General features: G+C 57.1%; 39 protein-coding genes and 5 pseudogenes (1 of these 44 only partly in view). 16 read left to right on the top strand and 28 right to left on the bottom strand.

Features of this window, described 5'->3' with window-relative positions:
* Positions 1-199: the 5' portion of a hypothetical protein gene (locus KIO74_RS30165; protein WP_213339503.1), read on the bottom strand. Its footprint begins 419 nt before the window's first position; the window shows 199 of its 618 coding nt (coding positions 1-199); it begins with the start codon at positions 197-199; its stop codon lies beyond the left edge, outside the window.
* Between the two features lie 574 nt (positions 200-773).
* Positions 774-1,079: a hypothetical protein gene (locus tag KIO74_RS30170; RefSeq protein ID WP_213339504.1), complete on the bottom strand. Its 306-nt coding sequence runs from the start codon at positions 1,077-1,079 to the stop codon at positions 774-776.
* A gap of 745 nt (positions 1,080-1,824) precedes the next feature.
* Between KIO74_RS30170 and KIO74_RS30175 the strand changes: the two genes are divergently transcribed.
* Positions 1,825-2,151 (top strand): hypothetical protein, encoded by a 327-nt coding sequence (locus tag KIO74_RS30175; protein ID WP_213339505.1) that lies wholly within the window; start codon positions 1,825-1,827, stop codon positions 2,149-2,151.
* Positions 2,152-2,476: 325 nt separating this feature from the next.
* Here the strand turns inward: KIO74_RS30175 and KIO74_RS30180 are convergent, their stop codons facing one another.
* The 4 genes from KIO74_RS30180 to KIO74_RS30195 all read right to left on the bottom strand — a co-directional run bounded on the left by KIO74_RS30180 (position 2,477) and on the right by KIO74_RS30195 (position 6,489).
* A complete protein-coding gene (locus KIO74_RS30180) occupies positions 2,477-3,208 on the bottom strand; it encodes a hypothetical protein (RefSeq protein ID WP_213339506.1) in 732 nt (243 codons plus the stop codon).
* Positions 3,209-3,458: 250 nt separating this feature from the next.
* The gene (locus tag KIO74_RS30185) at positions 3,459-3,887 is read right to left on the bottom strand and encodes a hypothetical protein (protein ID WP_213339507.1); all 429 of its coding nucleotides are present in this window, start codon (positions 3,885-3,887) and stop codon (positions 3,459-3,461) included.
* Between the two features lie 308 nt (positions 3,888-4,195).
* Entirely contained in the window at positions 4,196-4,774 is a 579-nt protein-coding gene (locus KIO74_RS30190; RefSeq protein WP_213339508.1) for a recombinase family protein, read from the bottom strand.
* A gap of 494 nt (positions 4,775-5,268) precedes the next feature.
* Positions 5,269-6,489, bottom strand: a complete 1,221-nt coding sequence (locus tag KIO74_RS30195; protein WP_213339509.1) for an ATP-binding protein — start codon at positions 6,487-6,489, stop codon at positions 5,269-5,271.
* Positions 6,490-7,234: 745 nt separating this feature from the next.
* Between KIO74_RS30195 and KIO74_RS30200 the strand changes: the two genes are divergently transcribed.
* Positions 7,235-9,922 (top strand): hypothetical protein, encoded by a 2,688-nt coding sequence (locus KIO74_RS30200; protein ID WP_213339510.1) that lies wholly within the window; start codon positions 7,235-7,237, stop codon positions 9,920-9,922.
* A gap of 393 nt (positions 9,923-10,315) precedes the next feature.
* On the opposite strand, the gene KIO74_RS30205 is transcribed toward KIO74_RS30200, so the two are convergent.
* The gene (locus tag KIO74_RS30205) at positions 10,316-10,621 is read right to left on the bottom strand and encodes a hypothetical protein (RefSeq protein ID WP_213339511.1); all 306 of its coding nucleotides are present in this window, start codon (positions 10,619-10,621) and stop codon (positions 10,316-10,318) included.
* 468 nt (positions 10,622-11,089) lie between these two features.
* Between KIO74_RS30205 and KIO74_RS30210 the strand changes: the two are divergent.
* Positions 11,090-11,528 (top strand): annotated as a pseudogene (locus KIO74_RS30210) (IS5 family transposase); the annotation flags it as partial.
* A gap of 300 nt (positions 11,529-11,828) precedes the next feature.
* Here the strand turns inward: KIO74_RS30210 and KIO74_RS30220 are convergent.
* Entirely contained in the window at positions 11,829-12,032 is a 204-nt protein-coding gene (locus tag KIO74_RS30220; protein ID WP_213339512.1) for a hypothetical protein, read from the bottom strand.
* A gap of 1,470 nt (positions 12,033-13,502) precedes the next feature.
* Between KIO74_RS30220 and KIO74_RS30225 the strand changes: the two genes are divergently transcribed.
* From KIO74_RS30225 to KIO74_RS30235, 3 genes are all read left to right on the top strand, one after another.
* A protein-coding gene (locus KIO74_RS30225; protein WP_213339513.1) for an IS3 family transposase occupies positions 13,503-14,716 on the top strand; the annotation gives its coding sequence in 2 pieces (ribosomal slippage) (positions 13,503-13,836 and positions 13,836-14,716; 1,215 coding nt in all).
* Between the two features lie 389 nt (positions 14,717-15,105).
* Positions 15,106-15,615, top strand: a complete 510-nt coding sequence (locus KIO74_RS30230; RefSeq protein WP_213339514.1) for a CYTH domain-containing protein — start codon at positions 15,106-15,108, stop codon at positions 15,613-15,615.
* A gap of 338 nt (positions 15,616-15,953) precedes the next feature.
* Positions 15,954-16,652 (top strand): IS6 family transposase, encoded by a 699-nt coding sequence (locus KIO74_RS30235; RefSeq protein ID WP_213339515.1) that lies wholly within the window; start codon positions 15,954-15,956, stop codon positions 16,650-16,652.
* Positions 16,653-17,054: 402 nt separating this feature from the next.
* Here KIO74_RS30235 and KIO74_RS30240 read toward each other — a convergent pair whose 3' ends face one another.
* Positions 17,055-17,351: a hypothetical protein gene (locus KIO74_RS30240; RefSeq protein ID WP_213339516.1), complete on the bottom strand. Its 297-nt coding sequence runs from the start codon at positions 17,349-17,351 to the stop codon at positions 17,055-17,057.
* A gap of 765 nt (positions 17,352-18,116) precedes the next feature.
* On the opposite strand from KIO74_RS30240, the gene KIO74_RS30245 reads away from it, so the two are divergent.
* The gene (locus KIO74_RS30245) at positions 18,117-19,244 is read left to right on the top strand and encodes a helix-turn-helix transcriptional regulator (protein WP_213339517.1); all 1,128 of its coding nucleotides are present in this window, start codon (positions 18,117-18,119) and stop codon (positions 19,242-19,244) included.
* Positions 19,245-19,253: 9 nt separating this feature from the next.
* Here the strand turns inward: KIO74_RS30245 and KIO74_RS30250 are convergent, their stop codons facing one another.
* Positions 19,254-20,840 carry a cadherin-like domain-containing protein gene (locus tag KIO74_RS30250; RefSeq protein ID WP_213339518.1) on the bottom strand — a complete coding sequence of 529 codons (1,587 nt, stop codon included), beginning with the start codon at positions 20,838-20,840 and terminating at the stop codon, positions 19,254-19,256.
* A gap of 194 nt (positions 20,841-21,034) precedes the next feature.
* Positions 21,035-21,685 (bottom strand): reverse transcriptase domain-containing protein, encoded by a 651-nt coding sequence (locus tag KIO74_RS30255; protein ID WP_249731661.1) that lies wholly within the window; start codon positions 21,683-21,685, stop codon positions 21,035-21,037.
* 144 nt (positions 21,686-21,829) lie between these two features.
* Here KIO74_RS30255 and istA point away from each other — a divergent pair, with 144 nt between their 5' ends.
* On the top strand, positions 21,830-23,335 hold the full coding sequence (gene istA / locus KIO74_RS30260; protein ID WP_502762140.1) for an IS21 family transposase: 1,506 nt from the start codon (positions 21,830-21,832) through the stop codon (positions 23,333-23,335).
* Positions 23,332-24,189, top strand: a complete 858-nt coding sequence (istB, locus tag KIO74_RS30265; protein ID WP_213339522.1) for an IS21-like element helper ATPase IstB — start codon at positions 23,332-23,334, stop codon at positions 24,187-24,189. The genes istA and istB overlap by 4 nt, the downstream gene beginning before the upstream one ends.
* A gap of 821 nt (positions 24,190-25,010) precedes the next feature.
* Here istB and KIO74_RS32065 read toward each other — a convergent pair.
* From KIO74_RS32065 to KIO74_RS30295, 6 genes and pseudogenes are all read right to left on the bottom strand, one after another.
* A pseudogene (locus tag KIO74_RS32065) lies at positions 25,011-25,717 on the bottom strand (IS3 family transposase); the annotation flags it as partial.
* A 57-nt stretch (positions 25,718-25,774) separates the two neighbouring features.
* Positions 25,775-25,924, bottom strand: a pseudogene (locus KIO74_RS32070) (IS66 family transposase); the annotation flags it as partial.
* Positions 25,902-26,411 (bottom strand): hypothetical protein, encoded by a 510-nt coding sequence (locus tag KIO74_RS30280; RefSeq protein WP_213339526.1) that lies wholly within the window; start codon positions 26,409-26,411, stop codon positions 25,902-25,904. The gene KIO74_RS30280 and the pseudogene KIO74_RS32070, both read right to left, overlap by 23 nt.
* A 67-nt stretch (positions 26,412-26,478) precedes the next feature.
* Positions 26,479-26,652, bottom strand: coding sequence for a hypothetical protein (locus tag KIO74_RS30285; protein WP_213339527.1), 174 nt, complete (start codon positions 26,650-26,652; stop codon positions 26,479-26,481).
* A gap of 191 nt (positions 26,653-26,843) precedes the next feature.
* Positions 26,844-27,455, bottom strand: coding sequence for a hypothetical protein (locus KIO74_RS30290; protein WP_213339528.1), 612 nt, complete (start codon positions 27,453-27,455; stop codon positions 26,844-26,846).
* Positions 27,456-27,465: 10 nt separating this feature from the next.
* Positions 27,466-27,804 carry a hypothetical protein gene (locus tag KIO74_RS30295; RefSeq protein WP_213339529.1) on the bottom strand — a complete coding sequence of 113 codons (339 nt, stop codon included), beginning with the start codon at positions 27,802-27,804 and terminating at the stop codon, positions 27,466-27,468.
* A 142-nt stretch (positions 27,805-27,946) separates the two neighbouring features.
* On the opposite strand from KIO74_RS30295, the gene KIO74_RS30300 reads away from it, so the two are divergent.
* The 4 genes and pseudogenes from KIO74_RS30300 to KIO74_RS30315 form a co-directional block, all read left to right on the top strand.
* Complete coding sequence (locus tag KIO74_RS30300) at positions 27,947-28,279, top strand: helix-turn-helix domain-containing protein (RefSeq protein WP_213339530.1); 333 nt, start codon at positions 27,947-27,949, stop codon at positions 28,277-28,279.
* Between the two features lie 340 nt (positions 28,280-28,619).
* Complete coding sequence (locus KIO74_RS30305; protein WP_213339531.1) at positions 28,620-28,868, top strand: hypothetical protein; 249 nt, start codon at positions 28,620-28,622, stop codon at positions 28,866-28,868.
* A 191-nt stretch (positions 28,869-29,059) separates the two neighbouring features.
* The gene (locus tag KIO74_RS30310) at positions 29,060-30,073 is read left to right on the top strand and encodes a hypothetical protein (protein ID WP_213339532.1); all 1,014 of its coding nucleotides are present in this window, start codon (positions 29,060-29,062) and stop codon (positions 30,071-30,073) included.
* Between the two features lie 162 nt (positions 30,074-30,235).
* Positions 30,236-30,738 (top strand): annotated as a pseudogene (locus tag KIO74_RS30315) (transposase); the annotation flags it as partial.
* Positions 30,739-31,117: 379 nt separating this feature from the next.
* On the opposite strand, the gene KIO74_RS32075 reads toward KIO74_RS30315, so the two are convergent.
* Genes KIO74_RS32075 through KIO74_RS30325 form a run of 3 tightly spaced genes read right to left on the bottom strand, consistent with a single transcriptional unit; the run spans position 31,118 to position 32,345 of the window.
* Positions 31,118-31,408, bottom strand: a complete 291-nt coding sequence (locus KIO74_RS32075) for a recombinase family protein (protein WP_349629250.1) — start codon at positions 31,406-31,408, stop codon at positions 31,118-31,120.
* 6 nt (positions 31,409-31,414) lie between these two features.
* A complete protein-coding gene (locus tag KIO74_RS32080; RefSeq protein ID WP_249731663.1) occupies positions 31,415-32,119 on the bottom strand; it encodes a recombinase family protein in 705 nt (234 codons plus the stop codon).
* Complete coding sequence (locus KIO74_RS30325) at positions 32,109-32,345, bottom strand: hypothetical protein (protein WP_213339534.1); 237 nt, start codon at positions 32,343-32,345, stop codon at positions 32,109-32,111. Before KIO74_RS30325 ends, KIO74_RS32080 begins: the two co-directional genes overlap by 11 nt.
* Positions 32,346-32,705: 360 nt before the next feature.
* Between KIO74_RS30325 and KIO74_RS30330 the strand changes: the two are divergent.
* Positions 32,706-32,840, top strand: a pseudogene (locus KIO74_RS30330) (IS3 family transposase); the annotation flags it as partial.
* Here the strand turns inward: KIO74_RS30330 and KIO74_RS30335 are convergent.
* The 8 genes from KIO74_RS30335 to KIO74_RS30370 all read right to left on the bottom strand — a co-directional run bounded on the left by KIO74_RS30335 (position 32,830) and on the right by KIO74_RS30370 (position 42,316).
* Positions 32,830-33,474, bottom strand: a complete 645-nt coding sequence (locus KIO74_RS30335) for an IS6 family transposase (protein WP_213339536.1) — start codon at positions 33,472-33,474, stop codon at positions 32,830-32,832. The pseudogene KIO74_RS30330 and the gene KIO74_RS30335 overlap by 11 nt on opposite strands.
* A 68-nt stretch (positions 33,475-33,542) precedes the next feature.
* Positions 33,543-34,322, bottom strand: a complete 780-nt coding sequence (locus KIO74_RS30340; RefSeq protein ID WP_213339538.1) for a hypothetical protein — start codon at positions 34,320-34,322, stop codon at positions 33,543-33,545.
* A 1,593-nt stretch (positions 34,323-35,915) separates the two neighbouring features.
* A complete protein-coding gene (repC, locus tag KIO74_RS30345; protein WP_213339540.1) occupies positions 35,916-37,391 on the bottom strand; it encodes a plasmid replication protein RepC in 1,476 nt (491 codons plus the stop codon).
* A 173-nt stretch (positions 37,392-37,564) separates the two neighbouring features.
* Positions 37,565-38,584: a plasmid partitioning protein RepB gene (repB, locus tag KIO74_RS30350; protein ID WP_213339541.1), complete on the bottom strand. Its 1,020-nt coding sequence runs from the start codon at positions 38,582-38,584 to the stop codon at positions 37,565-37,567.
* Entirely contained in the window at positions 38,581-39,744 is a 1,164-nt protein-coding gene (repA, locus tag KIO74_RS30355; RefSeq protein WP_213339542.1) for a plasmid partitioning protein RepA, read from the bottom strand. The genes repB and repA overlap by 4 nt, the downstream gene beginning before the upstream one ends.
* An 899-nt stretch (positions 39,745-40,643) precedes the next feature.
* Positions 40,644-40,937 (bottom strand): addiction module antidote protein, encoded by a 294-nt coding sequence (locus KIO74_RS30360; protein WP_213339544.1) that lies wholly within the window; start codon positions 40,935-40,937, stop codon positions 40,644-40,646.
* Complete coding sequence (locus KIO74_RS30365; RefSeq protein WP_213339545.1) at positions 40,930-41,235, bottom strand: type II toxin-antitoxin system RelE/ParE family toxin; 306 nt, start codon at positions 41,233-41,235, stop codon at positions 40,930-40,932. The genes KIO74_RS30360 and KIO74_RS30365 overlap by 8 nt, the downstream gene beginning before the upstream one ends.
* A gap of 151 nt (positions 41,236-41,386) precedes the next feature.
* Positions 41,387-42,316 (bottom strand): recombinase family protein, encoded by a 930-nt coding sequence (locus tag KIO74_RS30370; protein WP_213339546.1) that lies wholly within the window; start codon positions 42,314-42,316, stop codon positions 41,387-41,389.
* A gap of 189 nt (positions 42,317-42,505) precedes the next feature.
* Here KIO74_RS30370 and KIO74_RS30375 point away from each other — a divergent pair, with 189 nt between their 5' ends.
* Entirely contained in the window at positions 42,506-44,188 is a 1,683-nt protein-coding gene (locus tag KIO74_RS30375; RefSeq protein ID WP_213339547.1) for a TnsB C-terminal domain-containing protein, read from the top strand.
* Positions 44,188-44,867, top strand: a 680-nt coding sequence (locus KIO74_RS30380; RefSeq protein ID WP_213339548.1) for a TniB family NTP-binding protein, incomplete at its 3' end; no start/stop codon positions are given. The genes KIO74_RS30375 and KIO74_RS30380, both read left to right, overlap by 1 nt.

Genomic DNA, 44,867 nt, shown 5'->3' on the forward strand with positions numbered 1-44,867 from the left:
CCCTTTCTCCCGGTGAATTGCAGGGACCGATAAAATAGCGCAGCTCCTGCGCGCCAACTCCAAAGATTATCTGTTTGGTGATCGACTCCGGGTACTCTGCAGCCAGGCTGTGATATTTGCAAATCAGCCTCTCCTGCAGAGATTCTACGGATGAATGTGAGGTGTTAAAACTAATTTTCTTATTTTCATATAGCTTCATTTTCTTCTCCAATGATTAAATCCAAAATTTGTGAATCGAATTATTTATTCATATACGTTTGTTTTACAAATGCATCGATGCGAATCGAGAATGGATAATTCGGGATAGTACTGTCGCAGTATGGGCTGCGTCCCTGAACGGCTATGTCATGTTAACCTCTCCCTACCCTATACATCTACGCGCGGTGATATGCCTCGCACTACATTACCAACGAAAAGCTCAATGGTCGGAAAATCGCGTATGAGCAAAAACACATATTTTATTTCCGGCAATTTCTTGGGTATTTCCGCCAACCAGATTTTATTTCCTTGATCCGGATGGACAGATTGGCTCAAATCCAGTGATCTCCGGGCAATCTTCCACGACAATCCGCCGCACGTCTCCAAAAATAATTTTCGCTTCTCATAAGGCGGAGGATTTTCCTTGGAAATAAACCCGATTTTCCGGAAATACAGCTGCTTCTTCCGGTGCGTCACGGATTTTGACGCTGGCACGGTCCCCGATGATCGTTCTGGCAATCAAAACACGACGAGCAATTTCGCCGCGCTGAGATTTTGCCGTTAGAAACTGCCGTTCAAGAAGTTATCTGCACCAAAATCGGGCCGATTTTCAGACCCCGATTCCGACGGAAAAACGACGTGTTGCACATCGTCGTCCATATCGACATTTCCAGGCGCCGCAGGAGGACAAGCCCTCCAGCACGGCGAACCTGCACACTCAATGCCTGGATCTCGCCCGAGCGGTTGCATTCTTCAGTCAGGCGATGGTAGTAGCCTTGCAGCTTCAATGAGAAGCGACGCTGGGCCTCTTGAGCCGAAGGCGGATCGGATGGGGTGCCTCGATCCGTAGAATTTGAATTTTTAACGATTTCTGTAGCCATGTTTATCCTCTTACTGCTGGCCATTGTAATAATTAAGGTATTTTCGGCGCGTGAACGCCTGTTGTTCGACCGCTTCCCACGACAAGGAGGCAGGCCCAAGCAGATGCTTGGGATAATAATCGATCGATTTCTTGCGTTCTTTGTGTATTTTTCGACATTTCTCTATTACTTTTGTCATAAAAAACTCTCTCAGTATTTTTGATATTTCCATCATCAGAGTCCCCATCGGTTTGGTTTCGGCGTGATCGCTTGGCGGTGGATTGCCAGCCCACCTCCGTCAAAAACATGTGGTGATATCTCGTCAGCTCATCTGATCCTCCTGTTTCCTTGTTCTCATCGCAGAGCCGCCCGCGACCTAAGATGGGTGAGGCCACGTCGGCAGAGCCCCAAACGGAGGCTCATCGACGATGATAATCAAGCAACGCGCCATTTACGGCGTGTTCGCAGCCTGCATCTGATATGTGACGGAGCGGTCCAGTTTCCTCTTGCTCTTCTTTCTGCCTTGAGACTTGGGCCGGGGGTAGATTACGCAGGTCCGTGCGAAGTCGCATGTCGTGCGCGTGTGGTACAGGTCTTCCAGGATTGACTGAGCCACGTCTGCAATGGCGTTATCGGCGATGGGAGACACCTCGACTTGGCGAATTCCCCGTCTCCTACAGCCCACAGATCCGGCTAATTTATTCACGATGCGGGAAAATCGATCGACATACCCCGCACTCACGACCCACAACGAGCGGATGTGGACATGCTGGGCACCGACATCTCTTCTGGCGAGCCAATCGGACCTGCCAGCGTCGATCACAAAGCATGCCCGAGGCCTCATATGATCAAGGGCGACAGACGACTTTCGGCCCAGAATCGCCCTGCATACGCGATCGAAAAATGCCCCTCCGGCATCCATACGAGCGACGGACGCATCCCCGGAGCGTGGCCCTCCTTCAAAGAAGATCCTGACCTCAACGAATCGGCTGTCTTTATGGGATCCGGCATCGAAATGCGGGCCGGCGAAGAACTCTATAATATCATCTTGCGACTGATACTTATCAGAAAATTTTGTTACTGTATCCATTAATAACCTCTAATATGCAATTATACATCGCGCCTTCCAATATTGTCAAGCCCAATTGAACTGAAATACAAATAATCGGAATTCTTTCTGAAATATGCCTCCAACAACACTCTATGGCCGATCCGCCCGAGCCCCTAGCTGATTGGCCTATACTAACTCACGAACAACCTTATTATGCTTCTTGATTCGGCATTCGGCAAATTGTAAATTGATATATTATTGTTGTTTTCTATCACTAACCTAGTCGATCGAGGAAGAATGACATCTATCGGAAGTAAATGCCCGTTCTATACCTACGAATTGCCTTCTACCATCCGATGCAACCGCCTTAATCAGGGTGTCTGTTCTCGGCAGATGCTACGGTCCAGATTGTATGATGGCGACGCCTCCCCCTCGGATAGACCTCGAAGTCCTGCTCATAGCCAGGCGATTCGTTGTTATAGAAGCCAAGCTTCCTCGCGTAGGCTATGACCTTATAGAGTTCTTTTCTTTCAACAGACCGGATGTCGATGGTCTCAACACCTCTTTCAAGGCAGTATCTGCATCTCGCAGCCTCGGGTATGTGCTTCTCAATGAGCGCCCGTTGGTCATCCCTCACTGCCCATACAGAGTGAATGTGAATGTTCACGGGAGATACCAGACGATCGGCATATCTTGATCCCTCAGCATCAATCAAGGCCACAACCCTGGGAACAGCTTCAGATTGGCGATGGTGGTTCTTGCCTAAAGCCAATCGGCAAGTTTGGTTGTAGAGAACGCCAAATGTGTTCAGACGGTTGCGCGACAGATCTTTTACAAGGTTACGGACTGAGAACGTCACTGTCACAAAAAGGAAGCATGCGGCTGTCTCGTCTCCGTATGAAGCTGTGAGAAGATCCACAAAATGCGCGGTGAGAGCCTCATGACAGGCAAGAGATGGGTGGCGCTGTCGGAGATGTGTGATCCGTGATTTTTGTTTGCTAGGCTTGGAAAAGGATTGAAAGACGACGCCAGGGACGACCTTAGTTCCAACGTTAGCTTGTGTTAGTGATTCACATGAATCTATAATTGATTTGTCCATAAATAAATTCTCCATCTTCAAATATTTTTCGTTGTCAAAATGACATAGGTATAAATCCGCCTGTTCGACGTTTTGCCGAACATGCGTGGACAAGGATGAGGTTTATGGATCCAGATCGGAGGCTTGCCGTCGCGATGAATACCAATAACTTTATATTTACGGCGCTCGGCTGATGTTGCTGAGCTCAGTATCGAATTTTTTCAAAATTTCTTTAGCGGGACCATTTTGACCCCATGAACAAGAATAGTCATCATCCGCGGATGATGATCTCAATTGCATTCTCTGGCACACCAAGGGAAGCCGCCAACAGCTCCTTGGCTTGTCCTATAGTCAGGCAACCCGGCCCCGGAACAATCGTAAGAGACCCCGTCGGCAATGGGCCTGGGTTAACCGCCCCGCCTTTCTCCTGCCCAATCCTTGCCATCCCCCCAATCTTGCTCAGATCGCCGTGCCCGATGAACCGAGAGTGATGGCCACGACGGCCGAGCATAAGGCGCCCATATCCCAGCTGGTCGAGAATCCGAAAGCACCTGAACACTTCGGCTTGGAGCAGCCCCGCTCCCGCCGTCGCCTGGTCGACAGAGATTTCTCGTTCCTTTTTCCCAAGGCCGGCCAACCAATCGATTATACTGCGGAACGCCAGATCGTTGTCATAATGGGCCTGGATTTCCTCGTTCATTATTGTCTCTGCCGATGCACCCTGCATACCCTTCTCCCTGTAGGCAGAATACATAATCTAGGCATTGTTAGATGTCAATAGCTAGGTAATACTCTAAAGTTCTTTTTTAGAATCTGCTTAGGCGATTGATATAACCTTCCAGCTAAGATGGCGTTGTGCTAATTTCGTGGCGGATAAGGGTGCGTCGCCGATCTCGCCTCAGCCAATTCTGGCGACCAGGACAACGCCTGAAAATACCACAGCTCGGCGCACCACTCGCAAGCCAGCGAATGGCGAGCGACAGGCCGACCACCCATATTGGCTGGGCCTCACGAGGCCTGATCTCGCACCCGCATGAGGGTCTGCCGGCTGACCCCATATTTCCGCGCAGCCCCCGAAATGCTCATGCCTGCGTTCAGATCCGAACGAGCCGCTTCTCTCTGTTGCGAGGTCAGAAGCGATGGCCGGCCGAGGGTCTTGCCCTGTAATCTCGCGCGCTTGAGACCCGATTGGGTTCGCTCAATCAGAAGGTCGCGTTCGAATTGCGCCACGGCATTGAGAACATTCATGGTCATGGTCCCCGCGGAGCTTGTCAGATCGACACCCCCCAACGCCAGGCAATGGACCTTCACCCCCATAGCGCTCAACTTCGAGACCGTAGAACTGACATCGATGGCATCACGTCCCAGCCGGTCCAGTTTCGTGACGATCAACACGTCCCCCTTCTCCATCCGATCAAGGAGCCGGCTGAAGCCATCCCGTCTTGCAATAGCGACACTTCCTGAGACGGTCTCAGCAATGACCCGGTGGGCTTCTATTCGAAAACCAGCCGCTTCGATCTCGCGAATCTGGTTCTCCGTCGTCTGTCCTGTCGTTGAAACGCGTGCGTAGGCAAAAATCCGTGTCATGAATGTCCTTATAGGCTGTCCGAAATATGCAGCCTGTCCATTAACCGGTCAAGCTACTTTATGGACATTCATGGAAGCCATGTCCAAAACCCTTCCTTTTCGGACAGGGCTATTCTCATGCAATTGGTAACAGTTGAAGTTTTTTAAATGAGGATGGATTGAACCGCTGATTGAAGCGGTTCAATGCCTGCGGCAATTAAAATTATCCGAGAATGAGTAGTCACCTCAGGTGACATGAAAAAATTTGGGTTTGGACGATGAATTTTCTCGATAATTTGGATTGGCGTTGGTACCTTAATCCATGTAACATAAAGAATATTACCAGATAAATCCTTATTATCCTTCTCCCGTACAATATATTGCCACAGACACCCATACCGATATTCTACGGGAGATTACTCCGACCTAACGATAACGATAAAAATTACCTCTTGTAGCATTTGCCCGTCCAGCATTGAAGCTGACAAATCAATGGGATATCTGATCGTCACCCGTCAGTCCCATAAACTCGATAGCGGTGTCGCGATAAGCTTCTCCCCAAAGGAAATCACGTCTGTGCCGTCGTAGAGCAAGGCTCCGACCGCGAAGCGGTCACCGCATGCGTTGGCCAGTGCGCGCAACCCCCCGAAATCGCCCGGTTTCACAGTTGCGCTCGCCTTGACTTCAATGCCCACGATCATCCCGTCGTCTCTCTCCAGCACGATGTCCACCTCTCGTCCTTCCCTATCACGAAAATGATAGGGCGCCAGCCTCAGGTCGCTCGAGGTCATCAGCTTCAGAATCTCTGAGAAAACGAAGGTCTCTAACAGCGCTCCGAAAAGCATCCGATCTGCCCTCACCCGATCAAAGGTCAATCCCCGGGTGCTCGCCAGCAGCCCGGAATCCAGGAAGTGCACCTTGGGTGTCTTCACGATTCGCTTCAGCGCGTTCGTGTACCAGGGTTGCAACATCGCAACCAGGAACACCTGTTCGAGCAGGCCAACATAGCGTTGTCCCGTCTTGTGGCTGACATTGATGCTGCCGCCGAGCTGCGAGTAATTGACCAACTGCCCAGAATGCTCCGCCAGCAACCGGACGAACCGTGGCAGTTCGGTCAGTTTTTCCACATCGGCGATGTCCCGCAGATCGCGGGTCAGGATCGAGGTCAGATAGGATCGTAACCAGGCTTGCCGACGACGCTCACTCGCACGACTGATAACTTCGGGAAAGCCACCACGCAGGACGAGTTGCACCAGGTCCTCGCCCACGACGGTATCGGATGGCCTTTGCGACCGGCCCGCAAAAAGCCGATCGAGAAACTCTGGCTTCCGACCTACGATCTCCGCTCTGGCCAGCGGCAACATCTGGATGGTTTCCACTCGCCCCGCCAAGCTGTCGGCCACCCTCGGCAGGGTCAATACGTTCGCCGAGCCGGTAAGAAGGAACCGTCCTGGTCGGTAGTCCTCGTCGACCGACCTCTTGATCGCCAGCAGCAGATCGGGGGCACGCTGAACTTCGTCGATGATCACCTGATCCAATCCCCTGATGAATCCCACAGGGTCAGATTGGGCGGCTTCAAGTGCAGTTTGATCATCGAGGGTGATATATGTTCGATTGGCATCACCCATCTCTCGCACCAAGGTGGTCTTGCCGGCCCGGCGCGGCCCCACAATTAAGACAACTGGTGTATCCGCCAAAGCCTCCTCGGCCCGACGTTTTACAATTCGCTCAAACATGCCATTCCCTGCCAATCCTCGGCAGATTGGAATTATCATGTCCGCCAATTGGAAGTCAACGATCCGCCTATTGGAACATCAAATCCCGCCGGATCGCAGGATCAAGGATGACATGGGTCAGCAAAGCCGAGAACAATGACGCCGCTGGCTCCTGCGCAAGCACATATCCTACTCAAATCCAGCGCAAGCGCGAAGGCTTGGCCTCTAAGCATCTCAATTCCAATGTGGTCGCTTAAGCCAGGATCCCGCCGCTCGAGGGCTCAGTAGAATGAAGCCTAAGATGCCTCGTTGAGACGACGCCTACCGCTACGGAGTCTTGGAACGACGGTCTTGTCTGCGAGAAAAGTGAGCCAGCATCGCGCACAACCGGCGCAGGTCCATTTGGCGGATATTATGTCGGACTTTAGCCTGCGCAAGAAGTTGCCGTGCGTGTATTGCCGCCTCTCCGCTTCTCTCGAGACTCTCAATAAAGGCCTCGTGGAGCAAAAGGCGCCTCTCACCCTTCTGCACCTGCCTCTGAGCCTCGCAGAGATGGCATTCAAGGGCACGAATTATGAGAATCTGTAACATCCTCCGTTACCTCTCATCGAAAGATGGCATAGTTTGGGTAACCGGTTCAGGCTTGCCTGTGGCTTACCACAGCTGCACGATCGAGCGGCTTCCCTGCGTCTGATGGCAATGGCACTTGCCGACAAGGAACCCAAGCTCCATCTTGGCCATATGAAGGCTTTGGGGGCCGGAGCAGATGGGCAACGGGCTGGAAACGAATACGACGGTCACGTTCAGGATCACACCTGAAGGTGCCAGACATTCCGTGGTAGTCGCGACAGAGCGGATCACAGAGCGTGAACAAGGGACAAGGCCGAGGCGCGGGCTCCCTCCCCCGCCCAAACAATATCTTCTGATTGGATTCGACGCCGAATACGTCCCGCCCGCACCGCCACACTCTGGCGACGACACGGGGCCAAGCGAACCCCTAAGCAACGACATTCTTTCGTACCAATTTTCCGTAAGAAAGGTCGTCGAGGGAGAAGAGCCGGGCTCTCCTATCGTGGGGATCGTCCTTCCCGACGACGGCGGACGCGTTGCTCTCGCTCCGTTTCTTGCCTTTGCGATTGGAACCTGGCTCGAGAGGTTTCCCGGCGAGACCGCGCCTTCGACCATCTACCTCGTGGGGCATTTCACGAGGGAGAGCATTTCGGCCTTTGCGGATTTTAGGGATTTTCAGAGAAGCCTCAGCATCATCCACAATACGTTTGTAACGTTGAACCGGACTCTTGCTATCAAGCTCACCCCATTAGATGCGCGGCAGGTCTCCTTGACCATCAACCTGCGGGATGTCCGCCTTCTGGCGCCGGAAGATCATTCTACCCTTGATCAGATAGCCCATATCCTTGATCTGCCAAGGGCAGAGGCGACATACAGAGGGCCGCTGCCTTCGCATTCCCACCTGAAGGACCTGATCGCCCAGGATTGGCCCCGCTATCAAGCCTGGGCTGTTCAGAACGCCAACATCTGTGCCGCTTATGCCGAAAGGCTGCTAACTCGAAGTAGCACACTGGCGGGCAAGTTCACGCTGCCTGTCACCTTGACTTCCATCGGTCAGCAAATGGTTCTTGATCGTTGGAAGACGGCGCGTTTCCAACCGCTTGAACCGCTTGGCAAGGAGGAAATCCAGGAGACCAGGTTCGACAGGAGATCGGCAAGGTTCGTCACCAAAAAGACGAACGTGTACATTGACCGGGTTCATTGGGAGGTCGACTTCGTCACTGATTCCTATCACGGGGGGCGCAACGAGCAGTTCATGTTCGGACCAGCGCCTGAAGGAGAATGGCGGGATTTCGATCTAGCCTCGGCCTACACCACTGCGATGTCCTTGATCTGCCTGCCCCAGTGGCATGATCTCCAGCCTCTCACCAATCTTGAAGACGTCAAGCCAACCGATCTCGCCTTTGCCTGCGTCGCGTTCGAATTCCCGGAGACTGTGCGTTTTCCTTCCCTGCCGGTGAGAACCGAAAACGGGCTCATCTTCCCGCGCAAGGGACGCTCCGTCTGCTCGGCCCCCGAAATTGCCCTTGCGCGAGAGCTTCAGGCGGAGCTCACCCTGATCAAGGGGGTAACGGTCCCAGTGGATCTGGAAAAGCCCCTGTTCAAGGGCTTCATCACCGACTGCCTCGAACACCGAAATGCCTTTGAAAAGGGGTCCCTGGACAACCTCTTCTGGAAAGAGCTTGGCAACAGCACCTATGGCAAACTTGCACAGGGGCTGAGGAAGAAGCGCGTGTACGATTCCCGTTCAAACAAGATGGAGTTCATCCCCGAGGCGAAGATCACGCAGCCTTTTTATGCCTCCTTCATCACCTCTTACACCCGGGCCGTGATCGGGGAGATTCTCAACCGGCTGCCCCAAGAGGTAGCCGTCTTCAGCGTGACAACCGATGGGTTTCTGTGCACAGCCTCCCTCGAGGATATGTCCATGGCGCTCTCAGGTCCCTTGGCCGGATCATTCATGCAAGCCAGGCGAGATCTGGTTGGGAATGATGATGCCCTTGAAGTCAAACATATTATCCGGCAGCCAATCGGATGGAGAACGCGGGGCTCAGCCACCTTGAAACCCGGACACGAGCCAGAAGATATTGTACTCCAGAAGGGCGGCATCAAAGCGCCTGAGCGGTATGGCAAGCTCGAGCAGAACCGTTACATGGTTGATCTGTTTCTGAACAGAACGGCCGATCAAACGATAACGCAAAGCACGAACATTACGATCCGTCAGATGATCGCCGAGAATGTTGATTTTGGCATGGAGTACAGTGAGAGACGCCTCGCGATGGAGTTCGACTGGAAGCGCGTTCCCACCAACCATCGTGACGAGACTATCGAGTTCGAAGGAACACCTTTCAATCATCTTGCATTTGATTCCATACCACTTCAATCCAAGGAGCAATTTGAAGAACTTAGGTCTCTCTGGGCAGCATACACCAAGAATGATCCCAAAATACTGAAGACGGAAGCCGATTGCTCCCGGTTTATGGACTACGTGGATGCGAAGCGTAACAATGGCCGCTATGCCTTCACAGAGGATGGGGATCTCAAAAGAATCAAGCTCGAACTATGCGCGGCCCTTGTCCGGCGGGACGGCAGTTTCGCGGAAATCAGAACGAGATCCACATATACGCACAAGGAATTTGCCAGAATCCTCACTAATTTTGGAATTCCCTGCAAAGATAGCGATGTTGAAAATGCAGCCAGGAACAAGAAAAAAGGAAGGCTGATGGCTTATGGTCAATCCGGAGATTCAGAACGTGTCAAAGGGGTATTGATCAAGCTGAAAAACGAATGTTTTCCGGATCTGGATATTGCTTTATTTCTCAAAGGGGATATTGGCAATATTTCTCACAACGAAAACACGGCTTCTGATAATGGGATGGTCTGATAGAGTCTGGTATCTTTTTTTGTACCCCCATCATAATCGATAATTGACCTTGCAATGCACATCAGAAAGGGGAGCGATCAGAACGAAGAAAAAAAGTATCTAGTAAGGCTTGTTAGGATCATATGTATAGCATAACAATATACGCCCCCTCACTCTCCCGTACAATATATTGCCAAAGACACCCATACGGCTATTGTACGGGTAGTGTGTCTATGAATACATTTTTCACCGGGTTATCTTCCACCTTTGCCGGTCGTTACCAAAAGGAAGGAAAAAAGTTCCACCATTGTTGCTGGGGTCCTGGTGATTGCAACCGGCAAGGCAGAGTTGTTGAAGGGGAACGGTATGATCTTAGCGGTCACTGCCGAGAATGCCCATTTGCCCAAAGCCAACCTAGTGGCTCAGTGACCGCCTTGCACTATCAATCAGTCTGGATTGAGTTTCGAAATCGTCGATCTGCCGTCGCAGACTGGCCAATAGCGGTCGTACGTCGTCGTCTCCGCAATCGAACGGATCTATGTCGCGCAGTCGAGCCTCGACGCGAGCGATCTGAACCGCTGCGCTATCCTTGAGGCTCCACAGTTCGGCAAGCCGCATCGCGACATTTGGATCGCCGACATAGGCGACAAGCCTCAAGCCCATCTCAAGCTCGATTTCGATATTGGCGCCTTCAGCACGCACGAGCGGAAAATCCCCCATAACCCCTCCCCCATTTCACGAAGCGACGCACATCGTGCGTGTCTGCCCTCCAGGTTAACAGGACCCGTTCCTACCAGAATGTTCAGGTTCTAGCGAACGTTAACTATTTTGGCAAATGTGAGAATAGGTTTGCTGGGAAGCTTTTCCAAGAGCGAGGGAACAGGCCATTTGAAAACTGTCGCATTCTGCGCTCCGGAAACTCGCGATTAGAACCTGGAGTAATGCCGGCCTCGTCAGCCCCACCCTTGTGCCCAACTGGCGGGGCTGCCCAGTCCCTCTCGCAGACTCTAAGCACAAGGGGTTTCGCCACTCCCAAGCTGAAGATCCGGCGGATCTCTGAGCCACATCTTGTTGAGCGATGCGAGGACATGAAAAACCATACAATTGGCAGCCTTTTTGAGAAAGGTTGATCGATTTTGGCTGTCGTGATTTACGCTTTTGATGTAGACTCGAAAGGGTCGTGGTCGGATGGCCGACATTCAGCAAGAAGCTGAGGCGCTACCCGACTGATCTGACCGACGAGGAATGGTCGTTGATTGAACCGTTCATGCCGCCTGCCGCGCCGCGTGGACGGCCGCGAAGGATCGATCTACGCGAGGTGGTGAACGCGCTTCGCTATCTGGTGCGTACAGGCTGCGGATGGGAGATGCTTCCGAACGATTTTCCGCCATGGCAGACGGTGTATTGGTGGTTTCGCGCCCTCATGCGCCGCTTGCTGTTCAGCACCATCCACGACATGGCGCTGATGCTTGATCGTGAACGTGCCGGTCGCCATGCTAGCCCTTCGGCGGCGGTAATCGACAGCCAGTCGGTCAAGGCCCCCGCTGCAAAAAGCCATGGTTTTGACGCCAACAAGAAGATCGTCGGCCGCAAACGTGACATCGCCGTGGACACGGATGATCGAGTGCAGGACGCCAAATCCGGCGGAATCGGTCCACCATAGAGCTCGGCGCGACCTCCATAGCCGGCCGAGGGTCAAGTTCAGAGAGAAGTGATCTAATCAGCACCAACCTCAATGGCGGGGTGGCGCACTTCCACCCGCGAGCCATTGTAGAAACATCCGATGGGCCCCCTCGCAGCCTAATTGCTTTCGCAAGTGACGCGTTGCTTATGTGCTCCGACCGGCGGCGGCGGCAGCTTTGGTGAAGCGATCGTCCGTGTCCACTGTGGTGGCTTGCCAACCCGTGGCGGTCTCAGTTGGCACTTCTCAACGCGAAACCGCTTCAAATCGAAAGCGTCCACGTTGCCTTCTCACGCGAACAGCTTCGATTATCTTGCCGGAGTTAGGATCCACAACACGCCATTCGTCAGGCGCTGTCTGCTCCAAGGTCACCTTGAGGCTAGGGTAGTAAAAATTTATACCTTGGAGAAGCGCATCGAGCGTCGGCGCAGATGCCAGAAGTTCTGTCATCACGGATCGTATCTCGCAGTCGCATTGTTTGCGGCAAAAAAAAATCAGTCAAAAATTTCAGAAGTATGTCGACTGACGTAACTTGGAACTGTTCATATCGGCACGATGTCCCGGTTTCGCCCCCGAACGCGGATCAATGTGGCGGGCCATGATTTTGTTCGTTCTTACGTACCCGGCTCGCGAGACCAGGCCTTTCCGCCTGCGAAAGTCGATAACTATGACCAGGAATTTTGCTTGCCTGCGCCAAGGGACGCCCTGGTGCGCTGTGGTTTCGCAAAGAAAAAGGGCTGGCTTTCCAATGAGAGCCAGCCTAAGTCAAAATGCTTGACCGAAGTCGAAACATTCCAGAGGGGAACGGCCAAAAACAAACCCCACGCCGGGAGGGCGCGGAGCCCAACATCTTCAGCCATCGGCTGATATGACGCCTGCATCGTCATTGTGCAACGCAGCATGAATCATGGCAGCTCTGCGCGATACGCAATGCACCTTATACAGCATCAAGTTACCTGTCTCATTTGCCTCTCTCTTGAGGCAAGCCTTAGTTTTCCACGGGTGTCCTAGTGGATGTGATGTTTAAACGTCAGTGGACCGCCAGGCTTTCCCCCACGGCGAGTTTGAGTATCGATCAACCGTCGACATGAAGCCCGAAGATCAGCTTCCTCTCGAGTTATGTGCAGGGCTTCGGTTTCCTCAAGGCCTTCGAACCCGGTCCACGCAGGCGTCAGCGATCTGACGTCAATCGCTCCGAGAAAGGGATTCTCGGCCAACCTTTTGGGCATTGGCAATAAACTGTGCGATGTCCTCGCGAACCGCGGTGCGATAGGCCTGTTTAGGATCATCTCGCATACTCGTCCCCATGGCGCGCCGGGTTGGAAAGCGAGGAACAACTTTCTCGAAGATGGTGGCGCGGTCGTGACAATCTTGCACCGGATCAAGGCAAAAGCGGCGCTCTATGGGATTGACGCCCCCTGCGAGCGTGCAAGCAATGTTGTCTGAAGCGCGCAGGACACTTCACAGGATATGGATTTTGGTCTTGAGTCCGTCCGTGATCGACCATGACAACGATCTGCATCCGTTTTTGCCGTCATTGGGTAGCACCGGCCTGATCATGCGTCATTCAAAGTCGGTTGGGTTCATCTCAGCTTATTTTGAGCCTGAACCAGATTGAAAGCCGGGTGTCTGGAAACGCCCCCTGTTCGCCGCTCGTCCATCATTTTGGGGCGTGTCCGCAAACGGTCTTTGGCGGTGTGCTGCGACCCGTGACGAAACCGCAAGATCGGTCGAGCGCTTAATGGCTGCGGGCGCCTTGTGTGGCCACGGATGCAGCTGGTGCTGGACCACAGAGACCGGCATCTCGATGACGATCTGGACTTGGACGCATTGAGCAGCGGCATCGCTGAACTGCCCCCCGTTTAGACCGGACACCTGGCGTAAGCAGGAAGGCTCAAGGATATCCTTGAGGACAGGCTTATGTCGGAGGACTATCAGCGCATCGAGGTGATCACGGGCACGGCCCGCCGGCGGCATTGGTCGACGGAGGCGAAGCTGCGGATCATCGAGGAGAGTTTCGAGCCGGGCGAGACGGTGTCGTCGGTTGCGAGGCGCAGCGGCGTGGCGCCCAATCTTCTGTATCGTTGGCGCCGCCTGTTGAGCGAGGGAGGTGCGGCAGCCGTGGATTCGGACGAACCCGTTGTCGGCAGTTCGGAAGTGCGCCGGCTCGAAGAGCGTGTGCGTGACCTGGAGCGGCTGCTCGGCCGCAAGACGATGGAGAACGAGATCCTCCGCGAGGCGCTCGCCAAATCGCAGACAAAAAAACCGACCTTGCGGCCGCTGTCGTTGCCGAAGGGAGGTTCCCGGTGAAGCGTGTCGCCGAGGCGCTCGGCGTGGCGCGCTCCAACCTCATCGATCGGCACGGGGGCAGGACCAGGCCGCGCGGCGCCTACCGCAAGGCTGACGACGAGGGCTTGCTGCCGCTCATTCGTCGCCATGTCGATGCGCGGCCGACCTATGGCTACCGCCGCATCACGGCTCTGGTGAACCGGGAGCTGGCGGGAATGGGCATGCCCATCGTCAACCGCAAGCGGGTGCATCGGATCATGCAGCAGGCATCCCTGCTTCTCGATCCCCATACCGGACGGCGCGAGGGCCGTGTCCATGACGGCAAGGTGATGGTCATGCGCTCCAACCTGCGCTGGTGTTCTGATGGGCTGGAGTTCGCCTGCTGGAACGGCGAGATCATTCGCATGGCCTTCATCATCGACGCCTTCGATCGCGAGATCATCGCCTGGACCGCGGTGAGCGGCGCCGGTATCAGCGGCTCGGACGTGCGCGACATGATGCTGGACGCCGTCGAGAAGCGCTTCGGCTCCGTCCGTGCGCCGCATCCGGTCGAGCATCTCTCCGACAATGGCAGCCCCTACACCGCCAGGGAGACACGCGACTTTGCGACCGCCCTGAACCTCGTGCCCTGCTTCACCCCGGTGAAGAGCCCGGAGTCGAACGGCATGTCAGAGGCCTTCGTCAAAACCTTCAAGCGCGACTACCTGCGCATATCACCCTTGCCGGACGCACCATCCGCGCTCCGGCAGATCGCCGGATGGATCGAGGACTACAACGAGATCCATCCTCATTCAGCGCTCCGCATGCGCTCCCCACGGGAGTTCATCAGGGCTCAAACCCAATAGCCGGATGTCCGGCCAAACGGGGGGCACTCCAATCGCCTTATTCGAAAATCATTTCCATCGGCAGTTTATCGCGACTGACTTCTGGCCAGCGGAGAGGAAGCATGCGACTTCCTGATCTATTGCCAGGGGGTGGGCCTCGTTCCGGAGGTGCGGAAGCATGGGGCGATCGCGGGAATTTTTTTGCCGCTGAAATAGCTCGCTCCGACGGCGGCCTTTCTCTGCTGATCGCAAGAACTGGACGGGCCGCTATCCACGCAACCTTGGTCTCTTGGGGGGTCACGGCGTAGCCGGGCGCGGTCGGCCATGCAGACGCGAGGCTGTTAGTCAGCTTGTCATTTGAACAAGCTAAAGTTCAGTTTGTTATGTACCAGTTGCAGGTGACGCCAACGATGCCGAAAGAGATCGAACGCAAGTTCCTTCTTGCGAACGACAGCTGGAGGGAGGCCGTTTCTCGCTCCATCCGGCTGCGTGATGGAATTCTAGCCTTTTATGACGGGCGCAAAATCCGCATCCGCTTCTACAATGAAAAAGCGACACTGACTGTGAAAGGCCCGCGTAGGGGATTGGTCAGGGACGAGTTCGAATATGAAATACCGGCGTCCGATGGCTTGATCCTGCTGGAGCAACACTGCAAAGGCGACGTTCTCGAGAAAACGCGCCATCATATCATCTTCGGTGAGCGCGAATGGGTCGTCGACGAATATCACGGCCTCTTGGAGGGGGTGATCCTTGCTGAAGTCGAGCTGCCAAGCGAGGAAGCCTGTCTTGTCCTTCCCGATTGGGTGGCCAAGGAAGTCACGCAGCTTGAGAAATATCGCAAGGTCAACTTGGTGAAGGCACGAAAGCGCAAAGTCGCAGACGCCGTTCGTCGTGCCGGAAAGGTGCATCAGCCAAAATAAGCGGCCCAAAGATCTGAACACCGCCTAAGGCAAAGAAGAACGCGCCCGAAAAGGCCTGTTTCTCGACTCTCGGATTCATTTCTTATCCGCTCGGCCGCAACATCACCTATCCCCGGACGATCCGGGTCGACAACGTCCTATGTCGCGAAGCAGCTTTGGGCTTTGGCCAACAGGTCTCAACGCGCCGGCAGATCGCCTGATCCAGATGGTTTCCACCGTCAACGGGATCGCTCCCAGCCATAGCAAACACAGGATCCAGCGGCATCGACGCGGGTTGTGTCGCAAACTTTTCATCAATGGGAAAGTGGCATGGAGGCGATCCAATCGGGATCATCGTGATGTTCAAAGGCCGCCACTTCGATCAGTCTGTCATCCTGCTATGCGTGCGCCGGTATCTGGCTTACAATTTGAGCCTGCGCGATCTGGAGGAGATGATGGCTGAGCGCGGCGTCTGTGTGGATCACGCGACCATTAATCGCTGGGTCAGGCGCTTCTCGCCAATGCTGCTGGAACGCTTCAACCGCCGCAAGCGCGCTGTATCCGGCAAATGGCATATGGACGAAACCTACATCAAGGTCCGCGGTCAGTGGATGTACATCTATCGCGCCATCGACAGTGTCGGCGATACGGTGGAGTTCCTGCTGCGCGAGCAACGCGATCTGCTGGCGGCCGAGCGCTTTCTGCGCAAAGCACTGCACCGGCATGGTCGGCCCGACTGCATTGTTATCGACGGCAGCCAAACCAATCAGGAAGCTATCATCGCCTGTGACAGCGAAAGCCGGTTACGGGATCGAACGGCCAGAGCCCTGAAGCCGATCCGAATACGCCGCAGCCAATATCGCAACAACCGGATCGCGCAGGATCACCGGCGCATCAAGCGCCGGGTCAGACCGATGATGGGGTTCAAGGCGTTCTCATCAGCTGAGGCTACATTGGCCGGCCTCGAGATGGTTCATATGATGCGCAAGCATCAGGGACGTTTTGCCTTCAACCCGAGGCCAACCCTGAAGACGCAATTCGAGGCAATCGCCGCCTGAAAGCCGTTAAGACAATGCAGTCTTTAAACGATCTCAGAATTTGCGACACAACCGGTTCGTGATGGCTGCGCTCGAATGATCATAGCCGGTGGTCATGAGCCTCGAAATCAGACGATCAAGGATTTCCTTGATGTCTTGGCCTCGCACCAGCCGGCTGAAGGCTGGGCTGTCGGCTACCACCTCGCCCGTCAATGATGGCGACATGAGCTATTATCTGGCCGGTATCGGGGCGCATGAACACACTCCACGGATCCGCGATCGATCTCCGCGCTAATGCCGGCCTGGAACACCGCTGCCTCAGCTCGATAAAGCTTTGCGAGCGCCCGATCTGGCAGAGGCGTGGAAGGGAATGGTGTGATCTTGGCGTCCATGGCGAGAACCTGCCACAGCAGGAAACTGGCTTCAACAAAGGTGTTGCGTCTGGTCTGCCTCCAGGGACACTTCGAGCTCGCCGATTTGGTGACGAAGCCCACGGAGGAGCTCGATGTGTCCCCCGTCCACCGATGTTCGGGGATCTATTTCTCGCAGATGCTTCTCCAAAAGAGCGATACGAACGGCCAAGCTGTCCTTTACGCTCCACAGCTCCTCAAGCAAGGCCGCAACATTCGAATCGCCGACGTAAGCTGAAAGCTTAAAGCCCCGTTCAAGCTCGATCTCTATCTGCGCGCCATTAGCGCGCACATTCGGATAGTCCCCCATATCTCGCCCCCACCTACCGGTCGATGCCACAAACTGTGCCTTGACCCTCGTCGAACACGGCACCGCTTAAGCCAATTACAGTGGTTCTAGTGAACGTAACTAATTTCGCAAACTGGAATTTCCTCCGACAGCTCCCATACTTGACCTAGACATTCCCCGCGCCGTACTTTACGAAAAGCGTCGATCTCTGAGCCGACGGCTAGAAACCCTGATTCATTTCCCGACCCGCCAGGGCGTTCCCCCGCTCGGTGGGTTTCGTTTGTGCAATGATTTTGCAGTGGGAGGCCACCAGAGCCACCATGAGATTGCGTGCGGCAATCTCTGGCGTCGCTCCCCTTCCTTCAAGGGTCCGCCCGTCTGCGAGTGGAGAGGTGTATTCAGGGACACTGCTAATAAAAACACTCCACCAGTGCCGCCCGCCTGTCTCAGGAGCTTGCTAATTTCAGCATGGTAGGCTCGCTTGTGATTCGATGGCGGGATGAAGTTTTGCTCCATACTTGCACGGAGAAGTGTTTGAGTTCTCTCGCCGGCAGTCGCGGGAGCTGCTATTTGTTCCTTCTTTGGCCTCACGAACTTTCTCCCCCATTTCATTGCTGAGACTGAGATTTCGCGCTTTAGCTGAACGGATCTATTCTATTCGCCCCAACCCTGTGTGCCGCTCGGCGACGGGCGATTCTCTAGGCATCTTATCCGTCCGCTGTGCTTCTGCCGATCGTGTGTTAAAATAAGATCCAGACGAATGGCGCAGCTGGGGGGAAGGCTGCAATGACTAACAAGTTTTCGCGGCGCGTAGCCGAAATTGGGGAGCTTATCGACGAGGCGACATTCGACCCTAAAGGGTGGGACGACGCGCTCGATGCGATGCATCGCCTCATGCCCGAGACGCAAATTGTGCTTCATACACGAGATTCCTTGGCACCCGGCACTACACCGGTCCTACTTCGGGGCTGGGATATGACTCATATAGCGTCTTACACCCAGCACTATGCCGCACTGAATCCGTGGGTTCCCATAATGGCGGAGGCGCCATTAATGGTCCCCGTATGGACGGAAGACACATTGCCGTCGTCGTCATTCGAAAATACCGAGTTCTATACAGATTGGCTCCGTGGCGCTGGCAATGCGCTTAGCGCCACGGGCCTGAAGCTCTTTCAGGAGAGCGGTCGAAATGCCTCTATCGATCTTCATTATAGCATCCGGCACAACGAGGCTCATCACCGCGATGCGAGGAAGCTACTTTCCGCTATTGCGCCTCGTCTCCGTCGGTCGATAGCCGCAGCGCGTGTTTTTCACCCCACCGCTGCCCGCACAGACCTGCCTGGAGCTCTGACCGAAGCGGCCTTTCTCGTCGACACCAATTGCGTGGTTCGCGACCACAACGGCGCTGCGCAGCAGTTGCTTGAATCAGGAAGCACACTCTCATTGTCCCCTAAAGGGAGACTGCTCCTGAGCCCCTGTGGTTGGAACGAATGGCTGGAGGAACAAGTAGCTCGAGCCTGCGGAGCCAAGAAGTCCAAGCCTGTAACGTCTGCGCGACAACCGTCTGGCTCGTTCAATGTCATCGTTCTTCCCATTCGCGATCGGACTAGCAATTTCTCTGGGATAGCGTCACTCTTTCCTCCGACATTGTATGCACTAGTCATCTTCCAGCGTGCGGCCCACCGAATCGAAATGGTCGTAAAGGATAACGCAAGAAACCCCTACCGGCTAACGGCAGCAGAGCAGCGGTTGGTTTCTGCGCTATTGGATGGCCGATCCCTTAGCGAGGCGGCCGAACAATTTGGCATCACTCGCGAGACGGTCCGAACTCATCTCCGCTCGATCTTTCTGAAAACTGGCACACACCGGCAGGTTGAGCTTGTACGTCTATTAATGAAGGTGCCCTCGGAGTAGAGATAAACTTTAAGGCAGTGGCTGCGGCCATGGGAAATCCCAGCGATTTTGGTCGAGAACGAGATCTATTCCGTTTAGACTCATAGGCGTGTCGATTATTGTTATAAAGGCCTCTTCAGTACCATCTGTGATCCGGAAGACGGTGTCTGGCAAAGTTGGATCTCCTTTCGAGTAAGACCCGTAACTAAATAGCTCAATAGACATTTCCTCAGCGACGCGAATGGCATTGATAGCATCGTGGAATCCCGCAATATCTCTTACGTTCTCTGTGGAATTATAGTAATAAACATTCGTGGAGCGGAAATGACCGGAAACTGGCGAAGGATCAGGCCCATTGCCGTATATCAACTTGCCGGGCCCTAGTTGCAAGTCGATCGTGATTGTTGTTAAAGCTGAAGTGGCGCTACCATCGGTTGCGCGATATGTGAATGTTACTGGTCGTGAATGATAGCTATAGTCCTCATCATCGTACCAGTTTTTCCGATAGTCCTCGGGCGTGTAGACAAAGGAGCCGTCAGCTGCGAGCTCTAAAGTTCCTCGTGATGGCCCTTCCACCAACGCAGCTTGTAGGGCCGAGGGCCCGTCGCTATCGCTGTCATTACGCAAGACGCCATCAGCAACAGATACGATAAGTGGCTGACCGCCTTGGGCGGCATAGCTGTCCGCATTCGCGACTGGCATATCGTTCACGGGATCGACCGTGATTTGAATTGCGCCATGTGACGAATGGATCCCGTCAGTTACAATGTAGCCCGCGTGTACAATCCCGCTAAAATCAGCATCAGGCGTGAACGTCCATTGGCCATCGGAGGCCTGACTGAAGATGCCATGAGGGCTTGTGGGAGCGGTTGAGAACGTGATGACATCCCCGTCGGGGTCAATTGCCAGAAAGCCCAGGTCGATAGCTACGTCCTCGGGTGTATGGATGGTGAGCGTCTGAGCGATTGGAGCAGAATTAGCATCTTGGGTCAGAAACTCGGCACCTGCAATTGAGAAAGCCAGGCTGCCCTGCGCACTAAGCCTGATTTCGTCAAAGGATTCGTGGTGCGGGCTCGATATTACTATCCCATTTCCACTCACGGGGACGAGCTGTTCACCTACCTTGCTTCCAGCAAAGAGTAGCTCTGCCTTCACCAGTCCGCTGCCTTTCACATTGATGAAATCGAATTTTGCGGTATCGATCGTTTGGGTGCGGATGTTGGGGCTGAGCCCGTAGAGTTCGCTGCCGAGGCGAAACGTGAGTTGCTCACCTCCTTCGACGCTCACTGCTGATCCGTTACCCCCTCGTACTCCAAGACCGCCTGTCAGCAGCGCTGGCACCTGCACGCCGAATAGTCCACCGAGAAAGTCAAAAATCGGGGAAAGTTTTGTTGCCGCGCTGGTCGATAGCGGTCCAAGATAGGCGGCGCCTCCTTCTGCCGAGATGTCAAGAAAGTCCAGCGCCCCACCGGATCCCCGTGACGTGTCCACGCCGTCAGGCGCAATCTCATAGTCGCGCCCCAAAGCGCTTCCTGTCGCGCGGCTGTAGACCCATGTTTCGAGTCGAAACCCCGACATCACGTCGAGCTTTATGCGATAACCAGGTTGCGCGGTCATTTGCCTCTTCCCTAATAAATCCCAATAAAAGAGTGAGTAAGCGTTGAAGCGCACGCATCACCCAAACGGATTAGGGCTGTTGGTCGGACCACGGCGGGAGCTAATATCCTACCGGCGCTAGCTGGTTCACGCTGCGGATCGGTTAAGGAGGCTGTGTATACGCCATGCCATATTGACGAGCTAAATGGGGACGCTTAAGCTTCGAAGTGAGGCGAGGGTTTGAGCGCCCTGCCCGGCGACAGCACGCCGCCTTGCGGAACACCCTCGCTGGAAGCCGCAAACAAGCCACGGTCAACGTGACCCGCCTTGAGGATGCGCCAGAGAAGATCGACAAACCGTCCGTCCCGCACCCGCCGCCGTACGCATTGCAGAAGCAGCCGATGATGAACGGTGTCGAAGTAGCTCGCCAGATCACCTTCGATGATCCAGCGACCTCTCGTCGTGTCCGTGCCATCCTGAAGCTGCAACTTCACGGTGCGGACGGCATGATGCACGCTGCGTTCCGGCCGGAAGCCATAGGACAGGCGATGGAAGTCGCTCTCCCAGATCGGCTCCATGGCCATCAGCATGGCGCGCTGGACAATGCGGTCTGTCAGGGTCGGTATACCCAGTGGTCGTAGCTTGCCATTGGCTTTCGGGATATAGATCCGCTTGACCGGCTTCGGGCGATAGGTGCCCTTCAGCAGGCTTGTCCGCAAGTCGGCCAGATGGCGATCCAGTCCGGCCTGCATCCGTCGCTTGTCTATTCCGTCAATGCCCGGTGTCCGTGCGCCACTCGACGCCAGAACGATCCGGGCAGCCTCGGCGAGCTGTCGCGCGACGTTCAGGGTGAGAAAGCGCGACAAACAAGATGAATCCTGCGTTCCGGGATTGGGGAAGGGCGTAGCCCGTAGCCGATGCCGGAACGCAGGAGGCGCCTTTTGAAGGGTGCCTGTGATGGTCTGGCGGGCGCTATGCATTGGGTTTTCCTGGGAAGGAGGACCTGGCGTGTGGCGGGCCGACACATCAACGATCATCAGGTGAGACTTTTCATGACCCACAGACGTAACGATCCCGTCGCCCTGGCAGCGGCCAAGGCCGGTTTCAGCCCGGCGACCGGCTATCGGGTGCTGCAGGATGCGCGCCTGCCTTCCCAGCGACAGGCGCCGCGCGGCCGACGGCGCCCTGATCCGCTATCGGGCATTTTCGAGGAGGTTGTCGTGCCGATGCTGGAGGCCGCTCCCGGTCTTCGCTCTGTCGCGATCTTCGAGGAACTGCGCCGCCGGTACCCGGATACGGAGTTCGGCTCCCGACGAACCCTGGAGAGGCGTATTCGTGACTGGCGCGCTCTGAACGGCCAGGATCGGGAAGTCATCTTCAGGCAGGTTCATGAGCCGGGGCGGCTCGGCATGTCCGATTTTACGTGCATGAACGATCTGGAGGTCGCCATCGCCGGGGCACCGCTGGATCACTTGCTCTATCACTTCCGCCTGCCTTGCGGCGGCTTTGAACATGGGCACGTCATTCTGGGCGGCGAGAGTTTCGTCGCCCTGGCCGAAGGGCTGCAAAATGCGCTCTGGTCTGCCGGCGGAGCGCCCAGGCTCCACCGCACCGACAGCCTGTCGGCCGCCTTCCGCAATCTGGACGCCGATGCGAAGGCCGACCTGACCAGGCGCTATGACGCCCTCTGCGCCCATTATGGAATGGAGCCGACGCGCAACAACACAGGCATTGCCCACGAGAACGGTGCGATCGAGAGCGCCCACGGCCATATCAAGGCTGCAGTGAAGGACGCGCTGTTACTGCGCGGGACCACGGACTTCACCGACCTTGCCGCTTATCGCCGCTTCATCGACGAAGTCGTGACCGCAAGGAACCGGCGCCATGGTCCCGGCATCGATGCTGAGCGCAAGGCGCTGCAATCCCTCCCGAACGCGCGGACTACCGATTACGAGGAAGTCCTCGTGACAGTGACGTCCTCGGGCGGCTTCACCCTGCGCAAGGTGTTCTACACGGTCCCCTCGCGCCTGATCGGACATCGCCTGCGAGTGCGCCTTTACGACGACCGTCTCGATGTCTTCATCGGCGGCACAAGGCTCATGACCCTGCAGCGCGGCCGCGCCGGTGTGAACGGTAAGCACGGCCACGTTGTCGATTATCGCCATCTCATTCATTCCCTGCGCCGCAAGCCGATGGCGCTGCGGGGATTGGTCTATCGCGACAGCCTGTTCCCCCGCGCGCCCTACCGCCTCATGTTCGAGCACTTGCTGGAAGCTGTGGGCGAGAAAGAAGCCTGCCGGATCATGGTCGAACTTCTGGCCATGGCCCACGAGCGCGCCTGCGAGGCGGAGCTCGCCCATATCCTGGAGGAGGACCTGGCATTCCGCAGGATCCCATGCCTGTCGGCACTTCGGGCCCGCTTCAGCCCCGATCCCGCCACTTTGCCCGAAGTCGTGGTCGAGATGGTCTCGCTCTCGATCTACGACGGGCTGATCGAACAGGGAGAAGCGGCATGAGCACGGCTGCCATGATCGACGCACAGCGCCTGGGCCTGATGCTCAATGAACTGCGCTTGCCAACCATCAAGCATATCTGGGGAGATTTTGCAGCCCAGGCGGACAAGGAAGGATGGCCCGCGAGCCGGTTCCTTGCAGCTCTCGCCGAACACGAACTCGCCGAACGCGATCGCCGCCGGATCGGGCGTCATCTGGCTGAAGCCCACCTGCCGGCGGGCAAGACGTTGGACTGCTTCGCCTTCGAGGCCGTGCCGATGATCTCCAAGGCCCAGGTCATGGCCCTGTGCGCCGGCGATGGCTGGCTCGACCAGGGTTCCAATCTCATCCTGTTCGGCCCGCCAGGCGGCGGCAAAAGCCATCTCGCGGCGGCGATCGGCTTGGCATTGGTGGAAAATGGCTGGCGAGCACTGTTCACCCGCACCTCTGACCTCGTCCAGCGTCTGCAGGTCGCTCGCCGCGAACTGACGCTGGAATCCGCAATCGCCAAGCTCGACAAGTATCATCTGCTCATTCTCGACGACTTCGCCTACGTCTCACGCGACCAGGCTGAGACCTCCGTCCTCTTCGAACTGATCAGTGCCCGATACGAACGTAGATCCCTGCTCATCACCGCCAACCAACCCTTCGGCGAATGGAACCGCGTCTTCCCGGATCCGGCAATGACGCTCGCTGCGGTCGACAGGCTCGTGCATCACGCCACGATCTTCGAAATGAACGTCGAAAGTTATCGCCGGCGCACGGCTCAGGCCCGCCGCACCGGGGCTGGACGTCCTGCCGCCTACACCACTCCGAAAGTCCTCGAGACCATCCGCGACAATCAGGATGAGAACGAGGTCCTTGCCAGCGACAATTAAAATCGCCACTGAATGACGCGCCGCGACAATCACATTCTCATCCTGATTGACGCGCAATCCTCATCCTGTTTGTCGCGCTACAGCGAGCCATTCCTGATCGGCAATGAGCCGAAGAAGACGATCGAACCGCCGGTTCGGATCGCTTTCAGCCCATGTTGCGAGCTTGTGCTGCATTTCGCTGATTATCAAAGGTCTTCACCTCGTGTGGTCAGGTAATTTGCACTCCAAGCAGATTGAACTGCTCCCCTTCGCCATGTGACAGGCTTTCCCTGCCGCGGACTACTACGGGAACTCCGCCGGCATGATGGACATCAGGGTCAACTCCCTTGCGACGCAGAACATCGTGGGCATTCCATCATGCCTTCTCTCGTTCATATGCTGGACATTCCACGCACTGGGGAGGTTGCCGGTCGCAGTCCTTGTCCTTGCGTCCCGCAAGTCGATGCCGCTGCCATGGTCTGGCTATGTTCTCCCCATGGCTCCCTGCAGGCGACCTACATGTACGCCCACATTCGGATGCCGCCGACATACGTCTCCGGCGACCTCATCGGCATTTCGCCTGTTAAGCCGTGTAGGCGAAGGCGACATTTCAACCCTCGGATGCGGATTAACCGGTTCGTGTTCCTCAACCTTCCAGTGCTACAGCCTCGGGAACCATCTCGGCGTAACGGCTTCACCTCAATTCCCTTTACCTGCGGGCTACGTCACCCTGCCAGTTGACGGCAGGTCACCGCCGCTTGGGCTCATGCCCCCTCACAGCAGAGGGCAAGGCAGTCACGTTTCCTCCTTTCTCAATGCATTCCAGTCATATGCACCCCGGACCATCCGGGTCGAGGCGCACTGTAGGTGATGTCGGTGACCCATACTTTGTTAGGCGTGTCCACCGTGAACGCTTGTTGCAAACGGTTGGGCGCGAGGAGTGACGGGCGGCCGGCCAACGGCCGAGGCTTCCTGTAGCCGCGGACAGCCCGGATCTTGTGGCGCCGCATGAGCCGCTCGACACGATGCAGGCCGCAGGTCTCGCCCACTTCCCGCAGGTCGCCGAACACCCGGCGAGCTCCGTAAATCTCGTGGCTGGCCGCATGGGAGTGTCGAATGAGCTCCAGCAACCGGGCATCCTCGGTGTCACGGTCCGATACCGGAGCATGAAGCCATGCATAGAACCCGGCCCTGGCAACCCGCAGGACACGGCACATCAGCGTGACGGCATAGTCATGCCGATGCTCGTTCATGAAGCGGTACTTCACTCGGCTTGTCTGGCAAAGTACCGCGCGGCTTTTTTTAAAAGATCGCGCTCCTCTTCGACCCGACGCATCTCAGCGCGTAGGCGAAGGATCTCGCTTCTAGCTTCCAGAAGTTCCTTCGATTGCTGCTCGGATCTGTCGGGCGAAAGAGCCTTGACCCACTTGTACAGGCTGTGCGCCGACACACCCAGGCGCGACGCGACATCGGGCACGGAGTAACCCCGTTCGATGACTTGCCTGACCGCCTCCTCCTTAAACTCCGGTGCAAATCTCTGCGAACTCATGACCAACCTCCTATGCTCAAAGGATAGGCCGGCTTTGTCTAACGAACAGGGGGTAGTCCATATGCGGGAGAGATGCTTTTCGCACGACACGATCACCCGATGGCCCGGACCTCCGCGGCTGACAGGAACTCCAGCGCGCTCGAATGTCTGCACCAGGCGGTAGACTGGTATTCCGTCGACGTACTTATGAACCAGCGCGAAGGCCATCCCCCACGACAGGAAGGAACATTGGGGTGAGTTTTCGCTGGGCGACGCGATTAGCTTCTTCCACCCGACCGCACCTGATAGCATCCACGCACAGGATCCCATGAACGCCCTGTGCCCAGGTATCGAGATGCAGAGCTTCCCTCTGCGTATGTGAATGGGTCAGATGCTCGAACAACCGGACCTCAAGGTTGGCTGTGTAGCCAACATACAAGGTGTGCCCGCCCGCCGGGACTGGCGCGAGCTGCGGATAGCGATAGCCAGGATGGCGATGGCTGACAAAGTGATCGAGGATGTGGGCCAGCGACGCGCGCCTGACCGAAAGCCAGAATACGCCCGGTCCGGACCCAAAGATACGCGAGAGCCGATCCTTGATCTGCCAATCTGCAACACCGACCGTGGCAAAGCCGATGGACCAGGCCCGATGGTCAAGGTTGCTCCTTGCCCCAAGGATCGGCAGGATGGTTGAATCAACGGTTCCTGTGTTCAAAATCGTTCCTGGTTGTCCTCGATGATGACTTCTTGCTGATCACGAATTGCCCAGCCGGGTCGCCAGGTCAAAGGCCGTAATGGACACACAGGCTTTCGACCTCAGCCTGCCTGCCCTGCCGTACCATGTGACGCGTCCAATCGAGCGTTGCCAGGCGGACCGTGGTTCCTGTGACAGTGTAGGGAGAAAACCCGAGCTCCGTCCGGCGAGCATCGACGCGTGCGATAGAGTCGGCGCTCATCGGATTGATGCCTTGTCTCCGCAGTGTAGCATCCACAGTGTCGTCGTAAATCTCGTCATACTCTTCAGGAAACAGCCGGGCATGGAAGGCCCGAACTTGCCTCTCCAGAGTTTCGTCTGCGCATCCTCTCGCTGACTGGGCGACAGCCCCGCCCGCCATTCCCCGACCTGCGTGACGCTGCCTTGACACCTTCACCGCCGACACCGGACCCAATCCTGGCCGCCCTTGACCGATCTGTAGCAAAGCCCGCGCTTCTTGAGCTCATCCGCCGCATTCGCGCGGCGACTGCAAGCCTTGTCGGTCGCAGGGTCATCGCCAGAGCCTCCTCGGCACGCATCGTTCTGATCCGCCCAATAGTCGATCAGCGCCTTGCTTGCCATTCCCCGCAAGGGCGGCGCCGCGGGCGCCTTCTGCATAGTGCTCGCAAGGGGGATACACCACTGATAGTCCTCGCCCTCGAGGCTGAACCGCTCCCGCGTCGGGACATCGAGGATGAAGGACTGCGTGAAGGTCTCGCCAAACTCCCGGCAGGTGGTCTCGACGTGATAGCGATGCGGGGGCCGGACCATTTTTATCATGGCGACCACACAGGCAGTCTCTGGTCCTTGAAACTGTTTTCCACCCTTGTCGACTTCATAGGGCGCAAAGTCGAGCTCGCCCCGTCTGAATTCCGCGCATCGTTGTGGTGTCTCAGTGTAGACCCCATCGCGCAGCGGTACCCGGTCATCGGCAATGACGGGATGGACAAACACCGTGAAAACGATCAAGGGCAGCGCAGCCCTGGCAACCCATCGGATCCTCATGGCGGCGGTCTCAAAAATAGTAGCGTTTGTTACGGAACACATACAGCAGGAGATAGACCGGCAGCCATAACCCACCGGTCAAGATCGACAGGATGATGTGCAACCAGTGCGGGAACCGCTTGATGGGACCGGCGTAACCGGCAACTGCTGAGGCGGCTGCCGCTGCGGCACCGCCTCCTCCGGCATTCATGAAGACCTGCGAGGTGCCTTGCTGCTGCCTCTTCAACATCTCGAGTTCGCGCATCTGAGGGTCAAGGATTTCGTTGCAGTACCTGCATTTCTTGGACTGCGCATTGATCGTTTCCGAACAGTATGGGCAGCTCCTCATTTGTGGGGTGGTGGCTTCCATTCATAGCCTCTCAATTGGTGCCTAAGGGATAGTGGAACCCAATCGCAATTTCAACAGGAATCCGTAGTATTCTACGGATAAATAACATCTGTACGTAGTTCAATCTGTTCAACGCCGCGCCTGGCCAGCGCAAAACTGCGCAATGGTCGCTGTCGCCAAGTTCGGTCTGATTCTGAGAGAGATTCGTCGCCAGAAAGGCCTGACGCAGGAGGAACTCGCCCATAAGGCCGGGCGCTCGGTGGACGCTGTCTCTCAATGGGAACGTGCTATTAACTGGCCAACATTGAAGACACTTGTCCAGCTAAGCGAGGCGCTGGAGGTCCCCGTCCGAACATTCTTCGATGTCCCTGACGCACAGAAGTCGGATCAACGCCTACAGATGGATGTTGAAGCACGCCTGCTTCTTGATTCATTGCCAGATAATGATCTCGCAGTGGCGCTCGAGCAACTTCGGGCATTGACAAAGCGTCGCTGACCAACCAGCGACGGGACATGGGAGCTGGCCGTCCATACCACCAGCCGATGACTTAGATTACCCAGTGGTGGGGCGCAGTCAGCTAGGTACGGTCTCCATGTTCATCACCTTGGTTTCGTTTGCGGCTCACCAAAAATCATGCTTGGTTCTGTGGGTTCACGCTCCCCCGTGAGCAGCCTCCCGATTTGCCGCTCCCTCGGCTGCCGCAAGGCAAGAATCGGGAGGCATTTTCGATCCCGCAAGTCCGAGCAGTGAGGCTCCGGCTCGACCGCGAACTTGGCCACTCGGATATTCTCCGCTATCACACCCCCATGTGAAGTCCTTGCGATGGCGAGATTGCATGGTCCGGACAACCATTCGCGAGCAACTCGCATTGGCTGAGCGCCATATCCGCGACGGCGAACACCGTCTGGCACGGTTGCATGAGTCGGTCTCGCTTCACATCTCGCGCAGCACAGATGCTGACAGCCTTCGGGCGCTGCTCGACCATGAAGAGCGCCAACAAGGCCTCCGGACGATGGATCGCGGTCAGCTGATCGCCATGCTGGCTTGGTTCGAGAAGTCGGCGCTTGAACGGAAAGCACGATAATGGCACCAGAAACCAGGACGTAGTCCGGTCCGATTTTGAATAAAGTCGCACTCACCCGGTCGCGGCAGATCAATACCCGGTGATTCGAGGCAGGATTTCCATTGGCCGATTTCTGTATGTCTCGCTCTGCGACTAATGTGACGGTTTCTGTCTTGCACTGTGATATATACGCTGTCCAAGAAGGATAACGTATGGACTGGTTCAAATCTCTGACGGGCTTTTCCGAACTCGGCTATCGCGAAACCCGCACACTGCTAGAGCTCAACAACTCTCGACTTCAATCGAAGATCAATGGGCGTGCCTCCGAGGTTGGCACCTTCTCAATGACCTCGCTCAACGATCTGAGGGAACAGGTTGCAGCAGGTTGGAGCATCCCATCCAGACCCCGCCTCAGCCTGGTACAGGGCGATGTGCGTGAGATGCATCAGGCGTCAGAATATGCTGGGGCCCTGTTTCAGGTTGCATCGCAATTCAACGCCCTGGAAATGATTCACCCTGACGTCACACCAGAACATGGTGTTGCGGGATACGCCTACGACCCCACGCAAGGACCGGCCTGCGCCATCGCTGCCGGTGCTGCCACAATCTATCGCAATTATTTCGTGCCTGTTGGCGACCAGGTCGGCCAAACGGCCTTCCGCCAACTTGATGGTCTCGCCGGCGTTGGGGAGGAGCTAAGTCGCCTCCTCTGTTGCGCTGTCGACGACCTCTGGGACATGCGCAATGGCTATGCACTACCAAGCCAAGGCTCCCTAGAAAGGATCACCCAACTCCTTGACGGAATGACTTCTGACGCTGTGGAGGCTCTCGCAGGCAGGCTCCGCATTGGCCTCCATAGCGATGTTGAGGTAACGGACGCTGAGCGGCGGCCGGGTCCGGTCGTCAGCCAGGCATTTTGCTCCGCGCTTCCTGTTTCTTACGGAGCGATTCCGCAGTCTTCCTGGAGCTCCTTCGCGCAGCTTGTGCTGGATGCTGCCTACGAGGCAACCCTTTTGGCAGGGGTCCTCAACGCGCGGCGAGGCACGTCGAACATCGTTCTCTTGACGCGGCTCGGCGGAGGCGCATTTGGTAACGATGAGATGTGGATCCACAATGCCATTCGACGGGCCGTGACCAAAGTCGCCGACTTTGATTTGGACGTGCGGCTAGTAAGTTATGGCCTTCCATCGGCACAGACACGAGCGTTGATCAACGATTTCGCATAGCCGGCACCGGTGGGCCTGACGGGTCCCTAGGGGAGATGGCGGAGAGCGCTTTATCGCCAAGCTTAGAGCTGGGCCCGACAATGCCTCGTCCTCGCTCTGGTCTGCCCCCTGAAAAGTGGTCCTCCCTGAAGTAGGCTCTTGAGCCTCGGTGAGGACGTTGGAATGCCCCAGAAGAAGCACAAGCCCGAAGAGATCGTCTCGAAGCTGCGTCAGGTTGACGTTCTGTTGTCGCAAGGTCGAACGGTCGGAGAAGCGGTTCGTTCGATCGGCGTGACGCAGTTTACGTATTATCGGTGGCGCAAGGAGTTTGGCGGCCTGAAAGGCGATCAGGTGAAGCGGCTGAAGGAACTCGAGAAAGAGAACGACCGGCTGCGCAAGGCAGTGTCGGACCTGACGCTTGAGAAGCTGATCCTCAAAGAGGCTGCCTCGGGAAACTTCTAAGCCCCGCCCGTCGCCGTCGCTGCATCGATCATGTCATGGCGAAGTTCTCTGTCTCGGAGCGTTTTGCCTGCACGGTTCTCGGCCAGCACCGTTCGGCCCAGCGCAAGAAGCCCAGAGGTCGGCCTGATGAAGAGGCGCTCACCGCCGACATCATCCGTCTGGCTTCCCGGTATGGTCGCTATGGCTATCGCAGGATCACGGCGATGCTGCGGTCCGAGGGCTGGATCCCGCGGGGTATTTTGGGTTCTGCCGCGCCCGTGCGGTGATGGATTGGGCGGCATCTGTGGCAAGAGCAGCGCGTGCGAAGACCCAGGGCCGTCCGGCAGAGGATGGGTGGCTCGGATCTCACCGGCTTCAGCTGCAAGCCTGAGCGTCCTAGTCGAGACCTTGAGGAGCTTGGCAGCGTCGGTGAGGTTGAGCCAGGGCTCGACGCCATCGGCCGCAGGCTTGAACACGGGGATCCGGTAATTCGACCGCATAGAGGTGACGCGTTCGCGCGTCCAGCGATTGCCATTGCCGGTCTTCAGGGCATTGCGATTGAGAAGGCCGGCAATCAGGTCGTCGCTCGCGATCAGCACCAGTTCGCACACGGCCGCGACGATATCAGTCGACGTGCTGTTGCGCTGTCAGGCCGGCGAGCAGCGCCTCGCCATGCTTGGGCGCACCTTGATGCCTGCCGGTCGGAACATTGCCTGCCACCATCGCGCGGATCGCTTCAAACCTCTCCCAGCTCACATAGCCGTCATGGGCGCCGGGCTTCAGCGCGAGCCACTCGCCCCGTGTCCTGCGACGTGTCTTCACCTTAATGCCGTCGGCGGCATAGGCCGCCGCGGCGCTCGTCTTACCATAGGCATAAGCACCGCCGTAGACCGGGTTCGCGATGATCCGGTGGATGGAGGCTTAGTTCGGCCGGCGCCAGCTCGTGTCGCCGTTGCGCTGCTTCACGGGCAGGTCGAGATCATGTTCCTGCAGCCAGCACAGCGCCTGACGCGCGCTGCCGAGTTCCTGGACCTTGTCGAAGACGAGCGTGATCGCCTCCTGAACGCGCCGGTCCGGATCCTTCTCATAGCGGTCATCCGCCTTCACGAAGCCGATCGGCGCGGAGACGATCAGCTCGCCGCGGCGCGCCTTGGCGTAGCGGGCCGCCAGAGAACGCTGACGCAGGAGGTCGAGCTCGTACTCGTTGAGGCTGCCCTTGAGCCCCAGCAACAGGCGATCGTCGCCATGGCGCGGCGCATAAACGGTCTCTTGATCAACGAGCACCGTGTCGACCACCCGGCACATCTCGATCAACTGCTGCCAGTCGCGGCTGTTGCGGGCGAAGCGCGAGACCTCCCGGGCGCAACCCGCACCGACCTTGCCGAGGCAGACCTCGGCCACCATCCGCTCGAAGCCTGCACGCTGCACGGAACCTGCGGCGGAACGGCCGAGATCATCGTCGATCACCTCGACCTGCGACCATCCCAGCGCGGTCAGGCGGTCCCGCATGGCATATTGCAGCGCGCTGCTCTCGCGGTTGTGCAGCACCTGGTGGGCGGAGGACTGGCGCACATAGAGGATCGCCTTGCGCTCCAGGTGATGAGGTCGAACCTTCTCAGAGATCATCGCCGGCCTCCTTTGCGGGAAGCGGAACGGCTGTGGCGGCGTGAGCGAGGATCAGCCGCGCCATCAGCTCGGTCAGCGCCGAGCGTGCCCGCTCCGGCAGCTCCGGCCAGAGCGGCGCGCCGTCCGCCTTCGGCCTGGCGCTGTCGAACAGATCCATCTGCTGACGCCCGCGCGGCCGCTTGTGCCTGCCGTTGGTCGCCGCCGTCGTCACCGTCGTCGCTCGCATGGGCCTCTCCCCGAATCTGGTCGTGAGAGGATCGGGATGCGCCCGAAAGCGGGGCATTCGATGATGCCATGGGCGTCTTCAGTGCCCGGTCGAGCAGCGCCGATAGCTCCGCGAGCGCGTCCAGGCTGACGAAGGGGGCTGCCGTCAGTCGAAGGTCGCCTGGACATGATGCCCGCTCGAACATCCAGGCCGGAACCTCAAGCCAGCGGTCCCCACGGCCGCCCGCCACCGCGCAGCGGAAATACACGCCGTCGCACTTCGCCACGATGCCATGAACGCAGACCTCACGGCCAAACCACGGATGATACCGGTAGAGAACTTCTCGAAACTCGGTCCCGTGGGCGTTCTCACGCCTTGTTGTACAATACCGAGCGGCCGCACTCATCGCTCGGCTACAAGCCGCCGGCACCGAAGGCCACCATCTGGCCTGCGCCGCCGCGAGGAACGGCACCGTCGTCTGCCCAGGCGATGGCCGAGAAGCCGATCATGCACTAAGACTGAAACTGGACCACCTTATAGGGTCAGGCCAGGCCAATGTAGCCTCAGCTGATGAGAACGCCTTGAACCCCATCATCGGTCTGACCCGGCGCTTGATGCGCCGGTGATCCTGCGCGATCCGGTTGTTGCGATATTGGCTGCGGCGTATTCGGATCGGCTTCAGGGCTCTGGCCGTTCGATCCCGTAACCGGCTTTCGCTGTCACAGGCGATGATAGCTTCCTGATTGGTTTGGCTGCCGTCGATAACAATGCAGTCGGGCCGACCATGCCGGTGCAGTGCTTTGCGCAGAAAGCGCTTGGCCGCCAGCAGATCGCGTTGCTCGCGCAGCAGGAACTCCACCGTATCGCCGACACTGTCGATGGCGCGATAGAGGTACATCCACTGACCGCGGACCTTGATGTAGGTTTCGTCCATATGCCATTTGCCGGATACAGCGCGCTTGCGGCGGTTGAAGCGTTCCAGCAGCATTGGCGAGAAGCGCCTGACCCAGCGATTAATGGTCGCGTGATCCACACAGACGCCGCGCTCAGCCATCATCTCCTCCAGATCGCGCAGGCTCAAATTGTAAGCCAGATACCGGCGCACGCATAGCAGGATGACAGACTGATCGAAGTGGCGGCCTTTGAACATCACGATGATCCCGATTGGATCGCCTCCATGCCACTTTCCCATTGATGAAAAGTTTGCAACACAACCGATCAGCCCACTGTGTCCTTATTATGTGACGCATCGTCATCGAGCTCTGCCATTTCGAATGCCACAATCCGGCGCATCTCCTCTGCACCAACCACGGCGGCGCCACTATCAACAATGCTCGCGAGCGAATCCGGCTTTAAGGCCCACTCGGCCATACGCAAGTATAACACTGTCCCTCTTTTTGCTCCTCGGATAAGATCGTCATAATGATGATCGCTCAGTCCAGCCGTCGCTATCGCATCCATAATTTGAACGCCGTGCGGCAGAGCCTCATGTTGATGTAGCACGAGAAACTTCGTATTCTCCTTGGTCAAAAATTCGCCTGTAAGCGCTTTTTTTACCCATGGCCGCGCAGGACCATCGGAAATGTTTTCCAAAATTGTCGCAGCACCCATGCGCATAAACGGGCGATCTGCAACCAATGATTTAAAGTATGAATGCCATAGTTCGACGTCAAATGGCATCGCGAGGGGCACGCGTCCAATCTTATGGAGGTCGTTTGCTGCCACGAGGTAATGTAGCTCCTCTTCATTCGCAAAATTGACCAGAAAGGCCCTCAACTTCCGCCGTCGCGCGAGATCGGGGTGACCGGCAATTGACAAAAAGTATCTCTGAACATCCTTAGTCAGATGAAACTGAAAGCTCAGGTATCTAACATACTGCTCCTCTGTCGTATGATGATTTACGAGATAGGAACGCAGCAAGTCGCCAAAAAGCATCTGAGCTAGACTAATTTGACTCAGAAGCGTCTCATACCGAGGATCCGTAACGTCATCATTCATAGCGCGCCTCCTCATACAGAGAGAAAACCTTGCATTGCAGCTTGTCCTGAAGACGCCTTCGCCTCGCACATGAAATCGTCGAGCAGAGGTGACCGCACCTCACGTAGCCTCGTTTCATCGCGCAAATGAAGCGCCAAAATAATAAGTGGGCCAGCGATCGGATCCAAAAACTTCCTTCCAGTCTCGATAAACCCGAAGCGACCGAAAAGTGGGACGAGGGGCTCACGCGTGGCTAAGAACGCCAAACTGGCCCCAGATCTAAGGCCAATGCGATAAGTCTGCCGAAATAGGTCCGGAATGCAGAGGCGCGCTCGCATCTCAACTCGCACTATCATACGAGACAGTAGTAGACAGCCCACGTACGGAGGATCAATCAGGTTATTATCGCGCACAATTAGGGATAATTGGGAATCCAAATAGGCATCCTCGGCGCGGGTGAGCCTAACGCTGGCGAGACATCTTTGATAGGCCGTTGCTTGAAAGTTGAGGCTGACTCGATCTACGTCTTCGACAAGCGTTCTATGCCGGTGGTCCGCCTGCGCATACGATTTTCCATCTCTCTCAACGAACAGATCGTAACGCAGACGGCCGACGGTCGTAAGATCGGCCATTGAGGTAGCTATCGAGATGCCGCTATACGTAAGTCGACCAAATGGCAAGTCACCCCATATCGAGCGCAATCGTTGCTCTAAGTTATCTGAGCTCTTGTCGCCGAAAGATCTATTACAAACTCCCGGAACATCTCCATTTCCCCTACAACCCCCGCGGGTGCAGAAGCGTCGCCTCGCAGGGCTGTCGCTATCTGTATCTAGTTCAGTTGAACTGTCGCACATTGCTTCTCCTGTCACAATAACTTATCCGGAATACTCCAGATATACTTTTCTCTATCACGACGTGATCTGGTCTTTCTAAGACGAAATTCTAGGCCGGGTAGGAGAACGACCACGCTTCTGGAGATTAAAACGCTTGACTACTATCCATGGAATCGGAGCGTATTTGAGGGGTGAATCTGAATATTATAGTGGCTCCTCATTCAAGGTCGAATAATGTGACAATCAGGATAGAAGCGCCTCACCCAAACGGGTGAGGAGTCGGAATGGAAGATTGGATTTTGCATGTACTTGCTTTTTTTGGGAGAGCAACCATCGTGCGCGGCAAACGGATCGTATGCTTGTTCGCTCGGCGTCGATACTTAGATGTTCGAGATCGCCAGCAGCGCCACCTCGTCCACGCTCAGTGTATCAGGCAATTTGCGCTCATAGCAGGTGATCATCAAAGCACGCGACAGGTCACGCCGCTTCAGCGTCACTAAAGAACAGAAGCCACAACGACGATACAGCGCCGTTGATTGTTGGGGACGGGGCGGACGCCACTCTCAAGCTAGTGCAACTGGAAGCGGCGAGATCGCTGAACCTGTGGAATGGTGAGTCAAGGCGAGTTTCTCTGATTGAAAGGAACTCAATGGTCGGGTTACCGCCACGACCCGCTCAAAGTGCATATTCCGCCATTTCAGGCCAGGGCCCCTCCCGCGAAGCGGTTCGTCCTTGGGGCGCATAGCGGACATATCCCAGCCCTCTCGCGCCTTGCATGGCTTTAGTTAATTGGGCAGCCACCTAGGGGGCATCCGGGAAAATCGTTCTTCTCACCCCCAGCCCTTGGTCGCCTCGTTGCACCGCTCCGGAGTTTTTGTCGCAATGCGGCACTGACGGTGATGGCGGGGGGCGTGGGATGGCCCTCGCCTTTCGGGGGCTCCACGGCGGGGGCTGGATGATGGAGCGCCTCCCCTCCCCTGCGCCCTTTCAGCTGTGCGGTGAGCAGGGCGAGGATCATCGGCGTGGTCGAGAAGCGTCCCTGGATTGCGCGTTCGGTGAGATTGCGGAGGTAGCCGCCAGGGTTGGCAATCTGTCCGGACCGTTCATAGAGGGCGGCAAGCAGGGTCGCGGCCCGCTGCGGTCCGAGTGTAGCGCAGGTCTCCTCCCAGCTTTTGACGCTGATCCCGAGCATCGGTCGCACGAGACCAGCGATGCCGAGGAGATCGCGCCAGTCGCGGATGGCCCGCCCCTGGGCGAGTTCAACGAGGGCCGGACACGCCTTGATGACGGTGGCGAGACTTGGGTCCGGATTTTTTTGCCCCAGACCCGGATGCAGGCTCAGGGCCTTGCCGGGATGTAGGCTGAACTTCCAACCGGTTTCGCGGCCGAACGGGTTCGCTATTGCCGGCTTTTCGAGTGCTGCCTTTTCTGCTTGCTGTCTCGCATAGCTTTTTTCTAATTCATGATGGGATTCTGGGTTTGACTCCTTTATGTGCCCGCCAGAATGGGACTCATTGGCGACCTGAATCCGGGATTGTGCGAGGTTTTCCAAGGACGTGCGGATCTCGCGCCAGAGACCGCCGAGCTCGCCGCAGATCGCCGCGATGATGGCGGTGCCGGCCTGCCGCGGGAGCCGGCCGATGATGTCCTGATAGCGATGTTGCAGGCTGTCCCAGGGGCCGGGCGCGGCTTCCTGGCGGGCGGCGGCGATGGTCTTGACGATATCCCGGCGCAGGAGGGTCAGCTGCTCCCGGGCGACCTGTCTGGCGTGTTTATCGGCCTGGACGGCCTCGGCCATGGCCTTGAAGGCCTCGGCGCGGGCGACGATTGGGGCGAGATCGAAGCCGTAGACCTGCGCGATGTCCCCTGCCCTGTCCTTGCGGGCGAAGCGTTTGCCGTTGGGACTGTCGCGGCGGATGACGAGGCCGCAATCGACGAGGACGGCGAGATGGCGCCGCAGGGTTGTGGCGGGCATGCCGTTGGCGCGAGCGGCGAGCTGTTCGTTGGAGGGCCAGACGATGATGTCGGCGCCGCCTGCCAGGGTGGTTTCGGGATGGAAGGACAGCAGGGCGTTGAGGATGGTGAGGGCCCGGTCTGTGGCGCCCAGCCGGTCGCGTGCCTCGCGGATATGGTGGAACACCTGCCATTTATGGACGATGCGATCCTTCGGGGCCGCGCGTGCGCTGGTCTGCTCAGCCACCTGGGCAAGCGACATCGTCCGCCGCCCGAAAGGCGTCGTTGCAATATGCGTCTGCATTCTCTTTCACCTATCGCTAGGCAAAAGAAATCTGCTCGCCGAAACGGCAATTATCCCCAACGGGGACTCTTGACTGTGATTCCGGGAAATGCGATTCTCTAGCTGCGAAACTCAGAGAAGGCTTCCGGGACGGTTGTTTCGGGGGCCTTTTTCTTTTGCGGGTTGCTTATTGTTTAAAGGTTGTCAGAAGCCTCCCTATTTCTGAAGGTCCGGTAGAGCGACGGTAAGTTTTCCGCAACAAACTCGGCGAAAGCCGAGCCGCCATCGGTGCCCCCTACGAACGAAATGGTACGTCTGGCCGGCTCGATTGTGGCGATTTTCTCACCGCTGTCGGATTTAACATCCACATTTGCGGTCTCGCTCTTGGTCCGATCAGGCGCTAGCCTGGCAAATGCCTTCACAAAGCGAAGGTCGCTGTCGGCACTTTGAAAAAGTGGATCGTTCAGTAAGTCGTCTAGACTGACGTTATTCTTCATGTTGCCTAACCGTTCCGCAAATGCCGTCCACCGTGGGCGGCCGGCTTTTGGCGCTGGTCCGATAGCAAGGATAAGACTTTTCGGAATCGACTTGGTAAGAGTTAACAAGCGAGAAAGCTGAGTTTTCTCCATGCTCAGCGCCGACATAATGATTGATCTGTCGAACCCCTGCTCTTCCAAGGTTATGGCGAATAACCCACGTTCGATATAGCTGAGGTCTTTCCGAGCCGAATTTTCTTGGCCTTGAATAACAACAAGTTCTTCGTCTGAGAGAGTCTGTACAACAGCACGTACAGGTCGCCCGAGCTTGGCGAGGATCTTCGCCCTGCGATGCCCGTATGCGATCTGATACTTGTCGGGCCTATCAGGTAGAGGCCGCACGAGGATGGGGCTTTTTTGCCCAGATGTCTCAATAGCGCGCAGAAGTGTTTCGAACTCCTCGCCTTCGTCATGAAGCCGATCTTGAGCGAAAGAGTCGACAAGGTTTTCAGGGGGAATCTCGATAACAGCGGCGCCTGCAGACACTAGCGCTCTCGCGCGTTCGGCAGCGTTCGCAATTTCGCCTAAAGATCGACTCATCGCACCAACGGCCGCCGATCTTGATCGTCCACTATCGAGCGATGAGGTATTGGATTGATCCACCTGAACAGAGTTGCCATGTGGCAACTCTGCCGCCCGACGCGTTAACATGGCTTTGAGGGTATCCTTGCGGCTCATGATACGCGCCCCCACGCAGCGGAAATCAGCTGCTCTATTTCGCCGTTGACAGCATCCAGAGACTCGACCGCGCGATCGTATGTTTGCTTTGAGAAGTTCTCGCGGCCAACCTCGTACAAGGTTTGCTTTGACAAGCCGGCGTCGGAGACGGCGGTAGATTTGACCATAGTGCTGTTCAAAACACGTTCGCGGAAAAGCGAACGCATGAAAGCGACCATCTGAGTTTGGGGAGCATCAACAGGTTCGAATCTGGTCACTACATAGCGAATGAAATCATAATCAAGGTCGCCGCCAGATTCTTGCACTACCTTGAGAATGTCAGATGCCATAAGGAGAAACTGGCACATTGACATCACGTCTAGCATCTGCGGATGGACAGTGATCAAGAGGCCGGTGGCTGCGCAAAGGGCGCCGAGAGTGAGGAAGCCGAGCTGCGGAGGGCAATCAAGGACCATAACATCATACTGCTCCGAGACGGAGCCTAGGGCTGAGGCAACTCTCCCAAAAAATGGCTCTGCATCGCGTTCTGCCAACGCACGTGGAGTATCGTGTTCATACTCCATAAGCTCGAGGTTGCCTGGGACAAGATCCAAACCCGGGAAGTACGTCTTGCGAATAATGTCACTTAGCCGCTTCCGTTCGGAATCGTATCGGACCGCGGCATACATGGTTTGATTTGCGTGGATATCGTATTCTGGCTGATAGCCATGAAGCGCCGTCAGGGACGCCTGGGGGTCTAAATCAACTGCTAAGACACGATAGCCATGCAAAGCAAGGTACTGCGCGAGATGAGCCGCAGTCGTTGTTTTTCCGCTGCCGCCTTTGAAATTCACAACAGCTAGGACTTGACAATGCTCGCCAGAATTTCGCCGAGGCACGTAACGCTTTCCTTTTGAGCCCTCTTCTAGCGCGACGCGTAGCTCATTAATCTGATCGAGTGTGTAAGAACGCCTCCCCCCAGTGCTGATTGATGGCTGCGGTCCTTTGCCGCTAAGTGATAATTGCCTTAGATAGCCGTCCGCAATTCCCACTAGCTTTGCCGTTTCGATCGAGGAGAATTGCCGCAATGATTTTCTTGAAATCGGAGGGAAAAGAGCCTCGCGCATTGCAACGAGTTCCGCTGATAATGCGGCGCCGTCTCCAGCGATGACGTCCGCCATCGGAGGCTTCCGAAGCTCGGCCGGGGCGGAAGCGCTACGGTCGTTCTGCATATCTACGAGATCCCGATGAACTACGGTGAAAAATCGTAGGTACGATTACAGGGTATTTAGCGATTCGCAAGCTCTTTAAAGTTAATGGGAATTTACCTCTTTGCGCGCATTAGTTGCCACATAGCAACTTGCTTTTCCGCCCGGTCCAAAAGGCTGCAGGCGTCCATTGCGCGTAGCGCGCAATATGGATTTCCTTGGCCTGAGTATGGCTGTCCAGCGCTAAGCAGCACGGTCCAAATACCGAGGGGTGCGGCTTGCACGCTGGGCTTAAGCTCTGTTCCAGCAGGGAACCTGACGATCCGGCTAATGCGAAGTGTTGATGATCTTTTTTCACCTCCACTCCCGACCACATACAAGTCAGCGCGGAGGGGTAGGGGTAACGAGAATTGCCGATAAACGGCAAATGATGACTGGGAGGAATTCCCAGCAACAGATGTTCATTAGGTCACTGAGACACGCGTCCGCAAACTCAAGGCGTCCAAAAATCGAAAAGCTCGGTCCCAAGACCATCAGAATCTTTGATGCTACGTGTGGCTATGGCCTCGTCGCCGCACTTACCCCGTATAAGTCGGACAATCTGCGGCACCGCGTCCCCTCAGATCAAGCCGCAGGGCTAAATGAGTCACGAAGCTGCTGTCGGCCAGCCTCCTCAGTTGCGAGCCCTGGGATCTGCGGTGGTGCTCAGCGCCTACCGAGGCAGGTTGCAACGTTCATGAGGCTGACCGCGCTATCGCCATTCTCGCCGCCATCTTTCTGCGCTCTTAAGTGACTACGCTCCGATGAGCGGTTGTCAGATGGCGGCACCCGCGGCGGACCGCCATCGGTCGGTTCCATTCTGAAAGGCTAAACTACGTTGCCGCATGAGCCTTGGCGGTCATGTCGACGCCAAGCGCACGCATCACCGCGAGCGTCGTTTTTAGTGTGGGGTTGCCGCGCTCGCTGAACGACCGGTAGAGCTGCTCACGTGACAGGCCCGTCTTCCGCGCTATTTCGGACATCCCCTTGGCGCGGGCAACAACGCCAAGCGCCTTGGCGACATAGGTCGCATCGCCAGTTTCAAAAGCATCCGCCATAAACGCAGCAATTTCCTCGTCGTCCACGAGTGCAGCGGCCGGATCGTAAGTCGTCAGTTTTTCAGTCATCTTGCGGGCTCCACGTCTTGGCAAGCTTTTTGGCAGTGGCGATATCACGGGCTTGAGATCCTTTGTCCCCGCCGGTCAGCAACACTATCAGGAGGTTGCCGCGCTTCTGGAAATAAATCCGGTATCCCGGTCCGTGGTGAATCCTCAGTTCGCTTATGCCTTCACCTACCGGCTCTACGTCGCCCGGCAGACCTTCAGCCAGGCGCATCAATCGGGCTGCGATGATGGTTCTGGCTCGTTTGTCCTGGAGGCGTGTCTCCCACCTTGCAAAGGTCGACGTCTGCTTGAGCTCGAACATGTATCAATATGTAGTCAATAAACTACAGAGAAGCAAGTGGAGCTGGCACATCTCCTCAGCCGACGCGAGCGCAGCTGGTGCATCCCGGACTGCCTGGCTCCCGGTCATTGGCCCGTCCGATGCTCTCCATCAGCCGTTCCTCCGCCCCATCTCAAACGTCCCGCGGCTGCGGCACGACCAAACCGAGCCGGCGGGCCCGGTCGAGGAGTGCTTTGACGGAGGAGGCGGCCCATTGCCGGCCGCCGCGCGGGGCACGTTCCCGCATCCGCTCGAGTTGGGCGGCGATGTCGCGCAGGCTGAGATCCGGATCGGCGATGGCGATGCCGGCGACGAGGGTCATCAGGCGGTCCTCGGGTGGACGCCGAGGCGCGCGCTGGATCAGTTCCGGCTCCGCCATCTTCTCGCTCACCAGCCGGTGCACCGCGCGCCGCAACTTCTCGACGGTCCAGTTCTGGCCACGATGGTTCAACACCCGCACGACATCGTCCCAATTGTGCTGAGGCCGCATGCGCTGCACAATCGGCAACCAGGTCGAGGCCGAGGCGATCAGGTCGCCGACATAGACTTTGTGCCGCGCCGCCGAGGCCGCGCGGATCGCTTCGGGCCGGCGCTCCCGCAAGCCGGGATTGCCGGGCAGCTTGCCGCGGGCCATCGCCGCCTTCATGCCCGCCTTGGTGCGCTCGGCGATCAACGCGCGTTCGAGCTGCGCCACCGCGCCCAGCACCTGCAGCGAGAACATGCCCTGCGGCGTGGAGGTATCGATCGGGTCATGGAGCGAACGGAAATGCGCCTTGCGCTCCTCGAGATGCTCGATCACCACCAGCAGATGGCTGACCGAGCGGGCGAGACGATCCAGGCGTACCACGACCAGGACGTCGCCGGCGCTGATCTCTCGCAGCAGCCTGGTCAATACAGGCCGTACCCGCGACGCGCCTGAGCCGTGCTCCGTGTGGACGATATGGCAACCGGCCGCACGGAGCTCGTCGACCTGGGCATCTGTTGCCTGTTCCTCAGTTGAAACCCGCGCATAGCCAATCAGGCGTCGGACGGGCGTGCGAAGGGGAGGGGAGGGCGAGGCCATCGAGATTCCAGTGTCAGTTGTCAAAGTTAGCTTCAATGCGGAGCATGGAAAATCAACATCTTAGCGAAGGTCATGGTCACAGCAATCGGCCCCTGATTCCCCATAGTTGTCTTCACTATGTAGCATAAACTGCCCATACTCTCGTTCAATATCGCCGATTCGGTTTTCGGCGGGGAGGGATGTCGAGACGTGGATGAGCAGGCTGATCAGATTGCCGAACGCGGCACGCTCGGGCTGTCTGAAGAAGCGAGGCAGGAGGCGCAGCGCCGACTTCCGGTAATAGCGCCCCTTGCTGCTCAGGAACTCGTCTCAGCCGTTGATGCACGTTCTGCGGCAGATCTGCTGGCGATGAGCACCAGATCGGTCTACACGCTTGTCGCCCGGTTTCGGGCCTCAGGTGGATTGATGAGTTCGCTGGCTCCTGGAAAGCCATCCGGCGGCCGAGGCCGATCCAGAATGCCGGCGCGGGTGGACGACATTGTCACCGCCGCAATCTACGACACCTACCTGACGAGGCAAAAGCGTCGGATTGTCCGTCTCGTCGAGGAAGTTCAACTCCGATGCAAAAAGGCCGGATTGCCGGCTCCTTCGGCGAAAACGATCCGCCGTCGTCTGGAGACGATTCGGGCTGAAGAGGTAGCGCGGCGTCGTGACGGCCCGCGCAGCAGCGCAGCAAGGCGGCTGACGTCGGCCGCGGGCCATGGGCCTGTCGCGACGGGACCGCTCGACATCGTCCAGATCGATCACACGCCGGTCGATATCATTCTGGTGGACGAAATCAGCCGCCTCCCGGTCGGGCGGCCGTGGCTGACGGTAGCGATCGACGTCTACAGCCGTTGCATCACCGGCTTTCTGGTGTCGTTCGAGGCGCCGTCCGCAACGAGTGTCGGTTTGTGCCTCGCCCACTCTGGCGTTGAGAAGAGGGCCTATCTCGACGGCCTCGGCCTCGATACGGAGTGGCCGATCGCAGGTGTTCCGCGTCTCCTGCATCTTGACAATGCTGCGGAGTTTCATGGCGAAGCTCTCGCTCGTGGCTGTCAGCAGCATGGGATCGGCCTCGAATATCGCCCGAAGGGCCAACCTCATTTCGGCGGGGTCATCGAGCGTCTGATCGGCACATTGATGGGCCTTATCCATGATCTGCCCGGCACGACGTTCTCAAATCCGACCGAACGGGGAACCTATGACAGCGATGCAACTGCGGTTCTAACGTTGTCCGAGCTGGAGCATTGGCTGGCTCTGGCGATCAGCGGACGCTACCATCACGAGGTCCACGAAGGGATCATGGAGCCGCCGCTCGCGCGGTGGAAGCGTGGAATTGCCGAGCATGGCGACCCGCGACCAGTTGCCAATAGCCGCGAATACCTGGTCGATTTCCTGCCTGTCGTGCGCCGGACGATCCAGCGCGATGGCTTCACGCTCGACCACATCACTTACTATTCAGATGTTTTGCGCCCGTGGATAGCGAATAGGGATCGTTGCCGGTCCTTCCTGATCCGTCGCGATCCTCGCGATCTATCGCAGATATTTGTACTCGAGCCGGACGGCCGCAGCTACGTGACGGTGCCTTGCCGGCGTCTGGAAAGGCCGGGAATCTCGCTTTTTGAGCATCGGCAGGCCGTCCAGATGATCAAAGCTGGCGGTCGGGCTCAGGTCGATGAAGAGGGTATCTTCAGGACGGTCGAACAGCAGCGTGGGCTGGTGAAGACCGCAGCAAAGAAATCCAGAGCGGCCCGGCGCCAGTTGGCGCGACAGACGCCGGTGCCAGAATCGTCGGTGGATCGCGTGGCTGTCATGCCGGCGATCGAAACCGAGCTCGCCGGCGATGATCAGGCTGCCGACTTGGTGCCATTTCCGATGGAAAGATGGTGATGAGCGATCTCAGCCACCTTTCTCGCGATCTGCGAGAGATTGCCGCCGCAGACGACGCGCAACGAATTGCCTTCATCCGTGGCCAATGGTGGATCGGCTACCCGCAGGCACAGGCTGCGCTCGATCTGCTCAGTGCCGCGATTGAAAACGAACCAGGCCGCGTTCGGCCTCAGTGCTTTCTCCTGCTGGGGCCAACAAACAACGGCAAGTCGATGATCATCGAAAAATTCCGACGCGATCATACGCCGCCTGCCTTGCCCGGCCGTGATGAGGAAAACATCCCTGTTGTCGTGGTGCAGATGCTTACCGATCCGGGGGTTGCGCGCTTCTACCAGCATCTCCTGGAGGTTTTGGGAGCGCCGGTTCGAAGGACGGCCCGCAAGCATGATCTTGAAGCGCTGGCGTTGTCGATCCTTAAGAGGGTTGGCGCACAAATCCTCATCATCGACGAACTGCACAATCTTCTGGCGGGTACCGCACCGGCACAGCGGGAATTTCTCAACCTGTTGCGGTTTCTCGGCAACGAACTGAGAATTCCGATTATCGGGGCAGGGACGAGGGACGCCTATCTCGCCATCCGGACCGATCCGCAGCTTGAAAACCGGTTTCATCCGATCATCCTGCCGGCGTGGGACGAGGGAGACGAACTCAACCGGCTGATCCAGAGCTTCGTGGCGAC

The sequence above is a fragment of the Chelatococcus sp. HY11 genome, from assembly GCF_018398335.1.
Taxonomy (GTDB): domain Bacteria; phylum Pseudomonadota; class Alphaproteobacteria; order Rhizobiales; family Beijerinckiaceae; genus Chelatococcus.

Coding starts and splice junctions, on each gene's coding strand:
- KIO74_RS30170 (WP_213339504.1), bottom strand. CDS start 1,079: ATGGCTACAGAAATCGTTAAAAATTCAAATTCTACGGATCGAGGCACC.
- KIO74_RS30175 (WP_213339505.1), top strand. CDS start 1,825: ATGCTGGGCACCGACATCTCTTCTGGCGAGCCAATCGGACCTGCCAGC.
- KIO74_RS30180 (WP_213339506.1), bottom strand. CDS start 3,208: ATGGACAAATCAATTATAGATTCATGTGAATCACTAACACAAGCTAAC.
- KIO74_RS30185 (WP_213339507.1), bottom strand. CDS start 3,887: ATGAACGAGGAAATCCAGGCCCATTATGACAACGATCTGGCGTTCCGC.
- KIO74_RS30190 (WP_213339508.1), bottom strand. CDS start 4,774: ATGACACGGATTTTTGCCTACGCACGCGTTTCAACGACAGGACAGACG.
- KIO74_RS30195 (WP_213339509.1), bottom strand. CDS start 6,489: ATGTTTGAGCGAATTGTAAAACGTCGGGCCGAGGAGGCTTTGGCGGAT.
- KIO74_RS30200 (WP_213339510.1), top strand. CDS start 7,235: ATGGGCAACGGGCTGGAAACGAATACGACGGTCACGTTCAGGATCACA.
- KIO74_RS30205 (WP_213339511.1), bottom strand. CDS start 10,621: ATGGGGGATTTTCCGCTCGTGCGTGCTGAAGGCGCCAATATCGAAATC.
- KIO74_RS30220 (WP_213339512.1), bottom strand. CDS start 12,032: ATGACAGAACTTCTGGCATCTGCGCCGACGCTCGATGCGCTTCTCCAA.
- KIO74_RS30230 (WP_213339514.1), top strand. CDS start 15,106: ATGCCGAAAGAGATCGAACGCAAGTTCCTTCTTGCGAACGACAGCTGG.
- KIO74_RS30235 (WP_213339515.1), top strand. CDS start 15,954: ATGTTCAAAGGCCGCCACTTCGATCAGTCTGTCATCCTGCTATGCGTG.
- KIO74_RS30240 (WP_213339516.1), bottom strand. CDS start 17,351: ATGGGGGACTATCCGAATGTGCGCGCTAATGGCGCGCAGATAGAGATC.
- KIO74_RS30245 (WP_213339517.1), top strand. CDS start 18,117: ATGACTAACAAGTTTTCGCGGCGCGTAGCCGAAATTGGGGAGCTTATC.
- KIO74_RS30250 (WP_213339518.1), bottom strand. CDS start 20,840: ATGACCGCGCAACCTGGTTATCGCATAAAGCTCGACGTGATGTCGGGG.
- istB (WP_213339522.1), top strand. CDS start 23,332: ATGAGCACGGCTGCCATGATCGACGCACAGCGCCTGGGCCTGATGCTC.
- KIO74_RS30285 (WP_213339527.1), bottom strand. CDS start 26,652: ATGAGCGCCGACTCTATCGCACGCGTCGATGCTCGCCGGACGGAGCTC.
- KIO74_RS30290 (WP_213339528.1), bottom strand. CDS start 27,455: ATGAGGATCCGATGGGTTGCCAGGGCTGCGCTGCCCTTGATCGTTTTC.
- KIO74_RS30295 (WP_213339529.1), bottom strand. CDS start 27,804: ATGGAAGCCACCACCCCACAAATGAGGAGCTGCCCATACTGTTCGGAA.
- KIO74_RS30300 (WP_213339530.1), top strand. CDS start 27,947: ATGGTCGCTGTCGCCAAGTTCGGTCTGATTCTGAGAGAGATTCGTCGC.
- KIO74_RS30305 (WP_213339531.1), top strand. CDS start 28,620: ATGGTCCGGACAACCATTCGCGAGCAACTCGCATTGGCTGAGCGCCAT.
- KIO74_RS30310 (WP_213339532.1), top strand. CDS start 29,060: ATGGACTGGTTCAAATCTCTGACGGGCTTTTCCGAACTCGGCTATCGC.
- KIO74_RS32080 (WP_249731663.1), bottom strand. CDS start 32,119: ATGATCTCTGAGAAGGTTCGACCTCATCACCTGGAGCGCAAGGCGATC.
- KIO74_RS30325 (WP_213339534.1), bottom strand. CDS start 32,345: ATGCGAGCGACGACGGTGACGACGGCGGCGACCAACGGCAGGCACAAG.
- KIO74_RS30335 (WP_213339536.1), bottom strand. CDS start 33,474: ATGTTCAAAGGCCGCCACTTCGATCAGTCTGTCATCCTGCTATGCGTG.
- KIO74_RS30340 (WP_213339538.1), bottom strand. CDS start 34,322: ATGAATGATGACGTTACGGATCCTCGGTATGAGACGCTTCTGAGTCAA.
- repC (WP_213339540.1), bottom strand. CDS start 37,391: ATGCAGACGCATATTGCAACGACGCCTTTCGGGCGGCGGACGATGTCG.
- repB (WP_213339541.1), bottom strand. CDS start 38,584: ATGAGCCGCAAGGATACCCTCAAAGCCATGTTAACGCGTCGGGCGGCA.
- repA (WP_213339542.1), bottom strand. CDS start 39,744: ATGGCGGACGTCATCGCTGGAGACGGCGCCGCATTATCAGCGGAACTC.
- KIO74_RS30360 (WP_213339544.1), bottom strand. CDS start 40,937: ATGACTGAAAAACTGACGACTTACGATCCGGCCGCTGCACTCGTGGAC.
- KIO74_RS30365 (WP_213339545.1), bottom strand. CDS start 41,235: ATGTTCGAGCTCAAGCAGACGTCGACCTTTGCAAGGTGGGAGACACGC.
- KIO74_RS30370 (WP_213339546.1), bottom strand. CDS start 42,316: ATGGCCTCGCCCTCCCCTCCCCTTCGCACGCCCGTCCGACGCCTGATT.